Below are 49,041 nucleotides of genomic sequence, written 5' to 3'. Positions count from 1 at the left end.
TGCCGCCGGACTTCTCGCGGGTCTGGTTGACCTGCATCCTGGCATAGACCTGCATCAGGCCGACCTCGTTCGACAGCGTCACGAGCTTGAAGCCCATGTTGATCGCACGCACCGCGCCTTCGGCGCCGGAGCAGTGGATGCCGGGGTTGAGGCCGCGCTTGCCGCACTCCTTGATGATCTTCTCGTAGATCTTGAGAATCTCCGGCTCGTCGCGATCGAGCTTCGGCACCAGGCCGTAGGAGAAGCCGAGATCGGACGGGCCGATATAGACGCCGTCGATACCTTCGACATCGAGGATGGCTTCCATGTTCTCGACCGCGGTCTTGGTCTCCATCATCGGCAGCAACACGATCTCGTCGTTGGCGGTCTGCTGGTAGGTGCCCGCCGAACCGTACATGCCGGCGCGGATCGGACCGTTGGAGCGCACGCCCTTCGGCGGATATTTTGCGTAGGAGACGAGGTTCTTGGCTTCCTGCGGCGTGTTGACCATCGGGCAGATCACGCCATATGCGCCGCCATCCAGCACCTTGCCGATGATGCCGGGCTCGTTCCAGGGCACGCGGACCATCGGCGTAACCGGATGAGCATGCATCGACTGGAAGCATTGCACCATCGACTGATAGTCCTGCACGCCATGCTGCATGTCGACGGTGACGCTGTCGAAGCCGCACTGCGCGATCACTTCGGCCGAAAACCCGGAGGGGATCGCGAGCCACGCGTTCACCACCGCCTTGCCCGACGCCCAGACCTGCTTGACCTTGTTTGCCATTGATTGCGTTTCCTTTTGTGGTTCTCGGAGGTTTTCTTGAAGGTTTTCTTGGAGAGCGGACCTCAGCTGGTCGCCCGCTGGATCGAGACTTCACTGACGCCGACTTCGCGCGCAGTATTCACTATCGCCGCCCAGGTGTCGTCAGGCAAGGGGATGCCGTTCTTGGTGCGATCGGCGCGGGTCTTGCGCTCGGGATCGCCCGGAACCAGCACGGAATCCGTGCCCGCGATCGGCTTCGTGGCGCGGATGAAATCGGTGTAGCGGGTGATTTCGTCGTCGAAGAAATTGCTGGTGTCGATCACCTTGGGATCGATGTAGAACGCCATCATGCCGTTGGCGAAGCGGCGGTCCGACGAGGTCGCGCCGGTGCCGGTCAGCGCACCGCCGAGCAGTTCGCAGATGAAGGCGAGACCGGAGCCCTTGTGATCGCCGAAAGCGCGGATCGCACCGGTTCCCTTGGTGTGGTCGCGCGGCCCGTCCGGCGTGTACGGGCCATACAGCACCTGCGGGTCCTCGCTCAACGTGCCGTCGGCATCGACGAGCGCGCCGGTCGGCAGCTTCTTGCCGCCGCGGCTCGCCACCAGGCACTTGCCCTCGGCGACGACGGATGTCGCGAAATCCAGCACGATCGGGTCCTGACCCTGGCGCGGAATGCCGACGCAATACGGCGCGGTGGACAGGCGCTTCTCGACGCCGCCATAGGGCGCGACCAGCAGCGAGCCAGCCGCGGTCACGAAATGAATTGAAACGAGGCCTTCGGCGGCGGCCATTTCGGCCCAGTCGCCGACGCGGCCGAGATGACCGGAGTTACGCAGCGCAACCGCAGCAAGCCCCGCCTTCTTGCACTTCTCGATGCCGAGCCTGACAGCAACCGGCGTAACCGTCTGGCCGTAACCGAACTTGCCGTCGACCACCGCGAGCGACGGCGTGTCGACCACTACCTCGGGGGTCTGGTTCGGTACGATCGAGCCCATCTTCTTCCACCTGACATAGACCGGCACGCGGATCACGCCATGGCTGTCATGCCCGGTGAGGTTCGCCGTCGTCAGGTAGGTCGCGATGCGCTTCGCCTCTTCCGGAGAGGACTCCGAATGGGAAAACACCTCGGACACGAAGTTGATGAGATTATCGACCTTGATGGTGACCATGAAAAACCAGCTCGTTCAGTTATTGGAGCGCGATCTGATCGGAAAACCGGTACCCACTTTTCCGGATCATGCTCAGGCGTGAGTTTTGGCGTGGCCGCCGAGATAGGCCGCGGCGATGGCTTCATTGCCCCACAATTCGTCGGGCTTGCCGCCGAGCACGATCCGCCCGGTTTCCAGGACAAGACCGTGATCGGCGACCGAGAGTCCCATGCGCGCATTTTGCTCGACGAGCAAGACCGTGGTGTCCTTCCTGATCTGCGAAATGATGCGGAACACCGCCTGCACGATCACAGGCGCAAGCCCGAGCGAAGGCTCGTCGAGCAGCAGCAACCGCGGCTTGGCCATCAGGCCGCGCGCGACCGCAACCATCTGCAACTGGCCGCCGGACAGCGTCCAGCCGAGCGCATTGGAGAAGGCGCGAATGTCCGGAAACAGGTCGAACATCGCGTCGGCCTCGCGCGAGATCTGCGCGGCCCCGACCTTCCGGTTCGACGCGCCGAGCATGATGTTCTCTTTCACGGTGAGGCCCGGAAACACGCGGCGGCCTTCCGGCACATGCGAGATGCCGAGCCGCACGATCGCTTCCGGCCCGAGGCCTGCGATCGAGTGACCGTCGAACAGGATGTCGCCGGAAGCGGGCTTGGCGAGGCCGGAGATTGCGCGCAGCGTGGTCGACTTGCCGGCGCCATTGGCACCCAGCAGCGTCACCACCTGCCCTTGCTCCACGGCGATGGTGACGCCGCGCAGCGCCTCGATCTCGCCGTAGCGGACCGCCAGATTGCGGATTTCGAGCAGCGGCATCATTCGCTCCCGAGATAGGCGGAGACGACATCGGGATGGCGCAGCACCGCCATGGACTCGCCGTCCGCGATGCGGCGTCCGAAGTTGAGCACGGTGATGTGCTGGGCGGCTTCCGAGACCAGCGTCATGTCGTGATCGATAATGAAGATGGTGAGGCCCTGGGCTGCGATGCGCTTGAGTAGCTCATGCAGCTCCAGCTTCTCGGTCGAGTTGAGGCCCGCGGCCGGTTCGTCGAGCAGCAGCAGTGTCGGGTTCGACGCCAGCGCCCGCGCGATCTCGATCAGACGCTGATGGCCGTAGGAGAAGCTCGAGATCAGCTCATTGGCGCGGTTGCCGAGGCCGACGAAGGTCAGCGCCTCCATTGCCCGTTCCGTCAGCGCGTCGTCGCCCTTCCCGATCATGGTGTTGCCGGGCCGCTCGGCGCCGATTTCGACATTTTCCAGCGCGGTCATCGAGCGGAACAGGCGGATGTTCTGGAAGGTACGTCCAAGTCCCGCAGCGGTGCGCTGATGCGGCGCCATGCTGGTGATGTCGGTGCCGTCAAGCACGATCTTGCCTGATGTGGCCTTGTAGAGACCCGACAGCACGTTCAGCGTCGTGGTCTTGCCGGAGCCGTTGGGTCCAATCAGCGCATGCACACTGCCGCGCTTCACCGCGATGTCGACGCCGTCGACTGCCTTGAGGCCGCCGAAATGCTTCGACAGCCCGGTGACTTCGAGCACGATGTCGCCGCCCGTGGTCGCCGGTTTGAGCTGGAGCGCTCCAGCTACAGGCGGCGCTTTGGTGTGCGCGCGCCAGCGCGTGAAGGCGTCCGACACGAAGCCCCAGATACCGTCAGGCATGAAGCGGATGATCAGGATCACCGACAGGCCGTAGATCGCGAGGTAGAGACCCGGCACGCTCTTGAGGAAGCGCAGCCATTCCGGGATCAGGATCAGCAGGCCGGTGCCGATCACCGAGCCGATCGGCGAGGCCACGCCGCCGAGCAGCGACATGGTCAGAAACTGGATCGATTCCGCAAACGAGAACTGGTCCGGACTGACATAAGCGAAGCCGCCTGCGAACAGGCCACCCGCGAGGCCGCCGAGCACCGCACACACCGCAAAGGCGGAGACCTTGGTGCGGAACACGTCGATGCCGTTGACGCCGGCCGCGAGCTCATTGTCGCGCACCGCACGCATGGCACGGCCAAGCTTGGTGTCAGGCAGATGCCAGACCAGATAGCCGACGATGGCGAGCATCGCGACGCAGAAAGCCAGATAGCTTTGCGAGGACTGGAACAGCTCGGGCCGGCGAATGTTGGCGACGCCGTCCGGTCCGTGGGTCACGCCGACCGCGTTGATCATCACCAGCGTCACGATCTGCTGGAACGAGATCGTGACCATCGCAAGGTAATGGCCGCCTAGCCGCAGCGTCGACATGCCGAGGAATGCACCGGCAACCAGCGTGATCGCGCAGGCGCCGACCAGGCAGAGCCAGAAGTTCAGATGCAGGTCGGCAGTGCCGAGGCCGACGGCATAGGCGCCGAAGCCGAAGAACGCGGCCTGCGCCAGGTTGATCTGGCCGCACAGGCCGAGCACGACCGAGAGCCCGAACACCGCGATCGAGAAGGTCGTGGCCTGCAGCAGGATGTTGAGGATGTAACCGTCGAACTGCATCGAGGCGGCGAGCGCCACCAGCACCGCAGCGCCGATGAAATACGGCAGATGACGGATGATCAGCGGCTTCGAGCGCACGGCCGGCGCCGGAATCATATTGTCGCTGGCGCTCATGCTTTCTCCGCGACGCGTTCGCCGAAGATGCCCTGCGGCCGGAACACCAGGAAAGCGATCAGCACCAGGAAGGCAAAGCCGTCCTTGTACGGCACCGAAATATAGGCGGCGCCGAACGTTTCGATGACGCCGAGCGCGAGGCCCCCGACGATGGCGCCGGCGACATCGCCGAAGCCGCCGATGATGGTCGCGGCAAACGCCTTCAGCGCAATCGTGGAGCCCATCTGGATCGAGACGAACAGCACCGGTGCCACCAGGATGCCGGCGAGACCGCCGAGCACGGCCGAATAGATGAAGGTGATCATGATCATGGTGGAGACGGAAATGCCGAGCAGCGAGGCCATTTCCTTGTCCTGCGAGGTCGCCTGCAGCTTCTTGCCGAGCAGCGTCTTCTCGAAGAACCAGAAATTGAACAGCACCAAAAGGATCGTGACGCCGATGATCAGAAGATACTGGCTGTCGAGATAGACCGGACCGAGCTGGATGCCGGGCGTATCGAACCAGCCCTGCAGCACCTGCGGCTGCGGACCGTAGATCGCGAGCACCGAGTTCGACAGCAGGATCGAGGCGCCGATGGTGGCGATGATGACGGGAAGATAGGTGCGGTGGCGCAGCGGATAATAGACGCCGAGATTGAAGATCACGCCGAGCAGCGCCATGCCGGAGAGCGCGATCACGAAGGACAGCCAGTAAGGCAGGCCGAGCTCGACGCAGACCACCATCAGATAGGCGGCGACCATGGAGAACTCGCCTTGCGCGAAGTTCACCACATTGGTGGCGCGGAAGATCAGCACGAAACCGAGCGCCACCAGCGCGTAGACCGCGCCGATGCCGATGCCGGTGAACAGCAGTTGCAGAACCAGATCCATGACAGCGCTCGATTGAAAGGCGAAGCGAACATCCCGGCACCAGCCGGATTGGAGTGATTGTCGTTCGGGAGGGGGTAGGGCTCTCTCCCCCCTTGCGGGGGAGAGTTGGAGAGAGGGGTAAGCCACGAATTCCGCCCGTGCGGCTTACCCCTCTCCCTAACCCTCCCCCGCACACAAGTCGGGCTCGCCCGACTTGTGCGGATTCATGGTGCGCAACCGGGGTTAACCCCGGTTGCGTGGGGGAGGGAACCCATCCATTCGGGCCTCCCTGACCCGCTCGGATCAATCGTTGAAGTCGATGTGCTTGTCGTAGACGATCTTGCCCTTGTCGTTCTTCACGACATTGTAGCCGTGCAGACCGTCGCCATTCTTGTCGAAATTGTACTCGCCTTCGGCACCCGCAAACTTCTGCGTCGCCAGGATGGCCTCGCGGATCTTGGTCGGGTCGGTCGAGCCGGCCTTGTTGATCGCCGCCGACAGGATGGTGATCGCATCGTAGGGCCAGGCGCTCTGGTTGTCGGGCGCGGTCTTGTAGGCATCGCGATAGGCCTTGCCGAACGACTTCGCGACATCGCTCGAATCTTCGGCGAAGTCGGCGACACCGTAGGTGCCGAACAGCGCGGGACCGGCGAGCTTGGTCGACGACACCGCCACCACCGAGGGCGAGCCGACCCACGGAATGTTGACGCCAAGCTGGCGCAGCTGCCGGGCAAAGATGCCGAGGTCGTTCTCGAAAGTGAAGTAGGTGCCGAGCACATCGGCGCCGGACTGCTTCACGGCCAGCACCACCGGGGTGAAGTCCTGGCTCTGGTTGGCGTAGCCCTGGTCGAGCACCGGCGGCGCACCGAGCTTGGTCAGCGCTTCGGTGAGTGCCTTGCCGCCCGCGGTGCCGAACGCATCGGTGGAATGCACGATCGCCCATTTCTTCTTGCCGAGCGTGTTGACGCCATAATCGGCGATCACGCGGCCGGAATAATTGTCATTCGGGCGGAAGCGGAACAGCCACGGATTGCCGGAATGGGTGAGATCGGGATTGGTGCCGCCGATCATGACCGGCTTGCCGACCTTGATCACGTCGGGCGCCATCGCCTGCACCTGGGTCGAGCGGATCGAGCCGAGGAAGGCGACGATGTCGGATTGCGCGGCGAGCTTGGAGAACGCCAGCACGATGCCCGGATTGGTGGTCTGATCGTCCTCGATCACGAGCTCGACCTGCTTGCCGAGCACGCCGCCGGCCTTATTGACCGCGGCCAGCGCCAGCTTGGCGCCGTTCTGGGCCCAAAGCCCCTGCTCCGCTGCCGGTCCGGTCACCGGCACGCACATGCCGATCTTGATGGTCGCGCCCTGCGCCCATGCGCTGCGCATCAGCGCGGGAGCAGCGAGACCTGCCGCCAAGCCGGCGGAAAACTCACGCCTCGTCAGTTTCATTCCATCCTCCCTGTCATGCGCCGAACTTTCATGTCGGCTGCGTTGAGACGAGCTGACGCGTCGATCTGTTGCCCACTCCGCAGCCGTCAATCGGCGCGACGAACAAACGTGAGCGCCACTGCAGCGCACAAGACGCGCAACGGCGGCCATCAATCTGGCGTTTGGCGTAGCTAAACATGATTGCACATTGCACGCAATAGTCAAAAGTTCGCTGGCAACGGTGCGTAAATGCCTGCTACCAGCGACCGTGGCGGGATCACATGATAGCGTGACCAACGGGCAGCCATTGATGTCGATTCCAAGAACGAAATCGCAGACCAGACGGAAACAGCCGGCCTACGCGCTGATCAAGAGCGCATTGGCAAAGCACATCCGGGCCGGCGACGTTCCGCCGGGCACGGTTCTCTCCGAATCGGCGATCGCGACCTTGTTCGGCTCCAGCCGCTCGCCGGTGCGACAGGCCTTCGAACAACTCGAGCATATCGGCCTGGTGCGCCGCTTCGACGGCCGCGGCGTCATCGCCGGCAAACGCAAGGTCGAGCCACGCCGCGTACCGATCACGCCGGAGATGTTCGGGCTGACCGACGGCCCGGTCGAGGCGGTGCGCAGCGACGCCTGGGACGCTCTCTATTACAAGCTCGAACGCGAGATCATTTACCGCTCGCTGTTCGGGCGCTTTCGGGTCAGCGAGCTGGCGCTGGCGCGGCACTTCCGGGTTGGACGCACGGTTGCGCGCAATTTGCTGCTACGCGCGCAAGCGATCGGAATCCTGGAGAAAGGCGCCAAGGCGCACTGGTATGTGGTGCCACTGGACGAGGATCGCCTCCGCGACATCTTCGAGGTGCGCGCAACGCTCGAGCCGCTGCTGCTGAAATCCGCTGCGGCGAAGATTCCTGCCGAACTGCTGGACAGCATGGCGGAGCGGCTGCGCGAGGGAATCCAATTTCGCAGCCGCGTCGGCGTCGGCGAGCTCGATGAGATCGAGGGTGACCTCCATATCCGCTGCCTGGGTTACGGCATCAATCGCGAGATGCTCGAAGCGCTCAAGCGCACCCACTGCGCCTTCGTGATCGGCAAGCACATTCAGGTGGCCCTCACCGCGCCGCAGATCGATTCCTTCATGGACGAACATCTGGTGATCATCGAAGCCTTGCGAGCGCGCGACGGCGATGCGGCCGCCGCGATCTTGCGCCGCCATATCGAGTGGTCGCATTCGAAGGTCGCCGGCTGGATCGCCGAATTCCGCGCCATCAACGTGATTTCGCGCGTGCCCTACATGGCCTGAACGGCATTGCCGCGCGTCAACGCGGCTAGTCTTCGGCCTCGACTTCGGCTTCACCGGCCGAGCCCATTCCGGCAAGAGTGGCTTCCAGCGCGCCCAGCATCTCCTGCAGCTCGGCAAGCTTGCGCGCGCCGTAGCGCTTGGTGATGGCGGCGTAGATCACCTCCGACGTCGGCGCCACCGCCTCGATCAGCTTCAACCCCTTGGCGGAGATCGAAACCACCGCACGCCGTGCATCGTTCTCTGCCGCCCTCCGCTCGATCAACGCGCGGGCCTCGAGATCGCGCAGGATTCGCGACAGGCTCGGACCAAGCAGGAACGCCACGCGGGCGAGCTCGGTGACCTCGATCTCGTCGCCCGCGGTGAGCGCACGCAGGATCCGCCACTGCTGCTCGGTCAGCCCGTGATTGCGCAACGACGGGCGGAATTGCCGCATCACCGCCTCGCGCGCGCGGAGCAGCGACATCGGCAGCGAGCGCGAGAACTCGCGCATCGGGGTCCGTCGCGCCGACGCGTCGTCCTCCGGCCGTATCTCGTCCAATTTCTTGCGCGCCATGACCTAATCCACCGCCGCAAACTTTTGCACCGCAACATGCCTTGATTCAGTTTGCGGGAATTCACTTAACATGTTAATCATCTCCCGACATCCACTTTTGTGTAGCACGCATGGCCCTCTCCAAGGACGATATCCGCGCTGCCGCCGAGCGGCTCGACAGTGCGGAAAAGACCCGCAAGCAAATCCGCCAGCTCTCGCTGGAATACCCCCGCATTACCCTCGAAGACGCCTACGCGATTCAGAAGGCCTGGGTCGAGATGAAGGTGGCGCAGGGGCGCGTCGTCAAGGGCCACAAGATCGGCCTGACCTCGAAGGCGATGCAGAGTGCGCTCAATATCGACGAGCCCGATTCCGGCGTTCTGCTCGACGACATGTTCTTTACCGATGGCGGCCTGGTGCCGACCGATCGTTTCATCGCAACCCGCGTCGAGGCCGAGCTCGCCTTCGTGATGAAGCATCGTCTCGCCGGACCGAATTGCACGCTGTTCGATGTGCTCAACGCCACCGACTTCGTGGTCCCGGCGCTGGAAATCCTCGATACGCGTGTGGAACGCGTCGATCCCGAGACCAAGGCGACGCGCAAGATCTTCGACACCATCGCCGACAACGCCGCCAATGCCGGCATCGTGCTCGGCGGCCGGCCGATCCGCCCGCTGGAGCCCGATCTGCGCTGGATCGGCGCGCTGTGCTTTAGAAATGGCCAACTCGAGGAAACCGGTCTCGCCGCCGGCGTGTTGAATCATCCGGCGACCGCAGTGGCGTGGCTTGCCAACAAGATCGCGCCGAACGGGCGGGCGCTGGAGGCCGGACAAATCGTGCTGGCAGGCTCCTTCATCCGTCCGATCGAGACCCGCAAGGGCGACACCATCCAGGCCGATTACGGACCTTACGGTTCCGTGAGCTGCTACTTCGCCTGACGCACTCAGCAGGAGCGCTGCATGCCGCATTTCACGCTTGAATATTCAGCCAATCTCGACGGTCTCGTCGATATGGGCGCGACCGTTGAGGTGGTCCGCAAGGCCGCGGTCGAGACCGGCATCTTCCCGCTCGGCGGCATCCGGGTCCGCGCCGTCAGGTGCGAGCACTACGCGATCGCCGACGGCCGCAAGAACTACGCCTTCCTCGACATGGTGCTGCGGCTCGGCGAAGGCCGCGACCTCGCCGCCCGCAAGAAGGCCGGCGAGCACATCTTCAAGGCGCTGTCGGCCCATCTCGATCCGGTATTCGCCAACAGCAAGTTCGCTTTGTCGTTCGACATGCAGATCAACGACAAGGAAACCAGCTGGAAACGCAACAACATCCACGACGCACTGAAGGTGGAGACGGTCAATGGATAAAGCGATAGCGAAATCATCAGCCGACGTGTTCCAGGCCAATCGCGATCGCGCCGGCCCCCTGCTCGCCAAGCTGAAAGCAGAAGGCATCGGCAACGTGATTGACGGCAAGGTCGTGCCGGCGGCCTCCGGCCAGACCTTCGAGACGAAATCGCCGATCGACGGTACGGTGCTTTCGACCGTGGCGCGCGGCAATGCCGAGGATATCGACCGCGCGGCAACCGCGGCGGCCAAGGCCTTCAAGGGCTGGCGTGACATGCCGGCTGCCCAGCGCCGCAAGGTGCTGCGTCGCGTTGCCGATGCAATCGAGGAGCGCGCCGACGATATCGCCGTGCTCGAATGCATCGACACCGGCCAGGCGCACCGCTTCATGGCCAAGGCCGCGATCCGCGCCGCGGAGAATTTCCGCTTCTTCGCCGACAAATGCGGCGAAGCCCGCGACGGCCTCAACACGCCCTCGGACGAGCATTGGAACATCTCGACCCGGGTGCCGATCGGCCCGGTCGGCGTGATCACGCCGTGGAACACACCGTTCATGCTCTCGACCTGGAAGATCGCGCCGGCGCTCGCGGCCGGCTGCACGGTGGTGCACAAGCCGGCGGAATGGTCGCCGGCGACCGCCGATATGCTGGTCAAGCTCGCCAAGCAGGCCGGGCTTCCGGACGGCGTGCTGAACACCGTGCACGGTTTCGGCGAAGAGGCCGGCAAGGCGCTGACCGAACACCCCGCCATCAAGGCGATCGGCTTCGTCGGCGAGAGCTCCACAGGATCTGCGATCATGGCGCAGGGCGCGCCGACCCTGAAGCGCGTGCATTTCGAGCTCGGCGGCAAGAACCCGGTGATCGTGTTCGACGACGCCGATCTCGACCGCGCGCTCGATGCCGTCGTGTTCATGATCTACTCGCTCAATGGCGAGCGCTGCACGTCATCGAGCCGGCTGCTGGTTCAAGCGAGCGTTGCCGACAGGTTCATCGAGAAGCTGACCGCGCGCGTGAAGGCGCTGAAGGTCGGCCACCCGCTCGATCCCGCAACCGAGATCGGGCCGCTCATCCACGAGCGGCATCTGGCCAAGGTGTGCAGCTATTTCGACGTCGCCAAGAAGGACGGCGCCACGATCGCGGTCGGCGGCACGGCGCATGACGGCCCGGGCGGCGGCCATTATGTGCAGCCGACGCTGGTCACCGGCGCCAACGCAAACATGCGCGTCGCGCAGGAAGAGGTGTTCGGCCCGTTCCTGACCGTGATCCCGTTCAAGGACGAGACTGACGCCATCGAGATCGCGAACGGCGTGCAATACGGTCTGACCGGCTATGTCTGGACCGGCGACATGGGCCGCGCGCTTCGCGTCGCAGATGCGCTGGAAGCCGGCATGATCTGGCTCAACTCGGAAAACGTCCGCCACCTGCCGACCCCGTTCGGCGGCATGAAGTCGTCAGGCATCGGCCGCGACGGCGGCGACTACTCGTTCGACTTCTACATGGAAACCAAGCACGTCTCGCTCGCTCGCGGGACGCACAAGATCCAGAAACTGGGAATTTAGCCAGGACTGTCATTGCGGGGCGACGCTTAGCGGCGAGCCCGGAATGACGAAAGATAGAGGAAACACCAATGCCCGTTCCGACGCACGTTTTCGACCCGCCGTTCAACATCATCCGCTGCAGCCACGCCGTGCTCGACGTCACGGATCTCGACAAGAGCGCCGCCTTCTACGAGAAGACGGTCGGCCTCCACATCGAGGACCGCGACGACAAATCGGTGTATCTGCGCGCCAGCGAGGAGCACCAGCATCACTCGGTGGTGCTGCGCAAGGCGGCGAAGGCCGCCTGCAACCGGCTCGGCTTCAAGGTCGGCAATGACGGCGACCTCGACAAGGCGGCCGCCTTCTGCTCAGAGAACGGCATCGCCTACGCCTTCGTCGACCAGCCGTTCCAGGGCCGCACGCTGCAATTCACCGATCCGTTCGGTTTCCAGATCGAACTCTACGCCACGATGGAGAAGCGCCCGCATCTGCTGCGCCGCTACGATCTCTACAAGGGTTGTCATCCGCAGCGGCTGGATCATTTCAACGTGTTCGCCGCCGAAGTGCAGGACACCGTCGACTTCTACGCCCGGCTCGGCTTCCGCCTCACCGAATATGCCGAGGAGGACGGCGACAACGGCCGTATCGCCGCGGCCTGGATGCACCGCAAGGGCAATGTCCACGACTTCGCGATCACCAACGGTAAAGGCCCGCGCCTGCACCACATCGCCTATTGGGTGCCGACCGCAATGAACATCGTGCATCTCTGCGACGTGATGGCCTCGTCCGGTTTCCTGAAGAACATCGAGCGCGGCCCGGGCCGGCACGGCATCTCCAACGCCTTCTTCCTCTACATCCGCGATCCCGACGGCCACCGCATCGAGCTCTACACCAGCGACTATTTCACCGGGGATCACGATCATGAGCCGCTGCGCTGGTCGCTGCGCGATCCGCGCCGCCAGACGCTGTGGGGCGCGCCGGCACCACGCTCCTGGTTCGAGGAAGGGTCGACCTTCGCAGGCCAAGCGGTGCGCGAGCCACGCTTCGTCGCCGACGTGCTGGTTGCGGACTAGTGTACGCCTCTCCCCACCTGTCGTCCCTGCGAAAGCAGGGACCCATAACCCCAGGACCGCGTTGCGGCCAAGATCGTCGCCCCGCGTGCCATAATCTGAAGCCTGTGGTTATGGGTCCCGGCTCGCGCTTCGCTTGGCCGGGACGACATCAAGAATTGGATTGCTAATGTCAGCCCCTCGCCTCGCCACTTATTCCGTCAACGGCGCCACCAGCTATGGCGCCGTCACCGACACCGGCATCGTCGACCTCTCGTCGCGCTTCGCCAAGGATTATCCGACCTTGCGCGAGGCGATCGCCGCCGGCGCACTGACCAGGCTCGTGGAGGATGCCGCCAAGCGCGCCCCCGACCACGCGCTCGACGCGGTCACCTGGCAGCCGCCGATCCCGTCGCCGGACAAGATCATCTGCATCGGCGTCAACTATCCGGACCGCAATGCCGAGTACAAGGACGGCTCGGACGCGCCGAAATACCCCAGCATGTTCCTGCGGGTGCCGCGCTCCTTCGTCGGCCACAACACGCCGGTGGTGCGACCGCGCATCTCGCCGCAGCTCGACTATGAGGGCGAGCTGGTGCTGGTCATCGGCAAGGCCGGCCGGCACATTCCGGAGAGCGCCGCGCTCGATCACATCGCCGCGATCACGCTCTGCAATGAAGGCACCATCCGCGACTGGGTGCGCCACGCAAAATTCAACGTCACTCAGGGCAAGAATTTCGATTCCACCGGCAGTCTCGGCCCGTGGATCGTGCCCTACACCAGCGAAGCGCAGATCGCCGATATCCGCCTGACCACACGGGTCAACGGCGAAGTCAGGCAGGACGACCGCACCTCGCGCTTGATCTTCGGCTTCCGCTACCTCATCAACTACATCTCGACCTTCACGACACTGGTTCCCGGCGACATCATCGTTACGGGGACGCCAACCGGAGCAGGTGCGCGGTTCGATCCGCCGCGTTATCTGAAGCCCGGCGATGTCGTCGAGGTTGAGGCCGAAGGCGTCGGCATCTTGCGCAACGGCGTCGTCGACGAAGCCATCTAACCTCGCGAGCAAAGTGGACAGTGCCATGACCTCAACATCCGGCGGCGAAGCGATCGTCAACGGCCTCGTCGCCCACGGCGTCGATACCGTATTCGGCCTGCCCGGCGCGCAGATCTATGGCCTGTTCGATGCCTTCCAGCAGGCGCAGCTCAAGGTGATCGGCGCCCGGCATGAGCAGGCCTGCGGCTACATGGCGTTCGGCTATGCCCGCTCCTCGGGCAAGCCCGGCGTGTTCAGCGTGGTGCCCGGCCCCGGCGTGCTCAACGCCTCGGCGGCGCTGCTGACCGCATTCGGCTGCAACGAGCCGGTGCTGTGCCTGACCGGCCAGGTGCCGACGCAATTCCTGGGCAAGGGCCGAGGCCATCTGCACGAGATGCCGGACCAGCTCGCGACGCTGCGCACCTTCGTGAAATGGGCCGACCGGATCGAATACCCCGACAACGCGCCCGCGATGGTGTCGCGCGCGTTCCAGGAGATGCTGTCGGGCCGGCGCGGCCCGGCGTCGCTGGAGATGCCGTGGGACGTCTTCACCCAGCGCACCCAGGTCGCAGCCGTCAAGCCGTTCGATCCATTGCCGGCGCCGCAGCCTGATCCGGATCGCATCAAGGCGGCCGCCGATCTGATCGCCGGCAGCAAGGCGCCGATGATCTTCGTCGGCAGCGGCGCCATCGAGGCGCGCGAGGAGATTCTCGAACTCGCCGAGATGATCGACGCGCCGGTGGTCGCATTCCGCAGCGGCCGCGGCATCGTCTCCAACGCGCATGAGCTCGGGCTCACTATGGCATCCGCCTACAAGCTGTGGCCAAAGACCGATTTGATGATCGGCATCGGCACCCGCATGGAGCTGCCGACGATGTCGCGCTGGCCCTATCAGCCGGCAGGCCTGAAATGCGTGCGGATCGACATCGATCCGGTCGAGCTGCGCCGCTGGCCGGCCGATGCTGCCGTGATCGCCGACGCCAAGGCCGGCACCGCCGACCTCGTCGCCGCGGTCCGGAAGGCGGGCTACAGCAAGACCTCGGGCCGCCGCACCGCGATCCGCGAGGCGACCTCAGCTACCGAGCAGGAGATCCAGCGCGTCCAGCCGCAGATGGCCTATCTGAAGATCCTGCGCGAGGTGCTGCCGGCCAACGCCATCGTCACCGACGAGCTGTCGCAGGTCGGCTTCGCCTCCTGGTACGGTTTTCCGATCTACGAGCCGCGCACCTTCGTCACCTCGGGCTATCAGGGCACGCTCGGCTCGGGGTTCCCGACCGCGCTCGGCGCCAAGGTCGCCAACCCGAACAAGCCGGTGGTCGCAATCACAGGCGACGGCGGCTTCATGTTCGGCGTGCAGGAGCTCGCAACCGCGGTGCAGTTCAAGATCGGCGTGGTGACGCTGGTGTTCAACAACAACGCCTATGGCAATGTCCGCCGCGACCAGCGCGAGCGTTTCGACGGCCGCGTCGTTGCTTCCGACCTGGTCAATCCGGATTTCGTCAAGCTCGCGGAATCCTTCGGCGTCGGCGCCGCGCGCGTCACCTCGCCCGATCACTTCCGCCCCGTGCTGGAGAAGGCGCTGACCGACGGCGGGCCCTATGTGATCTCGGTGGAAGTGCCGACCGATTCCGAAGTCTCGCCCTGGGCGTTCATCCATCCGGCGCTAAATAACTAGGCGCTCTTCACACCGCGTTGCAGCCGCGACGCGGCGATCACGAGCAGGCCGGCGCCGGCGACCGACCAGCAGGCGACCGGCGCCCAGTGCACCAGCGGCGCATAATCCGGCAGCTTCTGCAGGCCGCCAGCAACCGCGGCCATCCGCGCAAAGGTCGCAAGCGCCAGCGCCGAGAACACCAGCCCCGTGACCTTGCCTTCGGCGCCGGTCTCCCCGATCGCGAGTGCCGCCGACACGGCGCTCATCAGCATGCAGCCCCAGGCGGCTCCCGCCATGAACTGCGCTACGATCAGACCATTGAGGCTGCCGGAGATCTCCGCGGCAACGATGGCAAAAGCACCGAGCAGTCCTGCCGCACCCATCACGATCAAGCCGCCACGATGCTTGACGACGATGCTTGCCGGAAACATCGCGATGTTGAAACCGATCCAGAACACCGGCATCAACCATTGCAGATCGTTCGGTTTGACGAAGCGCAGATAGAACGGTGCGCTGTTGATATTGAAGTGCAGTTGATAGCCGAGCGAGAGCAGCACCATCGCGCCGATCATGAACATCGGCACCGCGCCGAGCCGCCTTACGGGCTCGGCAAGCCGTGCCGGTTGCGCCTCCTCGGCGACGCGGCGCTCGATCCCTGAGAAGGCCAGCGCCGTCAGCAGCAGCACCGCGCCCGACAGCACGAACGGCAGCCGCGCATCCTGGTTGCGCAGCACGACGGCGAGGTAGGGCGAGAGCGCGCCGGCGATGCCGTAGCCCAGCATCGCCAATGCCGCGAGGAACGGCACCGATGGCTGCGCGCGATACTTGCCGAGCAACGTCAGCGGCGGCGCGCGCAACGCCGACGACGTGATGGCCCAGATCACGATCAGTGCAATCAGCCAGGCCCTTGCGCCCGGCCCGGTGCCGGCCACGTAAGGCAGCGCGATGAAGGCGACGCAGGAGATCGCTGCAAGGATGCCGACGAATACGCCGAGACGGCCGACCAGGATCGAGATCCTGTCGGCGGCCATGCCCATCGCGGTATCGGTGATGGTGAAAATGGCCTGATCCATCATCAGGATCAGGATCACGGTGGAAGGCGCGATGCCGACCTCCGCGCACAGCTTGGGCAGATAGATCAGGTAGGTGGTCCAGCCCAGCGTGAACACGAGTTGCAGCACGGCGAGATAAACGCCGGTGCGGTTGACGGCACGGTCGGCCTTGGTGCCCATGCGCCAAGTTTAGACCACCCGCACAGTTTGCGGGAGGGGCGTCAGCGCACCTTGCGGAAGGTCAGATTGATTCGTTGGCGGCCGAGCAGGCTATGCTCGCCTTCGGCGAGCGGCGCCACGCCATGATAAAATAGCCGTGACGGCCCGCCCCACACCGCAACATCGCCATGTTCGAGCCGGTATCGCCGCGGCGTGTCGCCGCGCTTCAGGCCGCCGAACAGGAAGACCGCCGGCAGCCCGAGCGAGATCGAGACGATCGGCGCACCGTAATCGAGCTCGTCCTTGTCCTGATGCAGCGACAGTTTTGCGCCAGGGATATAGCGATTGATCAGGCAGGCCTGCGGCGCGAAGCCGCTGAAGCCGGCTTCATCCGCGGCGTCGGCTGCGAGCCTGCGCAGCACCTCCGGCATTTCAGGCCAAGGCTGTCCGCTATCAGGATCGATCGGATCATAGCGATAGCCGCTGGGATCGGAGACCCAGCCGACGCTGCCGCAATTGGTCATCGCGACCGACATCCGATGTCCACCCGGCGTGATCAGATGCCGGAACGGCGCCTGCTTGACGACGACGCGCAAGGCCGGGATCAGCTCCGCCTCGAACGGCCGAACGAAGCCGCGCAACAGCACCGCGCCATCCGCGATCGTCTCGCGCGGCGGCCTTGCATCGCCAATTGTCTCGAACAGATCAGCGGCCACGCCTCTCTCGCACTCACTTTGCGTCGTGGAAGATCACCCCAACGGTGTGGCGATGGCCGGAGCGAATCCGGCTGACGCCGTGGCGCAGATTGACACGATACGGCCCGCGCGTCCCCTGCACCGGACGGTGATGCACGGCAAAGGCCACCGCATCGCCCTTGGTCAGCGGCACCACCTCGGGCCGCGACTGCATCCGCGGCCGCTGCTCGGTCAGCACGAATTCGCCGCCGGTGAAATCGCGCCCCGGCTGCGACAGCAGGATCGCGACCTGGATCGGGAATACGTGCTCGCCATAGAGATCCTGATGCAGGCAATTGTAGTCGCCCTCGCCATATTGCAGCAGCAACGGCGTCGGCCGCGTCTGCCCGGCATCATGGCAGCGCTTCAGGAACGCCGCGTGCGAGGCCGGATAGCTGATCGCGATCCCCATCGTCTCGTTCCAGCGATTGGCGGTCGCGGTCAGCCGCGCATACAGCGCCGGCCGCAGCTCCGCGATCAGATCCGGCAGCGGATAGGAAAAATATTTGTATTCGCCACGGCCAAAGCCGTGGCGGCCCATCACGACCCTGCTGCGGAACCGGCCGTCGTCGGGATACAGCGCGGCGATGGCATCGCACTCCCCAGGCGTCAGCAGGCCGGTGAGGACGGCGCTGCCCTGCCCGTCGAGGTCGGTCGTGATTTGATCCCAGTCGAGCGCGTCAACACGGGCGGGGATGCCGGTGGCGGGGTGGATGATGGTCTTGGCAATTGCTGTCATGCAGCGGAATCTGGCCCACGATTGCGGCTCGCGCCACCCGATTTCCGGCGGGAATGTCCCGGAACGGAGTCCCATCTCCGCTGTCGTCCCTGCGAAAGCAGGGACCCATAGCCACCATAGTCAGTTGTTTGTGCAGGCTGGGGCCACAGCGCGCCAACCACAAAATCCAGTGGTTATGGGTCCCTGCTTTCGCAGGGACGACGTGTGGAGAGGGTACCGGTCGCCCCGGATGCGACGACGCGCGAAATCAGCCCCTGACCGGCAGCGTGATCACGTCGTAGCCGTGGCTGATCTTCCGCTTCAGCACGGGGTCTTCCAGTTCGAACTCGAAGCGGCTGGCCGGGCGAATGCCGCCCTTGGCGGCGAAGGTGCCGCCGAACATGGCGCAGCCGTCGGGCAATCCGCCCTTGTCGAAGCCGCGCGCGATCAGGTCCTTGACCGGCAGCATGTGATCGAGCGCGCCTTCCTGGTAGAGCACGCGCTGGCCACCGATCGTGGCCCAGGAGCGCAGAATGAGCTGGTCCCAATGGCCGATGACGTCCTCGAGCTCCCACAGCTCAGATGCCATCGGCTTGTCGCACATCTGCTTCGACACCGTGACGCTGTAGCTCTCGACCTTGCGATCGGTATGGTCGGAGCCGCAGCCGACGAAGGTGCGGCCCTGCCAGCCGATCAGCACGAACTCGACCTCGCCGCTCGAGTCCTCGCCACAGACCTCGATCGTGTCGGCGAAGGTGAGCCGGCGCGCCGAGCAGCGATAGTAGATCGGCGTCGTCGCGGGCCGCGCGATGCCGAGCGCCTCGAGCTCGGCGATGTGCTTGTCGCGGGCCACCGGATCGCGGCCGGTCCAGCCGGCGATCACGGCCTGCTTGATTTCGAGCGTGAGCGGCGTCGCGACGCCCTTGTCGTCGACATTGAAGGTGAGATCAAACACGGATGACGGTCTCCATTCCGGCCGCAAGCTCGAAGATGCGGCGATCCGAACCGCCCGCTGCGGCGAGCATCAGGCCGACCGGCGCCTCGCCCTCGCGATGCGCGGGCAGCGAGATGGCGCAGCCATCGAGTACGTTGATCAGCGAGGGATTACGCAGCGCGCGCAAATTCTCCGTGGCGAACACCTTGTCGTCGGCAAGAGCGGCGATGGTCGGCGGCAGGTTCGCGGTGGTCGGCAGCACCAGCGCGTCGTAAGGCGCGATCCGCGCCTCGGTGCGGGCAATGAACGAGCGGCGCGCGTTGATGAGGTCGATATAGTCGGCCGCGAGAAAACCCTCGCCGCGCTGGATCCGCACGGCGACGCGGGGATCGTAGATATCGCCCTTGCTGGCGAGCAGGAAGCGGTGCCAGGCATAGCTCTCGGCCGCGGAGAACCCGCCCTTGGTGTTCATCACGCCGACGTCGAGCAGTTCAGGCACTTCGATGCGCTCGATCAGTGCACCGGCGCGCGATAACGAAGCGAGCGCACGCTCGAAGGTCTTGGCCACGGCATCATCGAGATCATCGAGCGCGACCGTGGTCGGCACCGCGAGCCGCATGCCCTTGACCGGGCGCGGGCTGATCGGCGTCACCGGTTCGTCGGCCAGCACCGCGTCGAGCACCGCGCAGCAGGCCACCGAATTCGCCAGCGGGCCGTAGCTGTCCAGCGTGAACGACAGCGGCACGCCGCCGTCGAGCGGAATCCGGCGCTGCGTCGGCTTGTAGCCGACGATGCCGTTGAAGGCGGCCGGGATCCGGCAGGAGCCGCCGGTGTCGGTGCCGAGCGCGCCGAACGCCATGCCGTCGGCGATCGAGACTGCTGCGCCCGAGGACGAGCCGCCGGGCACATGGCCGACGCTCCGGTTCCACGCGCTCTTCGGCGTGCCGTAATGCGGATTGATGCCGATGCCCGAATAGGCGAACTCGGTCATGTTGGTGCGGCCGATCACGATGAAGCCGGCGCGCTTGAGCCGTGCCACCGCCGGCGCATCGGCATCCGCCGGCGCGGAATCATCCAGCGCCCGTGAGCCCGCCCGGGTCACCTGGCCCTTGATGTCGAACAGGTCCTTGATCGAGACCGGAATGCCGGCAAAGGGCGACGGCGCGGCATTAGCCTTGCGTAGCCGGTCCATGGCATCGGCGGCTTCCAGCGCGGCGTCGCGATCGACATGGATGAAGGTGCGTTGCCCCTCGCCCGCCGGATCGGCAATCCTGGCGATGCACTGCTCGACGAGCTTGCGGGCGGAGGTCGCGCCGCTGGCGAGATCGGCGGCAAGGGAGGCGAGTGTCGGATTTTTGGGCATGGCTTTCACTTCACGGCTTGCTGGCTTGCAATTCATGGCTTGTAGCTGATTGTCGCGCGAACCGGGGCCGATTTCCAGTGCACCGGCCCCAGCCTCGCATCACTATCACTTCAGCCCGAAATAGGCGCGGTGCAGCTCTTCATTGCCGCTCATCTCGGCAACCGTGCCGGAGAACCGGATGCGCCCGCCTTCAAGCACGAACACGCGGGTGGCAATCTCGAGGAAGCCGATATTCTGCTCGGCGATCAGAAGCGCCAATCCGCGGCCCTGCAGGCTCGACAGGGCGCGGAGCACCTCCTTGACGAACAGCGGCGACAGCCCGGCCGAGGGCTCGTCCATGACCAGCAGTTTCGGCTCGGCCGACAGCGCCTTGGCGATGCCGAGCATCTTGCGCTGGCCGCCGGACAGGCTGGAGGCCGGATCGCGGCGCTTGTCGCGCAGCACCGGGAACAGGCCGTAGAGTTCGTCGACCCGCGCGCCCGGATTGGCATGGCCCAGGGCCTGCGCCCCGACCCGGATGTTCTCCTCGATCGACAGGTCGGGAAACACCGCCAGCTCCGACATGTAGGTCATGCCGCGCTTCATGCGGTCCGAGGACCGCATCCTGGTGATGTCCTCGCCGCCGAGCTTGATGTGGCCGCTGCGGGCTTCGATCAGGCCGACCAGCGACTTCAGGAACGTGGTCTTGCCGGCGCCATTGGCGCCGAGCAGGAGCACGGTCTCGCCGGGGCGGACGTCGAGATCGACGCCCCACAACACCTGCATGGTGCCGTAGCCGGCATCGACGCCGGTGGCGTCCAGAAGCGGCGCTGCATCAGTGGGCATGCTCGCCTCCCAAGAACACCTCGATCACCTGCGGTTCGCGCACCGCGGTCGCCAGCGTCCCCTCGAAGATCTCCTTGCCCGCATTGAGCACGATGACGCGGTCGGTGATCTGCTCGATGAAGCCCATCAGATGCTCGACCACGATGATGGCCATGCCGGTCGCAGCCAGCGCCTTGATACGGCCGGCGATCCAGTCGAGTTCCGCCGGGTTGAGGCCGGCCGCGAGCTCGTCGAGCAGCAACAGCCGCGGCCGGGTGGCGAGCGCGCGGGTCAGATCGAGCATCTTCTGCTGCGCGCTGTTGAGATCGGCGGCGGGGCGGTCGGCGACCTCCTTCAGCCGATATTCCTCCAGCAGTTCGGCAATCGACGGCGCGCCGGTGGCTCCGCCATAGGCCAGCGCCACCTGGATGTTCTCGCGTACTGTGAGCGACAGGAACGGCTTCGGCACCTGGAAGGTGCGGTTGATGCCGCGGTGAACCAGCTTGTGCGAGGCGACGCCGCCGGAGGACGCGCCGTCGAACACCACCTCGCCGCCATCGGGCGCATACAGACCGGAGATCACGTTGATCGCCGTGGTCTTGCCGGAGCCGTTCGGACCGACAAGGCCGAGGATTTCGCCCGGCACGACGTGGAAGCTCAGGCCGTCGAGCGCGTGGAAGCCGCCGAAGCGCTTGACCAGCTTCGAGACCTTGAGGATCGGGGTTTTCTCAGGGGACATGCCACCCCCTGCGCGTTGCCAGCGACACCAGTCCTGCAGGCAGGAACAGCACGAGGCCCATGATCAACAGGCCATAGATCAGTTGGAAATACTGCGGCGTCGTGAAGCCGATCAGATTGTAGATGCCGTAGAGGATCAGCACGCCGACGATCGGTCCGGTGATGGTGGCAACGCCGCCGAACAGCGCGAACACGATCGCGAAGATCGAGAACTCGCCGGAGAACACATTGTCGGGATAGAACACCGAGACGTACCAGGCGTAGATGCCGCCGGCGAGGCCCGCGACCAGCGCCGAGGCAAGCCAGGCGATCATCCGCATCTTGATGATATTGACGCCTGCCATCGAGGCCGACACCGCATCCTCGCGCACCGCCTGCAGCGCAAGGCCGAATGGCGAGTTCTTGAGATAGATGACCGCGCCGACGGTGAGCGCCATCACGACGACAGCCGCGTAGTACGCGTGGGTCGGATTGAACGTGCCGGTGAGCGACACGCCGTAAGGACCCTTGGTGATGCCCTCCAGCGCCGGGTTGGCGACGAAGTGCAGCACCGCGAGCGAAGCCGCCAGATTGGCGATCGCAAAATACGCCCCCGACAGCCGCAGCAGCGGCGTCAGCAACAGGCCGAGCGCAATCGCGACGAGGCCACCGACCAGCACCGCAAGCGGCGCCGGCGTCTGCAGATGCATCACCATGATGGCAAAGCCGTAGGCGCCTGCCCCGAAGAAGCCGACATAGCCGAACGGCAGATAGCCGGTGAAGCCATAGATGATGTTCACGCCCTGCGCGAGGATCAGGAAGATCACGAAGTTGAACAGCAGCAGATGGTTTTGATAAACGCCGGGCAGCAGTGCGAACACCACCACCAGCGGCGCCAGGATGAACAGCAGGTGTTTCGAGGCGTTAAGCAACGCGCACCCGCCTTCCGAGCAGACCGCTCGGGCGCAACAACAGGATCACGATCAACAACACATAGGGCAAGAGGTCAGCCCAGGAACTGAGATAGGTCTGCACCAGCATGTAGCAGAGACCGTAGACGACGCCGCCGAGCGCGGTGCCCAAGGGATTGCCGAGCGAGCCGAGCACGACGATCGCAAACGACGTCACGGTCGCATCGGCGCCGAACGCCGGCGTCACCGAGCCGAACATGAAGGGCGCGAACACGCCGGCGACCGCCGCGATTCCGAGCCCGATACCGAACGCCGCCGCCGAGACGCGATCGACGTCGATGCCGGTCGCCAGCGCCTCGTCGCGGCGTGACATCACCGCACGCGTCAAGGTGCCGAGCCGGGTGTGGTAGAGATAGAGGTACACCAGCCCGATCGCGATCAGGCTGGTGATCGCCGCGATCACCCAGGGCGCGGGAAAGCCTTGGCCGAAGATCTGGATCGGCCCAGCGCCAGCGGCCTTGCCGCCGAACCACTTGACCTTGATGGTCGTGAACACGGTGCCGAGCAGCCGGCTCTGGATCGAGCGCTCGCTGGTGCCGGCGAAGATCGTGGTGACGGCTTCGATCACCTGCGACAGGCCGAAGAACAGGATGATCGACAGCATTTCCGGATTGGCCGAGCCCTGCAGGCGCGGCACCAGCACCCAGTACAGCAGCACGCCTGCGAGCACGAAGACCACGAAGGCCAGCGGCACCGCGAACAGCGGATCGATGCCGGCGATGCCGACCACGCCGAGCGCGATGAAGGCGCCCAGCATCAGGATGTCGCCATGCGCAAGATTGACGATGCGCATGACGCCGAACACGAGATTGAGGCCGATGCCGACCAGGCTGAAATACAGCCCGAACAGCACGCCGGCAACGAGCGCATAGGTCATGCTACCGCTCGCTGCCGAAGGTTACGCCTGCCGCACTCACCAACATCACGGCGCCGGATAGATCGGCTTGCCGGTGGCGGTCTCGTGCGGGTAGATCGAGACGAACTTGATGTGATCGTGCTCGTCGACCGTGAGCTGGCCGAGCGGCGTCAACTCGCCGATCTGCCCGCCGGTCTCATCCAGCGCGAAGGTACCGTCCAGCGTCTTGAGCTGGCCGCTGAGCGAGAACACCGCGCGGCGCAGCTCCATTTGGTCGAGGCTGGTCGCAACCGACAGCGTCTTCTCGATCACCAGCGCCGTGGTGTAGCCGGCCACCGCGTTGAAGCCGAACTCCATCTTGCCGTCATTGTACTTTTTCAGCCAGGCGGCGCGGAAATCCTTCATGTTCATCCCGAAATTGACGGGATAATCCAATTCCGACGGCGGCACATAGGTCCAGATGTGCTCCAGGCCCTTGGCGCCCACGTTCTTCTCGAGCAGCTCGGTCTCGAGGCCGGCATAGATCGCGAACAGCATCTTGAACTTGGTGCCGACGTCCTGGACGTTGCGCAGGAAGGCGATGTCGTTCGGCGCATAGCCGAAATGGATCACCGCGTCCGGATTGGCATTGCTGATGTTGTTGATGATGACGTTGTAGTTCGTGGTCTCGGTCGGAACGCCCTGGTCGTAGACGATCTCGATCGGCGCGCCCGACTCCTTGACGAACTTGCGGAACGCGTTGGCCTGGGTGCCGGTGAACTCGTTGGTCGCGTAGAGGATGGCGATCTTCTTGATGCCGAGGCCCGGGCCATCATGGCTGATGAAGTCGGCGACCGGCTTCGGCCAGACCGTCGACACCGGATCGGCCATCAGCGCGATGTAAGGATTGTCCTTGGAGAAGAAGCTCGCGCCGGTGCCGGTCTGATCGAACAGGAACATCTTGCGGTCGCGGGCGATCGCAACCGCGGGCGCCGTCAGAACCGATCCGGAATCGGCGACCAGCAGGTCGACCTTATCCTGGGTGACGAGCTGGTTATAAAGCGTCGAGGCGGTCGCGGTGTTGCTCTGGTCGTCATAGGAGACGAGCTTGATCGGGATCTTCTTGTCGAACGCCTTCACGAAGACGCCACCCTCGGCGTTCTTCTGCTCGACCCACAATTTCAGCGAGCTGTAGACCGGCATCGAGATCGAGGCGTAGCGCCCGGACGACGCGTAGAGCGTGCCGATCTTGATCTCCGACGGTGCGTCGGCGGCCATCGCCTGCGTGGCAAATGCGAGGCTGGCAGCGAGTGCCGCGCCGATAATCCTCAGCATGATATATTCCTCCCGGGCATCTTGGATGTAGCTTGGACGCGGCCCTTCTACGCGCCGGATCGGAGCGACACAAGCATCGCGGCCTTAGCAATTGTGCGAGGGGCGGAATATGCGGCATGCGCGAAACACAGGCCGCTGCGCGTGGCGTGGATGGACCGTTGACGGCCCTTGGTCCAATGGCGCATCAAGACTGTAACGATTTTCGGGAGGAAGTATCAGACATGGCCGAACCCGCGCGCGCGAAACCAAAACCGACACCTGAGACCCAGCATTTCTGGGACGGCACCAAGGCCGGCGAGCTGCGCCTGCAGCGCTGCGACGCCTGCGCCAATGTCTACTTTCCGCCGCGGCCGTTCTGTCCCTCCTGCGCCTCGCGCAAGGTCTCGGTGTTCAAGGCCAGCGGCAAGGGCAAGCTCTACAGCTACGTCATCAACCACCGCCCCGCTGCGCCGGGCTTCACGCCGCCCTATGCGATCGCCGTGGTCGAACTCGACGAGGGTCCGCGCATGATGAGCAACATCATCGATTGTCCGCAGACGCCGGAAGCGCTCGAGCTCGACATGCCGCTCGAAGTCGCCTTCGAGGCACTCGACGACAAGATCACCCTTCCCTTGTTCCGTCCGGCAAAGGGGTAAGGCGATGCGCAGGAACCAGGTTGCCGTCGTCGGTGCGGCCGAAACCACCGAACTCGGGGTCATCCCGAATATGTCGCAGATCCAGCTGCACGCGGACGCGGCGCTGAATGCGATCGCGGATGCCGGCCTGAAGCTGTCCGACATCGACGGCTTCGCCACCGCGGTCGAGACCCCGCAGCAGATGGCACACTATCTCGGCATCACGCCGACCTGGGTCGACGGCACCTCGGTCGGCGGCTGCTCGTTCATGCTGCACGTCCGGCACGCCGCCGCCGCGATCGAGGCCGGACTCTGCAAGACCGTGCTGATCACCCATGCCGAGAGCGGCAAGTCGATGATCGGCAAGCAGCCGCGCTTCACCGCACCCGACAGCCTCAACGGCCAGTTCGAAGCGCCGTTCGGCGTCTACGGACCGCCGAGCATGTTCCCGATTCCCGTGCTGCGTTTCATGAAGACCCACGGCATCACGCATGAACAGCTTGCGATGGTCGCCGTCGTGCAGCGCGAATGGGCGGCGAAGAACCCACGCGCGACCATGAAGGACCCGATCACGGTCGCCGACGTCCTGAACTCGCGGATGATCGCCTATCCGTTCCGGTTGCTGCAATGCTGCCTCGTCACCGACGGCGGCGGCGCGCTGATCCTCACCTCGGCCGACCGCGCCAAGGACTTCCCGAACAAGCCGGTGTACATCCTCGGCACCGGCGAGAGCGTGGAAACGCCGATGGTCAGCCAGATGAAGACGTTCGATTCATCGCGCGCCTTCAAGGTGGCAGGTCCCCTGGCGTTCAAGGAAGCCGGCATCACCCACAAGGACGTCGATCATCTGATGATCTACGACGCCTTCGCGCATCTGCCACTCTACGGCCTCGGCGACCTCGGCTTCATGCCCCACGAGGAAACCGGCAAGTTCATTGCCGACGGCAACACCCGCCCAGGCGGCAAGCTGCCGCTCAACACCAACGGCGGCGGCCTGAGCTACATGCACTCCGGCATGTACGGCATGTACGCGCTGCAGGAGAGCGTGCGGCAGATGCGCGGCATCGCGCCGGCGCAGGTGCCGAACGCCAAGATCTCGGTCTGCCACGGCGTCGGCGGCATGTTCGCCGCGTCAGGCACGATCATCTTTACGAACGAGAAGTGAGCGAGCTGCTCGCCTCCCCCTCTCCCCGTTCTTACGGGGAGAGGGTTGGGGTGAGGGGCTGCTTCCACACACTCAGACTCGCGGAGAGTCCCCCTCACCCGGATCGCATCTGCGATGCGATCCGACCTCTCCCCGCAGGCGGGGCGAGGTAAGCAAGACACAAGGAGAACCCACATGGCAAAATCACTGCAAGACAAGGTCATCATCGTCACCGGCGCGGGCCGCGGCATCGGCCGCGAGATCGCGCTGCTCTGCGCGGCGGAAGGCGCCAAGGTCGTGGTCAACGATCCCGGCGGCGCGGCCGACGGCGGCGGCTCGAGCGCGGCGCCCGCCGAGGAGGTGGTCGAGGAGATCAAGAAGCGCGGCGGCACTGCGGTCGCCAATTTCGAGTCGGTCGCAGAGGCCATCCCGGCCAGCAAGATCGTGAAGACCGCGACCGATCACTTCGGCCGGCTCGACGGCGTCGTCAACAATGCCGGCATCCTGCGCGACATGATCTTCCACAAGATGAGCGTTGAGGCCTTCGAGGCCGTGATCAAGGTGCATCTGATGGGCTCGTTCTATGTCAGCCACGCTGCCGCGCGCATTTACCGCGAGCAGGAGTCGGGCTCCTTCGTGCACTTCACCTCGACCTCCGGCCTGATCGGCAATTACGGCCAGGCCAACTACGCCGCCGCCAAGCTCGGCATCGTGGGCCTGTCGAAGTCGATCGCGCTCGACATGGGCCGCTTCAACGTGCGGTCGAACTGCGTGTCGCCGTTCGCCTGGACCCGCATGATCGGCACCATCCCGACCGAGACCGATGCCGAAAAGGCGCGCGTCGAGAAGATCAAGCAGATGGGCCCGGAGAAGATCGCGCCGGTCTGCGCCTATCTGCTCTCGGACGCCGCAAAGGACGTCACCGGGCAGATCTTCGGCGTTCGCATGAACGAGATCTTCCTGTTCGGCCAGCATCGTCCGGTGCGCTCGGTGCATCGCGGCGAAGGCTGGACGCCGGAGACCATTGCCGAACACGGCATGCCGGCACTGAAGGGATCGTTCGCCAAGCTCGACCGCTCGGCGGACGTCTTCACCTGGGATCCGATCTGAGTTCGATCTGACAGTTTTATGAAAAAGTCGCCTCCGCGAAACAGCGGGGGCGACACACTCTTTGGTTGTTTCTTCATGGCGTGCCCGCATTGTGCCAGAATTGCGGGGGTATGATCCTCCTCCCGATAACAAAAAGACTGGGAGGACTTTCGTGACAGATCCAAGCAACACAGCGAAACACGAGAGCGACGGAACGAAGGCGTTCGACCGTCGAACGATTTTGCGCGGCGCAACCGCGCTTGCTGCAACCGCGATGGCCACGTCCGATGCTGCGGCACGCGACTTCGGTCCCAATGCGGAACCGCAGCGCTATCCCGATCCGGATATCGTCGTGATCGACGACAAGCGCTTCAAGGCCAAGGTCGGCAACACCGCGATCAAGCGGCTCTACACCGGCTGCCTGTGGGCGGAAGGCCCGGCCTGGAATGCACAGGGCCAGTATCTGGTGTGGAGCGACATTCCGGCCAATCGGCAGTTGCGCTATCTTGACGATGACGGCCACATCTCCGAGCAGTTCCACAAGCCGTCGAACGAGGCCAACGGCTCGACCTTCGATTTCGAGGGCCGCCAGATCACCGCCGAACGCACGCGGCTGGTGCGCTACGAGCACGACGGAACCGTGACGTCATTGGCGGAGCAGGCCAACGGCAAGCAGCTCAACGGCCCGAACGACATGGTCGTGCATCCGAACGACAAGTCGATCTGGTTCACCGATCCCGGCTACGGCGCGGTCTCGATCTATGAGGGCCAGCGCGCCAACACCGGCTCGAACCAGCCTTACCAGAAGGAAGCCGTGTACCGCATCGACGCCACGACCGGACAGATCACCAAGGTCTGCGACGAGCCGTTCAAGCCGAACGGCATCGCCTTCAGCCACGACTACAAGAAGGTCTATGTCTGCGACACCGGCATCACGCACTATCCGAACGCGAAGAACATCGTCTGGCAGTACGACCTCAACGGCGACAAATTATCCAACCCACGCACGCTGATCGACATGACGCTGGACGGCAAGTCGGGCTTCCCGGACGGCATGCGCGTCGACATCGACGGCAATATCTGGGTCGGCGCCGGCTGGGTCGGACCAGGCTATGACGGCGTGCAGGTGTTCGCGCCCGACGGCCAGCGGATCGGCCAGATTCTGCTGCCGGAAACCTGCGCCAACCTCACCTTCGGCGGCAAGAAGCGCAACCGCCTGTTCATGACCGCGAGCCAGTCGCTCTATGCGGTCTATGTCGAGACGCGGGGCGCGCACAACTGCTGATCAATCTGCCTTCCGTCGTCATTGCGAGGAGCGAGGCGACGAAGCAATCCATCTCACCCTTGCGGCCCAATGGATTGCTTCGCTGCGCTCGCAATGAAGGCGCAGGCATCACGGCCTTACCCGCTGTTCCGCAGCCCAGCGGAAATCCCGTTGATCGTGATCTGAATTCCGCGCAGCACCTGCTCGTCCGGGTTCTGCGCACGATGCTCCTTGAGCAACTCCACCTGAACGTGATTGAGCGGATCGAGATAGGGAAAGCGGTTGCGGATGCCGCGGTCCAGCAGCGGGTTGCCTTGCAGCAGCCGGTCGTGGCCCATGATGTCGAGCAGCGTCTCGATCGAGAGATGCCATTCGCGGCGGATTTGGCCGAAGATCTTTTCGCGCAGCGCGACGTCGGGCACCAGCTCGGCATAGCGTGATGCGATCGCGATCGAGCTCTTTGCCAGCACCATGTCCATGTTGGAGAGCAGCGTGCGGAAGAACGGCCATTCCCGGTAGAGCTCCTGCAGGAACGGCATGCCCTGCTCCGGATGCTCGGCGATCCAGGTCTCGACCGCCGCGCCGAAGCCATACCAGCCCGGCAGCATCAGCCGGCATTGCGCCCAGGAGAACACCCAGGGAATGGCGCGAAGGTCCTCGATCTCGCGGGTCTTCTTGCGCGAGGCCGGACGGCTGCCGATGTTCAGCGTCGCGATCTCGTTGATGACCGTCGAACCCCAGAAATAGTCGGCGAAACCCGGTGTCTCGTAGACGAGCCCGCGATAGGCCTTGAACGCGAGCGCGGAAATTTCCTCCATCGCTTTGAGATATTCGGGGCGCGGTGCGCTCCGTCGCGGCTGCAACAGACTGGTTTCCAGCGTCGCAGCGGCGAGGATCTCCAGATTGCTGCGGCCGACCTCGGCATTGGAATATTTCGAGGAGATGATCTCGCCCTGCTCGGTGATCCGGATCTGGCCATTCACCGCGCCGCCGGGCTGCGCGATGATCGCGTCATAGCTCGGGCCGCCGCCGCGGCCGACCGAGCCGCCGCGGCCGTGGAACAGGCGCAGCCGCACGCCATGGCGCTCGAAAACCTCGACGAGGCCGATCTCGGCTTTGTAGAGCTCCCAGCCCGAGGTGACGAAGCCGCCATCCTTGTTGCTGTCGGAATAGCCGAGCATCACCTCCTGCACGCTGCCGAGGCTGTCGACCAGCTTGCGATAGTCGTGCAGCACCAGCATGCGGTCCATGATGCCGCTGGAGGCCTGCAGATCCTCGATGGTCTCGAACAGCGGCACGATGTTGACGGCGCTGCGGCCGGACGGATTGACGAGGCCGACCTCCTTCAGCAGCACTGCGACCTCGAGCATGTCGGACATGCCCTGGCACATCGAGATGATGCATTGGGAGATCACCTCGGGACCGAACCTGGCGTGCGCTTCGGCCGCCGCGCGGAACACCGCAAGCTCGCTCTGCGTCTCCTCGGAATATTTGACGAACGGCGAAGCCAGCGGCCGCGCGTTGCGCAGCTCGCCAAGCAGCAGGCTGACGCGCGCGTCCTCGCCGAGGGCCAGATAGGACATGCCGGGATTGGCGGTGTCGAGCAGCTCGGCGATGGTGCGCTCATGCACCGCCGAGTTCTGCCGGACATCGAGCCGCGCCAGATGGAAGCCGAAGCAATCCACCGCCCGCCGCAGCTGTCGCAGCCGGCCGCGCGCGATCACGCCGGAATTGTTCGCGATCAGCGAGCGATTGAGCACGTCGAGATCGGCCTGGAATTCTTTCACGCTCGCATAGGGCTCGGCCTTGCCGACCGGCGGTCGCGTGGTCTCGACCTCGAGCCGCATGGCGGTGGCGGCAAGCCGCGCATAGATGCCGGACACGGCGAGACGATAAGGCTCGCCGCTGCGATGCGGCGAGGTGTCGGGCGAACGCTCGGCAAGGATCCGCAGCTCATCCGAGACGTCGGCGAGGTGCGTCGCGAGCGACAGCTCGGCACCGAGCGCGTGCAGCTCTTCGAGATAGAAGCTGAGCACCCGGCTTGACTGCAGTCGCAGCGTGCCGCGCATCACCTCTGCCGTGACGAAGGGATTGCCGTCGCGGTCGCCACCGATCCAGCTTCCCATCCTGAGGAACGAGGCGAGATCGCCGCCCTCACCCCCCTCCTTGTTCAGGCGGTCCTCCAGCGCGCAATGCAACCGCGGCACTTCCTGCAGGAAGGTGTAGTCGTAGAACGACAGGCCGTTGGCGACCTCGTCGAGAACGGTCAGCTTGGTCCGGCGCAGCAGATTGGTCTGCCACAGCGTCACGACGGCACGGCGGAGCTGCTCGTCGCTGGCCTCGCTCTCCTCCGGCGTCATCTGCAACCGCTCACGGCGATCGAGCAGGTGCGCGATCTCCATCTCGCGGTCCATCGTGCTCTTGCGGCGGACCTCGGTCGGATGCGCGGTCAATACCGGGCTGACGAGCGCGCTTTTGAAGAAGCTGCGCAGATCGACCGGGCTGATGCCGGCCTGCCGGGCGTGCACCAGCGTCTGCTCCAGCGTGCTCGGCCGCGGCGCCCCGCTCGGGCCGCGGCTGCGCATCTGGCGGATGTTGTTCTGGTCCTCGGCGATGTTGGCGAGGTGGGAGAAATAGCTGAAGGCGCGGACGATGCGCAGCGTCTCGGCGATCGACATGCCGTCGAGGATGCCTTCCAGCTCCCGCCGCGCCAGCTTGTCCTCGTCGCGATGGAACCGGACCGAGGTCTGGCGGATGCGCTCGACCAGGTCGAACACATCGGCCCCCTCCTGGTCGCGCACGGTGTCGCCAAGGACGCGCCCCAGCAGCCGGATGTCATTTCGGAGCCGTGCATCCTCCTCCTGCGCCGTCGCTTCGAGAAGGCTGGCCTCTGCGGCCCGCCTGACACGGATCTCGGTCTCGGAGGGCATGGTCTGGGGAGGCAAAGTCTGGGGAGGCATGGCTTGGCTACTCCAGAGGTTGCCCGGCTCCTCCCGAGTGTGCGCTTTTTTTGCCGCAGCGCAAGATGAACTTGGAAGCGGTGCACACGACCACCTCCGTCGTCCCGGCGAAGGCCGGACCCATAAGGCGACACAGTTGCGCGAGGCTTTGGCCCCAGCCCGCCACCACCACGCCCAGCTGTGGCTATGGGTCCGGGCCTTCGCCGGGACGACGGCGAGTTTTGCGGTTCCTAGATCCTCCGCCCTGCCCGCTCCCAATACGGGTCGCGCAGCCGGCGCTTGAAGATCTTCCCGGAATCCTCGCGCGGCAGGTTGGTCTGGATCTCGATGTGCTTGGGCACCTTGTAGTCGGCAAGCGCGGTCTTGAGCTGGGCGCGGACCGAGGCGATGTCGAGCGTCACGCCCGGCTGCGGCTCGACCACCGCCATCAGCGCTTCGCCGAATTCCGCATCGGGAATGCCGAACACCGCGCAGTCGTGCACGCCGGGAACAGCATGCAGCACCGCCTCGATCTCGGCCGGGTAGATGTTGACGCCACCCGAGATCACCATGTCGCGCTTGCGGTCGCAGATGAAGACGTAGCCGTCCGCGTCGATATAGCCGACATCGCCCGAGGTGATGAATCCCTGCCGGTCGATCTCGGCGCGCTTCTCGGACTTGTTGTGATAGGTGAAATCGGGATTGCCCGCGATCCGCGAATAGATCTCGCCGATCTCGCCCTGCGCCACCTCGTTGCCGTCGTCACCGATGAAGCGCAGCTCGGCGCCGGGCGAGATCTTGCCGACCGTACCCGGCTTCTTCAGCGCGTCCTCCGACGTCGCGAACGTCACCGCGCCCGACTCGGTTGAGCCATAGAACTCATAGATCACCGGTCCCCACCATTCGATCATCGCGCGCTTGACGTCGGCCGGACACGGCGCGGCGGCATGGATGATGTGGCGCAGCGACGACATGTCGTATTTCCTGCGCACCTCCTCCGGCAGCTTCATCAGGCGGATGAACATCGTCGGCACCATGAAGATGGTGTCGATCTTCTCGCGCTCGATCAGTGCCAGAAATTCTTCAGCGTCGAAGCGCGGCATCAGCACCAGTACGCCGCCGAGCCTTCCCGAGCGCAACCCGAACGAATTCGGCGCCGAATGGTACAGCGGTCCCGGCAGGATCGCGCGCGCGCCGGGCCTCAGGCCATAGATCATCCCGCGCATCGCTTCCGCATTGGCGGTCTGCTCCGGCGTCGGCGCGAAGCGGCGGACGCCCTTCGGATGGCCTGTCGTGCCCGAGGTGTAGATCATGTTCTGCGGCTGCGGCACGACAGGGCCGTCATAGCGCGGGAACTGCGCCAGCCAGGACTCGAAATCGATCGCGAAGTCGGGTGTCGCGAGATGATCGGGATTGATCTTGTAATTGGCGAGGATTTCCGGCGGCGTCGGCACGCTGAGCACGGTGACATCATCAGGGATCGCGCCGCGCAGCGGATGCAGCATGTCGGCATGGCCGATCAGGACGCGCGTGCCGGAGTCCGTCAGCACGTAGTTGATCTCCTCCGGCTTGAAGTGCCAGTTGATCGGCACGCCATAGGCGCCGAGCCGCATCGCCGCGTAGGCGGCCTCGATGAAGGCGATGTCGTTGCGCATCAACATGCAGACGCTGTCGCCCGGCTTGACGCCGAGCTTGTTAAGGCCGGAGGCGATGCGCTCGGTGCGCTCGGCGACCGCTGCGTGATCGCGCCGGCGGCCGCCGCTGACGATGCCGAGGAAGGGCTGGGACGTTTCCATTGTCGTTGTCCGATCTTGTGCCGGTTCGAAGTTAAGTCGTCATTCCGGGATGGTCCGAAGGACCAGACCCGGAACCTCGAGATTCCGGGTTCGATGCCACGCATCGCCCCGGAATGACACTGTGGCCACTATCCCGCATCCGCAAACTTCGGCGCGCGCTTCTCCAGATTGGCGCGCACGGATTCGGTCTGGTTCGGGCTGCCGAGCAGCTTCTGCTGCTCGACCGACTCCGCCAAGAGCGCGGCCGCCGGATCGACCGACAGGTTGTTCAGCATCCGCTTGGCAGCGCGGATCGCATCCGGGCTCTTGCCGGCGATCTCGCGCGCGACTTCGAGCGCAGCGGCGCGCGGATCGTCGCAGACGCGGGTGGCGAGGCCATAGCTTTGGGCTTCCTGCGCCGAGAATATCCGGCCGGTGTAGGTGAGCTCACGCAGGATATCGTCGCGCACGAGGCTCGCGAGGATCGGTGTTCCCGCCATGTCGGGGATGAGGCCCCACTTGATCTCCATGATCGACATCCGCGCATCCGGCGACAGGAAGCGCATGTCGGCACCGAGTGCGAGCTGGAAGCCGCCGCCGAAGGCGACACCGTGGACCGCGGCGATCACGGGCACCGGAAGCTGGCGCCAGCCCCAGACCGCCTGCTGCGGGAAATTGGCCTTGCCGTGCGTGCGGACCGTGAGATCGCGCTTCTCGCCGCCCGGCACCCCGTTACCGCCGTCCTTCATGGCGGCGAAACGGCCCATGTCGAGGCCAGCGCAGAAGGCCCGGCCCTCGCCGGACAGCACCACCACGCGAACGCCTTTTTCCTTGGAGAGCCGGTCGGTTGCGGCGACCAATGCCTCGAACATCGCGGCATCGAGCGCGTTCATCTTGTCCGCCCGCACCAGGCGGACATCGGCGATACCGTCCGAAATCGATATCGAAACGCGATCTTCCATTATTCCCTCCGCTTTGTTCCCTGAGTTGGCGCTTTACAGAAAGGCCGTTGTCCGCTTTTAGTCAATCGACCAATTAACTGACAACCCGCGTGGAGGAAACGATGTTCTCTGACCAGCTTCTTGCCGGGCGGCGCATACTGGTAACGGGTGGTGGCACCGGCCTTGGCAAGTCCATGGCCACCCGGTTCCTGCAGCTCGGGGCCGAGGTCCATATCTGCGGCCGCCGCAAGAGCGTTTGCGACGAGACCGCCACCGAACTGATGGCCGAATATGGCGGGCGCGTTGTCAGCCACGGCGTCGATATCCGCAACGCCATGGCGGTCGACGAGATGATCGAGGCGATCTGGACCACCAGCGGTCCGCTCACCGATCTCATCAACAACGCCGCCGGCAATTTCATCTCGCGCTCCGAAGAGCTCTCCGCGCGAGGGTTTGATGCCGTGGCCAACATCGTGATGCACGGCACCTTCTATGTGACGCATGCGGTGGGCCGGCGCTGGATCGCCGGTGGCCATCGCGGCAACGTGGTGTCGATCACCGTGACCTGGGTGCGCAACGGTTCGCCCTACGTGGTGCCGTCGGCGATGAGCAAGTCGGCGATCCACGCCATGACCATGTCGCTCGCGATCGAATGGGGCCGTCACGGCATCCGCCTCAACACCATCGCGCCAGGCGAGATTCCGACCGAGGGCATGAGCAAGCGCATCAAGCCCGGCGACGAGGCCGGCGCGCGCACCAAGGCGATGAACCCGATGGGCCGCGTCGGCACCATGGAGGAATTGCAGAACCTCGCGGTGTTCCTGATCTCCGGCGGCTGCGACTGGATCAACGGCGAGACCATCGCGATGGACGGCGCGCAGGCGCTGGCGATGGGCGGCAATTTCTACCAGCTCCGCGACTGGAGCGACGACGACTGGACCAAGGCCCGCGACTCGATCAAGGCGCAGAACGAGAAGGACCGCGCAGCGCGAGGTTAAGGCCCGCGCTCGGCCCTCAAACACTGCTGTCGCCCCGGCGAAAGCAGGGACCCATAACCACAGCCGTTTGTAAGCGCACACGCTGTGGCTCCAGCGGCGCGCCTCACGCAAATTCGTGGTTATGGGTCCCGGCTCAAGGCCGGGACGACGCTGTGGATGCATCGAGCCCAACACCCCGTATTGTTTTTCCCGCGCGATGCCGCCACACTCCGCGCAACCAAAACAAGACGTCACGGGGGAAACATGTCCGACGCGCCGAAACTGAGCAATCTTGCCGACATGGTGCGCGACCGCGCCAGCAGCCGCGGCGATGCGCTGGCCTATGAGTTCGAGGGACGGCAAACCTCCTTCGCCGAATTCGACGTCGAGACCAACCGCGTCGCCAATGCGCTGATCGCGATGGGCGTGAAGAAGGGCGAGCGCATCGCCTATCTCGGCAAGAACAGCGACTTCTATTTCGAGCTCTTGATGGGTGCGATGAAGGCCGGCGTGGTGATGGCGCCGGTGAACTGGCGCCTCGCAGGCCCCGAGGTCGCCTTCATCGTAGACGATTGCAAGGCGCCGATCCTGTTCGTCGGCCCCGAATTCATCACCCAGGCACGCAACATCAAGGACAAGCTGCCCAGCGTCCACACCATCATTACGACCGAGGGCGGCGCGCCGGAATGGCCCGATTTTCTCGCCTGGCGCGATGCACACAGCGGCAACGACCCGCGCATTGCGATCGAGCCGAAGGACATCGCGATCCAGCTCTACACCTCGGGCACCACGGGCAAGCCTAAGGGCGCGATGCTGTCGCACGCCAACTTCCTCAACCTCGTGCAGAGCGGCAACGAGGCCGAAAAGCCCGAATGGAACCGATGGACCACCGAAGACGTCTCGCTGGTCGCGATGCCGATCTTCCACATCGGCGGCTCCGGCTGGGGTGTGATGGGACTCTACCACGGCGCCCGCGGCGTGATCGCGCGTGAATTCGATCCGACCAAGGTGCTCGACTTCTTCGAGCAGTCCGGCATCACCAAGCTGTTCATGGTGCCGGCGGCGATGCAGTTCGTGGTGCGGCAGCCCCGCGCGCGGCAGGTCGACTTTTCGCGTTTGAAGTACATGCTTTATGGCGCCTCCCCGATCCCGGCCGCGCTGCTGAAGGAGTGCATCGAGGTCTTCAAATGCGGCTTCGTGCAGATGTACGGCATGACCGAGACGACCGGCACCATCGTCGCGCTGCCCCCGGAGGATCACATTGAAGGGCTCGACCGGATGCGCTCGGCCGGCAAGGCGCTGGCCGGCGTGGAGCTCGCGATCCTCGACGAGAACGGCAAGCCGCTGCCGCCGGGCGAGGTCGGCGAGATCGCCACCCGCTCCGGCTCCAACATGGCCGGCTACTGGAATCTGCCCGAGGCCACCGCGCGCACCATCGACGGCGACGGCTGGCTGCGCACCGGCGATGCCGGCTACATGGACAAGGATGGCTATCTCTATATCCATGATCGCATCAAGGACATGATTATCTCCGGCGGCGAGAACATCTATCCGGCCGAGGTCGAGAGCGCGCTGTGCGACCACCCCGACGTGGCGGAAGCCGCCGTGATCGGCATTCCCGACGACAAATGGGGCGAGGCGGTGAAAGCGGTGGTGGTGATGAAGCCGGGCAAGAGCGCGAGCGCGACCGACATCATCAACTTCACCCGCGAGCGGATCGCCGGCTACAAGACGCCGAAATCGGTCGACTTCATCCCCGCGCTGCCGCGCAACCCGTCAGGCAAGATCCTGCGGCGCAGCCTGCGTGAACCGTACTGGGTGGGCAAGGACCGGCAGGTGAATTAGTTCTCTCTGTCGTCCCGGCGCAGGCCGGAACCCATAACCACCGCTGTTCTTGGTGGTAACACGCTGGGGCCACATCTCGCTCCATCAACGACCTCTTGTGGTTATGGGTCCCTGCTTTCGCAGGGACGACGGTGGAGAGAGTGATCCGCATCACGCCTTCTTCATCCGCTCCCGCAACACCCGCCAGCGCTCCAGCGCCTCCTGCGGCCAGACCTCCCTCCGATCGTAATACTCGGCAAACACCTTGGCGCCCGGCGGGAACGTCACCCAAGGCTGCTTCGACGAGGTGAAGATGTGAACGTCAGGCGGGCACTGACTCGGATCGTCCAGCGTGCCGACGCGGACGAAGCGTACCGCCGGTCCCGAGCCCGGATAGTTGCTCCAGACAGCGACCTTGCAGCGCGGGCAGCGCGCGATCTTCTGGCCCTTGCCGCTTGCCGACGGCGTGTCGACGATCTCGGGCTCGGCCGCGACGTGCGCGACCCGTTCGGCCTCGTACATCGCATTGAGTGCGTGCACCGTACCTGTCTCGCGCTGGCACCATGTGCAGTGGCAGGCGTGCACGATCATCGGCCTGCCGTTGAGGCGGTAGCGGACGTTTCTGCAGGTGCATCCACCTTCCATGTCGTACCGCCTCCATTCTTGTTACCGTCTCAGTGCTTGCCGGCTCCCATGTAGCCGAACAGGAAGCCTGCCACCTTGCGCTTCTGGATTTCCTCGCTGCCTTCAGTGATGCGATAGCGGCGGTGGTGGCGGTAGATGTGCTCGAACGGCTTGTGGCGCGAATAGCCCATGCCGCCATGCACCTGCATCGCGCGGTCGGCGGCCTCGCAACACAGACGGTTTGCCCAGAAATTGCACATCGAGACCCGATCCGACAGCGTGTGCTCGACCTGCGCCTGGGTCAGCTGATCCATCTCCCAGGCGGTCTTTCGGATCAACAGCCGCAGCATCTCGGCCTGGGTCGCGAGCTCGACCAGCGGCCACTGGATCGCCTGGTTCTCGGCCAGCGCCTTGCCGAACGGCTTGCGCTCGCGGGCATATTTCACGCTCTCATTGATACAGTAGACCGCAGCGCCGAGCGAGCTCGCCGCCTGGCGGATGCGGTTCTCGTGCACGAAGCATTGCGCCAGCGACAGGCCGCGGCCGACCTCGCCGAACTGCGCATCCTCGGGCACGAATACGTCGGTGAAGCTGACGCGCGGATGATCGGTCGGCATGTTGAAGGTCCACATGTACTCCTCGACCTTCACGCCCGGCGATTTCGCCGGCACCAGGAAGCAGCTGATGCCGCGGGCATCGCCGTCATTGCCGGAAGTGCGGGCAAACAGCGCGCAGTGCGTGGCGACATGCATGCCTGTCGTCCACATCTTCTCGCCATTGATGATCCAGCCCTTGACGTTGTCGCGCGTGGCCTGGACCGCCTTTGTCTCCATATGCGTGGCATCGGAGCCGTGCTCAGGCTCCGTGAGGCCGAACGTGATGCGGTACTTGCCGGTGATCGAGCCGTCGATCATCGCCTTCTGCTCGTCGGTTCCATAACGGTCGAGCATGGTCACGAGCGGCAGATTGCCGACGATCGAATGCTCGTTCTGCAGATCGTTGTGCAGGCCGAGACCCTTTGAGGCAAAATGCTCGCGGATGACAGCCATCCAGAGGTTGGAGCCGTCCTTGCCGCCGTAGCGCTTCGGGATCGCGAAACGCAGATGGCCAGCGGCATCGGCCAGGTTCTTGACCTTGCGCAGCAACAGCTCCCATTCGTGGCGCGGCAGGCCGCCCTTGTCGAAATCGGTGCGCGCCCATTCGCGGCGATGATCGAAGAAGCGGATGTTGTCGTCGGCCGCTTCCAGCGGCTTGATCTCGCGTTCGATGAAGCGATCGAGCTCGGCGAGATAGGCTGTCAGGTCAGCCGGCAGATTGAAATCCAAGGCGGTCACTCCCGAAATTTTTATTGATTCTGGTTTTGCGTTTAGACGCTATCGCGCATCCGCGTTCGGATCGATTAAGGTGAGAAGCAAGCGGCCAAGTCAAGCAGGCGAGTGAGGCTTGCGCGCGCGGTCGCGTTGCGTAATTGGATGGCACGGAACGACGCGCAGGCGCTAGGATATCAGCAATATTCTTCGCCGCAGAAAATCGACGGGAGCAAACATGGATCTGAAATTCTCCAAGGTGACGCGCAAGGGTCCCATCACCATCGTGACGCTGTCGCGGCCCGAGGTTTACAACGCGCTGCATATCGACGCGCATTTCGAGCTCAACAAGGTGTTCGACGACTTCTCCGCCGACCCCGAGCAGTGGGTCGCGATCGTCACCGGCGCCGGTGACAAGGCGTTCTGCGCCGGCAACGACCTGAAATGGCAGGCCGCCGGCGGCAAGCGCGGTTGGGACAAGGGCGGCTTCGCCGGCCTCACCACCCGCTTCGACTGCGACAAGCCGATCATCGCCGCCGTCAACGGCGTCGCGATGGGCGGCGGGTTCGAGGTCGCGCTGGCTTGCGACCTGATCATCGCCGCGGAGAATGCGACCTTTGCCCTGCCCGAGCCGCGCGTCGGCCTCGCCGCGCTCGCCGGCGGCCTGCAACGGCTGCCGCGGCAGATCGGGCTGAAGCGCGCGATGGGCATGATCCTGACCGCGCGCCATGTCAGCGCCAAGGAAGGCCTCGAGCTCGGCTTCGTCAACGAAGTGGTGCCGCAGGGCGAGGCGCTGGCGGCGGCCGAGCGCTGGGCCGAGACCATCACGAAGAACTCGCCGATGTCAATCCGCGCCTCCAAGCAGGCGATCCAGAAGGGCCTCGAAGTCTCGCTCGAACAGGCCATGACCGAGCAGCGCGAATATCCTGCGGTGAAGGCGATGGCCGCCTCGCAGGATTACATCGAGGGCCCGAAGGCGTTCTCGGAGAAGCGTCCGCCGAAGTGGCTGGGGCGGTAATCGCTCTCTCCACTCGACGTCCCGGGATGCGCCGAAGGCGCAGGCCTGGAATCCATACTCACGATCGTGGTTATGGATTCCGGGCTCGTCGCTTCGCGCCGCCCCGGAATGACGTGGGTTGTTCTGGCGCGCACTACCCGCTCTTATTCCCTAGCTCCCGCTTGTACGACGCGTAATTCGGCTGGTCGACGGCGAGCTTGTCCATCGTCGTCTGCCAGAGATGCTCCGATAGCCCCGGCGTTGTCAGATCGACCTCGCCGCTCGCGATCCTCTCCGACAGCGCGCGGTTCAGCTCGATCAGCGAGCCGTCGGCGCCGAGCAGCGCTTTCAGCCGCGCCGCCTCGGTCGCATCGCCGGCCTCGGCAAGCGCCAATTGCCGCGTCACCAGGTCGAGCGCGTTGATGCCGACGCGGAGCTTGAAGCTGTTGTGGCCCTTGATCGCGGGCGCGATCTCGTTGCGCAGGAAATCAGCGACCGCCTTGATCAGCTCGGTGGTTGTCGGTTCGTCCTGCATCTCAACGACCTCTCGATGCCAGCAAGCGCAGCAAATCGATCTCGGTCTCGGACGCGCGCCGCCCGATCATCGCGCGCTCCATCGAGTGATCGGGGCCGAGGCGGAAGCGCTGCATCATGCCGCAGCACATCACGCCCCAGCGCAGCGTGCCCATCACTTCCCAGAACATCACGCGATCGGGGTCGGCCTTGCGGCCGGCTTCTTCGTAGCCTGCGAACAGATCATCGCGCGTGCCGAAACCGCCGACCGGCTTGTCGATCTCGCCGAACCGCCATGAATTGACGCAGATCCACCCCAAATCCTCCATGGGGTCACCGAAATGCGCGAGCTCCCAGTCGAGCACCGCGCGCACCCCGTCGGGACCGATGATCAGGTTGCCGTGGCGGAAATCGCCATGCACCAGCGTGACCTCGGACGACGGACCGGGATCGTGATCGCGCAGCCAGCGCAGCGCCAGCTCGAACACCGGCCGCGGCCAGTTGAAGCTGTGATACTCGCGGGAGAGATCCTCGATCTCCTTGGTCGCCGTCAGGCCGCGCAGCTTCGGCAACTTGGCTTGCGGCAGGCTGTGAATGCCGGCGATGACTCGGCCGAGCTGGCGCGCCAGCAGCGGCCGAGCATTGGCATATTCCTCGTCGCGCAAAATCTTCCGCGCGATGGTCTCGCCTTCGACCCGCGCCATGATGAAGCCGCGGCCGAGGCCGTCCTCCGGCGTCAGCACATGCATCACCTTCGGCGACGGCAGGCCCGCGTCATGCGCGAGTTGCATCAGCGTGGCCTCGGCGTCGAGCCCGGCGGCGCGGCCGGGCGCGGCACCGTAGCCGGGCGGCGCGCGGCGCAGGATCGCGCCGACAGTGCCGTTCGGGTGCACGATGTCGAACGTCCAGGTCTCCTGGCTGGCGCCGCCGGAGAGCTTGGCGGCGCCGGTGACGCCCGTTGCGCCCGGATGAAACGCGGCGACGCAGCGCCCGAGTTCGGTCTCGATCATTTGCCCTTGAACTTCGCCGGCCGCTTCTCGAGGAATGCGGTGACACCTTCTTTGAAATCCTCGGCGCCGCCTGCGATCCGCTGCGACTCGAATTCCAGATTGAGCTGATCCTCGAGCGTGTTTTCCGGGCTGTCCCAGTAGAGCTTGCGGATCAGCGACAGCGCCACCGTCGGGCCGTTGGCGAGATCGTGCGCCATCTTCATCGTCTCTTCCATCAGCACGCCGTCGTCATAGACACGGTTGACGAGGCCCCATTCCAGCGCCTTCTCGGCCGGCAGCCGCTCGCCGAGCAGCGACAGCTCGACCGAACGCGCCTTGCCGATCAGCCGCGGCAGCAGCCAGGTCGAGCCGCAATCCGGCACCAGGCCGATGCGGCGGAACGCCTGCAGGAAGTAGGACGAGCGCGCGCACAGGATGAGGTCGCCCATCAATGCGAAGCTCATGCCGGCGCCGGCCGCCGGGCCGTTCACGGCCGTCACGATCGGACAGTGCAGCTTACGCAATCGGCGCAGGAACGGATGGAACGCGGTCTCCAGTGCGGCGCCGGCGTTGCTCTTGCCGGGCTTCTGCTGCTGGTTGCGGCCCTGCAGATTGGCTCCGGTGCAGAAGGCACGGCCTGTGCCCGTGATCACCAGGCAGCGCACCTCGTCGCGCTTGTCGTCGATCGCATCGAGCGCCTCGGCAAGGCCGCCGAGCATGTCGATCGACACCGCGTTCATGACTTCCTGATGGTCGAGCCTGAGGATCGCGACCGATCCGTCGAAGTCGAGCGTGACGTGTTTGAACTGCATGGTTTCCTCGTTACGTTGTCTTGCTTACGTTGTCTTGGCGGTTGGTACCGCGGTAGGTCGATGGGTCGACCCATATTTGATTTTTGTGCCGGGCTTGTCCATGGTCGACGGCAAGCCCATCTGTGAACGCGTGATTAGCGCGCACCAAACCAAATGGAAACCCCAATGAGTGGCATCTTCGATCTCACCGGCCGCGTCGCTGTCATCACCGGCGGCAATGGCGGCATCGGCCTTGGCATCGCGCAGGCGCTCAACGCCGCCGGCTGCAACGTCGCGATCTGGGGCCGCAACGCGGAAAAAAACGCCAACGCCGCAGCTTCGATGAAGGCCGGGCCCGGCAAGGTCTCGACGCAATTCTGCGACGTCAGCGATCCCGGCTCGGTCAAGACCGCGATGAAGGCAACGCTCGACACCTTCGGCCGCGTCGACGGCTGCTTCGCCAATGCCGGCATCGGCGGCGGCGGGCGCCGCTCCTTCATCGACCGCACCGAGGAGGAATGGCGCAAGATGTTCGCGACCAATCTCGACGGCGTGTTTCATGTATTCCAGGCTGCGGCACGCCACATGACCGAGCGGTCTGAAGCCGGCGACAAGTTCGGCCGCCTGGTCGCAACCTCGAGCCTCGCCTCGCTGTTCGGCACCGCGCGCAACGAGCACTATGCCGGCACCAAGGCCGCGCTGAATGCGCTGTGCCGCGCGCTCGGCGTCGAGCTCGCCCGCCACGGCGTGACCGCAAATGCGATCCTGCCGGGCTGGATCAAGAGCGACATGACCGCCGGCATCATGGCCAACGACAAGTTCGTCGCCAACGTGATGCCGCGCATTCCGGTGCGCCGCTTCGGCGAGCCGAGCGATTTCGGCGGCATCGCCGTCTATCTCATGAGCAAGGCATCGTCGTATCATACGGCGGACTGTTTTGTGATCGACGGCGGGTACACGGCGTTTTGAGAGCTGCGACGCGTCCACATTCACCGCCGTCGTCCCGGCGAAGGCCGGGACCCATACGCCGCGGCGGATGTTGTGAACGGGACTCGCTATTCCGACATCGCGCAACGACGATCATTTGTGGTTGTGGGTCCCGACCTTCGCTGGGGCGACACTGAATTTTGTGATAGCGGCGCGACGTTTCTCCTTCGTCATTCCGGAGCAGCCCGAAGGGCTGAGCCCGGAATCCATTGGACTGCAAAACAAGTGGATGAATGGATTCCGGGCTCTCGCTTCGCGAGCCACGGAACGACGAGAGTGAATCGCTTCAGAACAGTGCGCGACGCCGCGTCGCTTCCGTCGCGACAAAACTGCTGCTAGCGTTCTTGCCGTAAGGACGCACAAGGCGACTTTCGCGAACAAGCAGGGAGGATATTTCAGATGTTTTCACACGTGATGGTTGGCACCAACGATCTGGACAAGGCCAAGGCGTTCTATGATGCGCTGCTTGGCACGCTCGATGTCCGGCCGGCCCGGGTCGACGGTCACCGCATCATGTACCTGACCAAGGCAGGCATTTTCATGGTGTCCAAGCCGATCAACGGCGAGCCGGCGACGCACGCCAATGGCGGCACGATCGGCTTTGCCTGCTCTTCGCCTGAGCAGGTCCATGCCTGGCACGCGGCCGGCGTTGCCAATGGCGGCAAGCCCTGCGAGGATCCGCCGGGTGTACGCGAAGGAGGCGGCATCAAGCTCTACCTCGCTTATCTGCGCGATCTCGACGGCAACAAGATCTGCGCAATGCACCGGATGACATAGCCGGCCCCGCCGGAGTCTTTTTCACGCTGCATGCGGCGGCGTTCAAACAACGTTTGAAACGCCGTCGCCAAATTCCGCGATGCGGTAGAGATCCTGCGAAAATCGGTGCTCGCGCTTCACGTCGCACGCGTCTATTGTCCGCCGCGAAACGCGCCTTCGCGAGGGAGAAAAGACAATGAAGCATGCCTATGTGCCGCGCACCACGAACTACACGCTCAATCCGGGCGACGAACTCAACGACCTCCGGATGTCGGACAAGGTCCGCCCGCTCTACGATCATGTGAAGCAGTTCATCCGCGACACCGTCGACCCGATGTCGGTCGAGTTCTATCGCGCCGGCGAGAAGAAAACCAACCGCTGGAGCTTCACCGACGAACAGCTCGCGATCCTGCAGAAGGCCAAGGACAAGGCCAAGGAAGTCGGTCTCTGGAACTTCTTCCTGCCCGACGCCGAAACCGGCGATGGCCTCAACAACCTCGACTACGCCTATATCGCCGCTGAGCTCGGCAAGAGCCCGCTGGCCTCCGAGACCATGAACTGCTCGGCGCCCGACACCGGCAACATGGAGGTGCTGGAGCGCGTCGGCACCAAGGCGCAGAAGGAGAAGTGGCTGAAGCCGCTGCTCAACGGCGAGATCCGCTCGGCCTATGCGATGACCGAGCCGAACGTCGCCTCCTCCGACGCCAAGAACATCTCGACCACCGCAAAGCTCGTCGGCGACGAGTGGGTGATCAACGGCGAGAAGTATTACATCTCAGGCGCCGGCGATCCGCGCTGCAAGATCATGATCGTGATGGTGAAGACCAACCCCGATGCGGCGCCGAGCAAGCAGCAGTCGCAGATCCTGGTCCCGATCGACACCCCCGGCGTCGAAATCCTCGGCCCGATGCACGTGTTCGGCCATGACCACGCGCCGCGCGGCCACATGCATCTGCGCTTCAACAATTGCAAGGTGCCGAAGGAGAACATGCTGCTCGGCGAAGGCCGCGGCTTCGAGATCTCGCAGGTCCGCCTCGGACCTGGCCGCATCCATCACTGCATGCGCACCATCGGCAAGGCCGAGAAGGCGCTCGACATGATGGTGCAGCGTGGCCTGACCCGCGAAGCGTTCGGCAAGAAGATCGCCCATCTCGGCGGCAACATGCAGATCATCGCCCAGGCCCGTTGCGAAATCGAGGCGATGCGGCTGATGGTGCTGAAGGCGGCCAAGGCGATGGACGTGCTCGGCAACAAGGAAGCCCGCGTCTGGGTCTCGATGGTCAAGGCCATGGTCCCCGAGCGCGCCTGCAAGGTGATCGACCAGGCGATCCAGATGCACGGCGCCACCGGCATCTCGCAGTGGTCGCCGCTCGGCGAAATGTACCAGGACGTCCGCCATCTGCGCTTCGCCGACGGTCCGGACGAGGTGCACTGGATGGTGGTCGGCCGTCATGAACTGAGCATGACGTAGTTCCTACCCTCCCTCTCCCCGCGCTTCGCGGGGGGAGGGCTGCCTCCGCAGGGACGCTCTGCCAAAATATCGAAAACAACCCCATGCAAAGTAGCCGGCCGGCGTTCGACACGGCAACTTGACACGTCGGGCAACTCAGCGGCATAATTCTATTATTCGGAATTTTGCCCAGAATCGTAAGGCGGGTTAGCGCAAGCGTAACCCGCCTTTTACTTTGCGGTCCGTCAGCGGCGGGTTACGCTTCCGCCTTCGCTCTTCGAGCTACGGCGGACAAGTCGCTAACCCATCCCACATTTCGGATCATCCCCATGGAATACGCCGCAAGCGACCTCACCCAGCGCGAACGCTACAAGGTGCTGACCTCCTTCGTGCTGCCGCGGCCGATCGCATGGGTGACGAGCCAAAACGCTGATGGCGTGGTCAATGCGGCGCCGTTCTCGTTCTTCAACGTGTTCTGCGAGGACCCGCCGCTCTGCATGTTCGCGGTCAACCGCCGGCCCGACGGACGCGAGAAGGACACGATGCTCAACATCCAACGATCAGGCGAATTCGTGGTGAACCTGACCGACGAGCCGCTGGCGCGCGCGATGCACGAGAGCTCGGGCGACTTCCCGCCCGAGATCGGCGAGCCCGATTATCTCGGCCTGAAGCTCGCGCCATCCAGCAAGATCGCGGTGCCCCGGCTTGCCGACGCGCCGTTCGCGATGGAGTGCAAGACCTGGAAGCTGATCGACGTCAACGGCGATCGCGAACTCATCATGGGCGAAGGCATTCACTTCCACATCCGCGACGAATTGTGGGATCGCGAAGCGATGCGCGTCCATATGGACCGCTACCACCCGATCGGTCGCATGTTCGCCGATCGCTACTGCCGCACCGACGACCGCGTGGTGTTTCCCGCAGCCGAAGGGGCAAAGACGAAATAGCCGAGGACAACACAATGAGTGAAGCATTCCGCGACAACGAGGCGCAGAGCCGGTTCGAACTCGCCGTCGACGGCGCCACCGCCTTCGTGGTCTACCGCAAGACGCCGGACACGATTACGCTGGTTCATACCGAAGTGCCGCCGGAGCTCGGCGGCCGCGGCATCGGCTCCAGGATCGCGCGCGCCACGCTCGACGCCGTCCGCGCGCAGGGCATCAAGCTCGTCGTGAAATGCGAGTTCATCCAGGGCTTCATGAAGAAGCATCCGGAGTATGATGATTTGTTGGGGTGAAGCACGGATTCGTAGCGCGGGTTAGCCCACCGGGTCCGCGCGAAGCGCGGCCCGATGACACGCTCCGGCGTAACCCGCCGATCTTTGTGAGGGCATGACGGCGGATTACGCCTTCGACTAATCCGCCCTACAAGGCTACGCAGCTACGACGCCGCTTGCTCGACCTTGTCCTGCGTCTTCGTCTCGAAATCGCTGGCGTCATGGCGCTCGTGGAGTTGGCTCGACGGTTCGCCCCAGGTGCGGTTGACCATGCGGCCGCGCTTGACCGCGGGCCGCGCCGCGATCGCGTCGGTCCAGCGCTGCACGTTCTTGTAGTCCTGCACCGAGAGAAATTCGCCGCCACCGTAAAGCAGGCCCTTGGCCAGTCCGCCGTACCAGGGCCACACCGCCATGTCGGCGATCGTGTAGACATCGCCTGCGAGATATTCGTTGTCGGCGAGCCTGCGGTCGAGCACGTCGAGCTGACGCTTCACCTCCATCGCAAAGCGGTCGATGGCGTATTCGATCTTGGTCGGCGCATAGGCATAGAAATGCCCGAAGCCGCCGCCGAGATACGGCGCCGAGCCCATCTGCCAGAACAGCCAGGAGAAGGTTTCGGCGCGCCTCTTGATGTCGGTCGGCAGGAAGGCGCCGAATTTCTCTGCGAGGTAGACCAGGATCGAACCCGACTCGAACACCCGGATCGGCTCGGGCCCGCTGCGGTCCATCAGCGCCGGGATCTTCGAGTTCGGATTGACCGCGACAAAGCCGCTGCCGAACTGATTGCCGTCGATCTTGATCAGCCAGGCGTCGTATTCCGCCCCCTTGTGGCCCGCGGCCAGCAGCTCTTCCAGCATCACGGTGACCTTGACGCCGTTCGGCGTCGCCAGCGAGTAGAGTTGCAGCGGATGGCGGCCGACCGGCAGCTCCTTGTCGTGGGTTGGGCCGGCGATCGGCCGGTTGATGCTGGCGAAGCGCCCGCCGCTCTCCTTGTTCCAGGTCCAGACTTTCGGCGGCTCGTAGGCAGGGGTGTCAGTCACGTCGTTGGCTCCCGGTTTTCGTTTTTCCATGGTGCGGCGACCGCCGCGCCCATCCGCATGCCCGCACTAGATGGTGGGCACGCCCGGCTTTGCCCACCCCCGCCGGATCGCATTTTCTATCCAGCGGAATGCACTGAGGGCGATGCAGCCAAGCAGCGCCTGCACGCAAGATCGACGCGGCCGAAACCCGCTTGGCTTCGTCGACCGTGATGCGCTAGCGTTGCAGGGGCTGATGCCAACGAGCACAAGAAGCAGCCGCCGGGAGAAAACCAACTCATGAAATCACCGATCTGCGACATGCTGGGAATTGAATTCCCCCTGCTCGCTTTCAGCCATTGCCGCGACGTGGTGGCGGCGGTCAGCCGCGCCGGCGGCTTCGGCGTGTTCGGCGCGACCCGGTACTTGCCGGAGACGCTGGAGCAGGAGCTGAAATGGATCGACGCACATGTCGACGGCAAGCCCTACGGCATCGACGTGCTGATCCCGGAAAACATCTCGACCGCAGGTGAGAAGAACGTCACCTGGAGGAGCCTGGAGAAACGTGTCTCACAGGAGCACCGCGATTTCACCCGCAATCTGCTGAAGAAATACAACATCGAGCTCACAACGCAGAGCGTCGCCGACAACCAGCCGCAGCCGTTCGATGCGGAGACCGCGCTGCAACTGCTCGAGGTCTCGTTCCGCCATCCGATCCGACTGATCGCGAATGCGCTCGGCGTGCCGCCGAAGGCGATGATCGAGATGGGTCGCAAGCACGGCGTACCGGTGGCGGCGCTGGTCGGCTCCAAGGAGCATGCGCTGCGCCAGGTCGCGGCCGGCGTCGATATCCTCGTCGCGCAGGGCACCGAGGCCGGCGGCCATTGCGGCGAGGTCTCGACCATGGTGCTGGTGCCCGAGGTGATCAAGGCGATCAAGAAGATCCGCGACGTGCCGGTGCTCGCCGCCGGCGGCATCATGAC

The 49,041-nt window shown here is 64.6% G+C and carries 46 protein-coding genes; 20 read left to right on the top strand and 26 right to left on the bottom strand.

Going from position 1 to position 49,041, the window contains the following annotated elements; translation table 11 throughout:
• The 6 genes from FNJ47_RS11845 to FNJ47_RS11820 form a co-directional block, all read right to left on the bottom strand.
• Window positions 1-769 (bottom strand): HpcH/HpaI aldolase family protein (locus FNJ47_RS11845; RefSeq protein WP_163153250.1); only part of this gene is annotated, 769 nt, incomplete at its 3' end.
• 62 nt (window positions 770-831) lie between these two features.
• Entirely contained in the window at window positions 832-1,917 is a 1,086-nt protein-coding gene (locus FNJ47_RS11840; protein ID WP_163153249.1) for a malate/lactate/ureidoglycolate dehydrogenase, read from the bottom strand.
• Between the two features lie 72 nt (window positions 1,918-1,989).
• Window positions 1,990-2,718, bottom strand: coding sequence for an ABC transporter ATP-binding protein (locus FNJ47_RS11835; protein WP_163153248.1), 729 nt, complete (start codon window positions 2,716-2,718; stop codon window positions 1,990-1,992).
• Window positions 2,718-4,490 carry a branched-chain amino acid ABC transporter ATP-binding protein/permease gene (locus FNJ47_RS11830; RefSeq protein WP_163153247.1) on the bottom strand — a complete coding sequence of 591 codons (1,773 nt, stop codon included), beginning with the start codon at window positions 4,488-4,490 and terminating at the stop codon, window positions 2,718-2,720. Before FNJ47_RS11830 ends, FNJ47_RS11835 begins: the two co-directional genes overlap by 1 nt.
• Entirely contained in the window at window positions 4,487-5,359 is an 873-nt protein-coding gene (locus FNJ47_RS11825; RefSeq protein WP_163153246.1) for a branched-chain amino acid ABC transporter permease, read from the bottom strand. The genes FNJ47_RS11830 and FNJ47_RS11825 overlap by 4 nt, the downstream gene beginning before the upstream one ends.
• Window positions 5,360-5,641: 282 nt before the next feature.
• Window positions 5,642-6,787 carry an ABC transporter substrate-binding protein gene (locus tag FNJ47_RS11820; protein WP_163153245.1) on the bottom strand — a complete coding sequence of 382 codons (1,146 nt, stop codon included), beginning with the start codon at window positions 6,785-6,787 and terminating at the stop codon, window positions 5,642-5,644.
• 289 nt (window positions 6,788-7,076) lie between these two features.
• On the opposite strand from FNJ47_RS11820, the gene FNJ47_RS11815 reads away from it, so the two are divergent.
• Window positions 7,077-8,072 carry a GntR family transcriptional regulator gene (locus FNJ47_RS11815; RefSeq protein WP_163153244.1) on the top strand — a complete coding sequence of 332 codons (996 nt, stop codon included), beginning with the start codon at window positions 7,077-7,079 and terminating at the stop codon, window positions 8,070-8,072.
• 25 nt (window positions 8,073-8,097) lie between these two features.
• Here the strand turns inward: FNJ47_RS11815 and hpaR are convergent, their stop codons facing one another.
• Complete coding sequence (hpaR, locus tag FNJ47_RS11810) at window positions 8,098-8,625, bottom strand: homoprotocatechuate degradation operon regulator HpaR (RefSeq protein WP_163153243.1); 528 nt, start codon at window positions 8,623-8,625, stop codon at window positions 8,098-8,100.
• A gap of 110 nt (window positions 8,626-8,735) precedes the next feature.
• Here hpaR and hpaH point away from each other — a divergent pair, with 110 nt between their 5' ends.
• From hpaH to FNJ47_RS11780, 6 genes are all read left to right on the top strand, one after another.
• Entirely contained in the window at window positions 8,736-9,542 is an 807-nt protein-coding gene (hpaH, locus tag FNJ47_RS11805; RefSeq protein WP_163153242.1) for a 2-oxo-hept-4-ene-1,7-dioate hydratase, read from the top strand.
• Window positions 9,543-9,563: 21 nt separating this feature from the next.
• A complete protein-coding gene (locus tag FNJ47_RS11800) occupies window positions 9,564-9,962 on the top strand; it encodes a 5-carboxymethyl-2-hydroxymuconate Delta-isomerase (RefSeq protein ID WP_163153241.1) in 399 nt (132 codons plus the stop codon).
• The gene (hpaE, locus tag FNJ47_RS11795) at window positions 9,955-11,499 is read left to right on the top strand and encodes a 5-carboxymethyl-2-hydroxymuconate semialdehyde dehydrogenase (RefSeq protein WP_163153240.1); all 1,545 of its coding nucleotides are present in this window, start codon (window positions 9,955-9,957) and stop codon (window positions 11,497-11,499) included. Before FNJ47_RS11800 ends, hpaE begins: the two co-directional genes overlap by 8 nt.
• A 68-nt stretch (window positions 11,500-11,567) precedes the next feature.
• Complete coding sequence (gene hpaD, locus FNJ47_RS11790) at window positions 11,568-12,551, top strand: 3,4-dihydroxyphenylacetate 2,3-dioxygenase (protein ID WP_163153239.1); 984 nt, start codon at window positions 11,568-11,570, stop codon at window positions 12,549-12,551.
• A 166-nt stretch (window positions 12,552-12,717) separates the two neighbouring features.
• Window positions 12,718-13,590 carry a fumarylacetoacetate hydrolase family protein gene (locus FNJ47_RS11785; RefSeq protein ID WP_163153238.1) on the top strand — a complete coding sequence of 291 codons (873 nt, stop codon included), beginning with the start codon at window positions 12,718-12,720 and terminating at the stop codon, window positions 13,588-13,590.
• Window positions 13,591-13,615: 25 nt separating this feature from the next.
• Window positions 13,616-15,244, top strand: coding sequence for a thiamine pyrophosphate-dependent enzyme (locus FNJ47_RS11780; protein ID WP_163153237.1), 1,629 nt, complete (start codon window positions 13,616-13,618; stop codon window positions 15,242-15,244).
• Here FNJ47_RS11780 and FNJ47_RS11775 read toward each other — a convergent pair.
• The 10 genes from FNJ47_RS11775 to FNJ47_RS11730 all read right to left on the bottom strand — a co-directional run bounded on the left by FNJ47_RS11775 (window position 15,241) and on the right by FNJ47_RS11730 (window position 24,845).
• Window positions 15,241-16,455 (bottom strand): MFS transporter, encoded by a 1,215-nt coding sequence (locus tag FNJ47_RS11775; protein ID WP_163153236.1) that lies wholly within the window; start codon window positions 16,453-16,455, stop codon window positions 15,241-15,243. The two genes, FNJ47_RS11780 and FNJ47_RS11775, sit on opposite strands and share 4 nt — an antisense overlap.
• 41 nt (window positions 16,456-16,496) lie before the next feature.
• Window positions 16,497-17,150: a DNA oxidative demethylase AlkB gene (gene alkB, locus FNJ47_RS11770; RefSeq protein ID WP_163153235.1), complete on the bottom strand. Its 654-nt coding sequence runs from the start codon at window positions 17,148-17,150 to the stop codon at window positions 16,497-16,499.
• A 13-nt stretch (window positions 17,151-17,163) separates the two neighbouring features.
• Window positions 17,164-17,907: a 2OG-Fe(II) oxygenase gene (locus FNJ47_RS11765; RefSeq protein ID WP_163153234.1), complete on the bottom strand. Its 744-nt coding sequence runs from the start codon at window positions 17,905-17,907 to the stop codon at window positions 17,164-17,166.
• Window positions 17,908-18,154: 247 nt separating this feature from the next.
• The gene (locus FNJ47_RS11760) at window positions 18,155-18,841 is read right to left on the bottom strand and encodes a DUF2848 family protein (protein ID WP_163153233.1); all 687 of its coding nucleotides are present in this window, start codon (window positions 18,839-18,841) and stop codon (window positions 18,155-18,157) included.
• The gene (locus tag FNJ47_RS11755; RefSeq protein WP_163153232.1) at window positions 18,834-20,183 is read right to left on the bottom strand and encodes an amidase; all 1,350 of its coding nucleotides are present in this window, start codon (window positions 20,181-20,183) and stop codon (window positions 18,834-18,836) included. Before FNJ47_RS11755 ends, FNJ47_RS11760 begins: the two co-directional genes overlap by 8 nt.
• Window positions 20,184-20,288: 105 nt before the next feature.
• Window positions 20,289-21,008: an ABC transporter ATP-binding protein gene (locus tag FNJ47_RS11750; protein ID WP_163153231.1), complete on the bottom strand. Its 720-nt coding sequence runs from the start codon at window positions 21,006-21,008 to the stop codon at window positions 20,289-20,291.
• Complete coding sequence (locus FNJ47_RS11745) at window positions 20,998-21,726, bottom strand: ABC transporter ATP-binding protein (protein WP_163153230.1); 729 nt, start codon at window positions 21,724-21,726, stop codon at window positions 20,998-21,000. Before FNJ47_RS11745 ends, FNJ47_RS11750 begins: the two co-directional genes overlap by 11 nt.
• The gene (locus tag FNJ47_RS11740) at window positions 21,716-22,636 is read right to left on the bottom strand and encodes a branched-chain amino acid ABC transporter permease (RefSeq protein ID WP_163153229.1); all 921 of its coding nucleotides are present in this window, start codon (window positions 22,634-22,636) and stop codon (window positions 21,716-21,718) included. Before FNJ47_RS11740 ends, FNJ47_RS11745 begins: the two co-directional genes overlap by 11 nt.
• Entirely contained in the window at window positions 22,629-23,552 is a 924-nt protein-coding gene (locus FNJ47_RS11735) for a branched-chain amino acid ABC transporter permease (protein WP_163153228.1), read from the bottom strand. The genes FNJ47_RS11740 and FNJ47_RS11735 overlap by 8 nt, the downstream gene beginning before the upstream one ends.
• 45 nt (window positions 23,553-23,597) lie before the next feature.
• On the bottom strand, window positions 23,598-24,845 hold the full coding sequence (locus FNJ47_RS11730; protein ID WP_163153227.1) for an amino acid ABC transporter substrate-binding protein: 1,248 nt from the start codon (window positions 24,843-24,845) through the stop codon (window positions 23,598-23,600).
• 221 nt (window positions 24,846-25,066) lie between these two features.
• Between FNJ47_RS11730 and FNJ47_RS11725 the strand changes: the two genes are divergently transcribed.
• The 4 genes from FNJ47_RS11725 (at window position 25,067) to FNJ47_RS11710 (ending at window position 28,977) form a co-directional block, all read left to right on the top strand.
• Window positions 25,067-25,480: a Zn-ribbon domain-containing OB-fold protein gene (locus FNJ47_RS11725; RefSeq protein ID WP_050420086.1), complete on the top strand. Its 414-nt coding sequence runs from the start codon at window positions 25,067-25,069 to the stop codon at window positions 25,478-25,480.
• A gap of 4 nt (window positions 25,481-25,484) precedes the next feature.
• Complete coding sequence (locus tag FNJ47_RS11720; protein ID WP_163153226.1) at window positions 25,485-26,624, top strand: thiolase C-terminal domain-containing protein; 1,140 nt, start codon at window positions 25,485-25,487, stop codon at window positions 26,622-26,624.
• Window positions 26,625-26,798: 174 nt separating this feature from the next.
• Window positions 26,799-27,713: an SDR family oxidoreductase gene (locus FNJ47_RS11715; protein ID WP_028338734.1), complete on the top strand. Its 915-nt coding sequence runs from the start codon at window positions 26,799-26,801 to the stop codon at window positions 27,711-27,713.
• 151 nt (window positions 27,714-27,864) lie between these two features.
• Window positions 27,865-28,977 carry an SMP-30/gluconolactonase/LRE family protein gene (locus tag FNJ47_RS11710; protein ID WP_163153225.1) on the top strand — a complete coding sequence of 371 codons (1,113 nt, stop codon included), beginning with the start codon at window positions 27,865-27,867 and terminating at the stop codon, window positions 28,975-28,977.
• Window positions 28,978-29,093: 116 nt separating this feature from the next.
• Here the strand turns inward: FNJ47_RS11710 and ppc are convergent, their stop codons facing one another.
• From ppc to FNJ47_RS11695, 3 genes are all read right to left on the bottom strand, one after another.
• Window positions 29,094-31,901 (bottom strand): phosphoenolpyruvate carboxylase, encoded by a 2,808-nt coding sequence (gene ppc / locus FNJ47_RS11705; RefSeq protein WP_163153251.1) that lies wholly within the window; start codon window positions 31,899-31,901, stop codon window positions 29,094-29,096.
• Window positions 31,902-32,146: 245 nt separating this feature from the next.
• On the bottom strand, window positions 32,147-33,691 hold the full coding sequence (locus FNJ47_RS11700; protein WP_163153224.1) for an acyl-CoA synthetase: 1,545 nt from the start codon (window positions 33,689-33,691) through the stop codon (window positions 32,147-32,149).
• Between the two features lie 128 nt (window positions 33,692-33,819).
• Window positions 33,820-34,632, bottom strand: coding sequence for a crotonase/enoyl-CoA hydratase family protein (locus tag FNJ47_RS11695; RefSeq protein ID WP_163153223.1), 813 nt, complete (start codon window positions 34,630-34,632; stop codon window positions 33,820-33,822).
• 101 nt (window positions 34,633-34,733) lie between these two features.
• Here FNJ47_RS11695 and FNJ47_RS11690 point away from each other — a divergent pair, with 101 nt between their 5' ends.
• Window positions 34,734-35,609 (top strand): SDR family oxidoreductase, encoded by an 876-nt coding sequence (locus FNJ47_RS11690; RefSeq protein ID WP_163153222.1) that lies wholly within the window; start codon window positions 34,734-34,736, stop codon window positions 35,607-35,609.
• Window positions 35,610-35,852: 243 nt separating this feature from the next.
• Window positions 35,853-37,433: a fatty acid--CoA ligase gene (locus tag FNJ47_RS11685; protein WP_163153221.1), complete on the top strand. Its 1,581-nt coding sequence runs from the start codon at window positions 35,853-35,855 to the stop codon at window positions 37,431-37,433.
• A gap of 150 nt (window positions 37,434-37,583) precedes the next feature.
• On the opposite strand, the gene FNJ47_RS11680 is transcribed toward FNJ47_RS11685, so the two are convergent.
• Complete coding sequence (locus tag FNJ47_RS11680; RefSeq protein ID WP_163153220.1) at window positions 37,584-38,057, bottom strand: GFA family protein; 474 nt, start codon at window positions 38,055-38,057, stop codon at window positions 37,584-37,586.
• Between the two features lie 29 nt (window positions 38,058-38,086).
• The gene (locus tag FNJ47_RS11675; RefSeq protein ID WP_163153219.1) at window positions 38,087-39,361 is read right to left on the bottom strand and encodes an acyl-CoA dehydrogenase family protein; all 1,275 of its coding nucleotides are present in this window, start codon (window positions 39,359-39,361) and stop codon (window positions 38,087-38,089) included.
• A 220-nt stretch (window positions 39,362-39,581) separates the two neighbouring features.
• Between FNJ47_RS11675 and FNJ47_RS11670 the strand changes: the two genes are divergently transcribed.
• Window positions 39,582-40,361, top strand: coding sequence for an enoyl-CoA hydratase-related protein (locus FNJ47_RS11670; protein ID WP_050420077.1), 780 nt, complete (start codon window positions 39,582-39,584; stop codon window positions 40,359-40,361).
• 133 nt (window positions 40,362-40,494) lie between these two features.
• On the opposite strand, the gene FNJ47_RS11665 is transcribed toward FNJ47_RS11670, so the two are convergent.
• From FNJ47_RS11665 to FNJ47_RS11655, 3 genes are read right to left on the bottom strand one after another with little or no spacing between them, the layout of a single operon-like run.
• Complete coding sequence (locus FNJ47_RS11665; RefSeq protein WP_163153218.1) at window positions 40,495-40,875, bottom strand: DUF6285 domain-containing protein; 381 nt, start codon at window positions 40,873-40,875, stop codon at window positions 40,495-40,497.
• Window position 40,876: 1 nt separating this feature from the next.
• A complete protein-coding gene (locus FNJ47_RS11660) occupies window positions 40,877-41,863 on the bottom strand; it encodes a phosphotransferase family protein (RefSeq protein ID WP_163153217.1) in 987 nt (328 codons plus the stop codon).
• Entirely contained in the window at window positions 41,860-42,654 is a 795-nt protein-coding gene (locus tag FNJ47_RS11655) for an enoyl-CoA hydratase/isomerase (protein ID WP_163153216.1), read from the bottom strand. Before FNJ47_RS11655 ends, FNJ47_RS11660 begins: the two co-directional genes overlap by 4 nt.
• 165 nt (window positions 42,655-42,819) lie before the next feature.
• On the opposite strand from FNJ47_RS11655, the gene FNJ47_RS11650 reads away from it, so the two are divergent.
• The 5 genes from FNJ47_RS11650 (at window position 42,820) to FNJ47_RS11630 (ending at window position 47,063) form a co-directional block, all read left to right on the top strand.
• A complete protein-coding gene (locus FNJ47_RS11650) occupies window positions 42,820-43,602 on the top strand; it encodes an SDR family NAD(P)-dependent oxidoreductase (protein WP_163153215.1) in 783 nt (260 codons plus the stop codon).
• 417 nt (window positions 43,603-44,019) lie between these two features.
• Window positions 44,020-44,397 carry a VOC family protein gene (locus FNJ47_RS11645; protein WP_163153214.1) on the top strand — a complete coding sequence of 126 codons (378 nt, stop codon included), beginning with the start codon at window positions 44,020-44,022 and terminating at the stop codon, window positions 44,395-44,397.
• Between the two features lie 175 nt (window positions 44,398-44,572).
• Complete coding sequence (locus FNJ47_RS11640; RefSeq protein ID WP_163153213.1) at window positions 44,573-45,847, top strand: acyl-CoA dehydrogenase family protein; 1,275 nt, start codon at window positions 44,573-44,575, stop codon at window positions 45,845-45,847.
• Between the two features lie 308 nt (window positions 45,848-46,155).
• Window positions 46,156-46,773 carry a flavin reductase family protein gene (locus tag FNJ47_RS11635; protein WP_163153212.1) on the top strand — a complete coding sequence of 206 codons (618 nt, stop codon included), beginning with the start codon at window positions 46,156-46,158 and terminating at the stop codon, window positions 46,771-46,773.
• A 14-nt stretch (window positions 46,774-46,787) separates the two neighbouring features.
• Window positions 46,788-47,063, top strand: coding sequence for a GNAT family N-acetyltransferase (locus FNJ47_RS11630; RefSeq protein ID WP_163153211.1), 276 nt, complete (start codon window positions 46,788-46,790; stop codon window positions 47,061-47,063).
• A gap of 143 nt (window positions 47,064-47,206) precedes the next feature.
• Here FNJ47_RS11630 and yghU read toward each other — a convergent pair whose 3' ends face one another.
• Entirely contained in the window at window positions 47,207-48,082 is an 876-nt protein-coding gene (gene yghU, locus FNJ47_RS11625; protein ID WP_163153210.1) for a glutathione-dependent disulfide-bond oxidoreductase, read from the bottom strand.
• A 276-nt stretch (window positions 48,083-48,358) separates the two neighbouring features.
• On the opposite strand from yghU, the gene FNJ47_RS11620 reads away from it, so the two are divergent.
• A partial coding sequence (locus FNJ47_RS11620; protein ID WP_163153209.1) for a nitronate monooxygenase occupies window positions 48,359-49,041 on the top strand: 683 nt, incomplete at its 3' end.

The organism is Bradyrhizobium uaiense (assembly GCF_010811875.1).
GTDB lineage: Bacteria > Pseudomonadota > Alphaproteobacteria > Rhizobiales > Xanthobacteraceae > Bradyrhizobium > Bradyrhizobium uaiense.
The sequence above is the reverse complement of the archived record's forward strand: the minus strand, read 5'-3'. Positions and strand labels throughout refer to the sequence as shown.

Bases quoted from the DNA above. Each gene is read 5' to 3' on its own strand.
- FNJ47_RS11695 (WP_163153223.1), bottom strand. From the start codon at position 34,632: ATGGAAGATCGCGTTTCGATATCGATTTCGGACGGTATCGCCGATGTC.
- FNJ47_RS11630 (WP_163153211.1), top strand. From the start codon at position 46,788: ATGAGTGAAGCATTCCGCGACAACGAGGCGCAGAGCCGGTTCGAACTC.
- FNJ47_RS11680 (WP_163153220.1), bottom strand. From the start codon at position 38,057: ATGGAAGGTGGATGCACCTGCAGAAACGTCCGCTACCGCCTCAACGGC.
- FNJ47_RS11650 (WP_163153215.1), top strand. From the start codon at position 42,820: ATGAGTGGCATCTTCGATCTCACCGGCCGCGTCGCTGTCATCACCGGC.
- FNJ47_RS11735 (WP_163153228.1), bottom strand. From the start codon at position 23,552: ATGACCTATGCGCTCGTTGCCGGCGTGCTGTTCGGGCTGTATTTCAGC.
- hpaH (WP_163153242.1), top strand. From the start codon at position 8,736: ATGGCCCTCTCCAAGGACGATATCCGCGCTGCCGCCGAGCGGCTCGAC.
- FNJ47_RS11815 (WP_163153244.1), top strand. From the start codon at position 7,077: ATGTCGATTCCAAGAACGAAATCGCAGACCAGACGGAAACAGCCGGCC.
- FNJ47_RS11670 (WP_050420077.1), top strand. From the start codon at position 39,582: ATGGATCTGAAATTCTCCAAGGTGACGCGCAAGGGTCCCATCACCATC.
- FNJ47_RS11820 (WP_163153245.1), bottom strand. From the start codon at position 6,787: ATGAAACTGACGAGGCGTGAGTTTTCCGCCGGCTTGGCGGCAGGTCTC.
- FNJ47_RS11635 (WP_163153212.1), top strand. From the start codon at position 46,156: ATGGAATACGCCGCAAGCGACCTCACCCAGCGCGAACGCTACAAGGTG.
- FNJ47_RS11655 (WP_163153216.1), bottom strand. From the start codon at position 42,654: ATGCAGTTCAAACACGTCACGCTCGACTTCGACGGATCGGTCGCGATC.
- FNJ47_RS11755 (WP_163153232.1), bottom strand. From the start codon at position 20,183: ATGCCCAAAAATCCGACACTCGCCTCCCTTGCCGCCGATCTCGCCAGC.
- hpaR (WP_163153243.1), bottom strand. From the start codon at position 8,625: ATGGCGCGCAAGAAATTGGACGAGATACGGCCGGAGGACGACGCGTCG.
- FNJ47_RS11835 (WP_163153248.1), bottom strand. From the start codon at position 2,718: ATGCCGCTGCTCGAAATCCGCAATCTGGCGGTCCGCTACGGCGAGATC.
- FNJ47_RS11830 (WP_163153247.1), bottom strand. From the start codon at position 4,490: ATGAGCGCCAGCGACAATATGATTCCGGCGCCGGCCGTGCGCTCGAAG.
- hpaE (WP_163153240.1), top strand. From the start codon at position 9,955: ATGGATAAAGCGATAGCGAAATCATCAGCCGACGTGTTCCAGGCCAAT.
- FNJ47_RS11730 (WP_163153227.1), bottom strand. From the start codon at position 24,845: ATGCTGAGGATTATCGGCGCGGCACTCGCTGCCAGCCTCGCATTTGCC.
- FNJ47_RS11665 (WP_163153218.1), bottom strand. From the start codon at position 40,875: ATGCAGGACGAACCGACAACCACCGAGCTGATCAAGGCGGTCGCTGAT.
- FNJ47_RS11745 (WP_163153230.1), bottom strand. From the start codon at position 21,726: ATGTCCCCTGAGAAAACCCCGATCCTCAAGGTCTCGAAGCTGGTCAAG.
- FNJ47_RS11685 (WP_163153221.1), top strand. From the start codon at position 35,853: ATGTCCGACGCGCCGAAACTGAGCAATCTTGCCGACATGGTGCGCGAC.
- FNJ47_RS11690 (WP_163153222.1), top strand. From the start codon at position 34,734: ATGTTCTCTGACCAGCTTCTTGCCGGGCGGCGCATACTGGTAACGGGT.
- FNJ47_RS11840 (WP_163153249.1), bottom strand. From the start codon at position 1,917: ATGGTCACCATCAAGGTCGATAATCTCATCAACTTCGTGTCCGAGGTG.
- FNJ47_RS11800 (WP_163153241.1), top strand. From the start codon at position 9,564: ATGCCGCATTTCACGCTTGAATATTCAGCCAATCTCGACGGTCTCGTC.
- FNJ47_RS11765 (WP_163153234.1), bottom strand. From the start codon at position 17,907: ATGACAGCAATTGCCAAGACCATCATCCACCCCGCCACCGGCATCCCC.
- FNJ47_RS11720 (WP_163153226.1), top strand. From the start codon at position 25,485: ATGCGCAGGAACCAGGTTGCCGTCGTCGGTGCGGCCGAAACCACCGAA.
- FNJ47_RS11645 (WP_163153214.1), top strand. From the start codon at position 44,020: ATGTTTTCACACGTGATGGTTGGCACCAACGATCTGGACAAGGCCAAG.
- FNJ47_RS11700 (WP_163153224.1), bottom strand. From the start codon at position 33,691: ATGGAAACGTCCCAGCCCTTCCTCGGCATCGTCAGCGGCGGCCGCCGG.
- FNJ47_RS11750 (WP_163153231.1), bottom strand. From the start codon at position 21,008: ATGCCCACTGATGCAGCGCCGCTTCTGGACGCCACCGGCGTCGATGCC.
- FNJ47_RS11725 (WP_050420086.1), top strand. From the start codon at position 25,067: ATGGCCGAACCCGCGCGCGCGAAACCAAAACCGACACCTGAGACCCAG.
- FNJ47_RS11660 (WP_163153217.1), bottom strand. From the start codon at position 41,863: ATGATCGAGACCGAACTCGGGCGCTGCGTCGCCGCGTTTCATCCGGGC.
- hpaD (WP_163153239.1), top strand. From the start codon at position 11,568: ATGCCCGTTCCGACGCACGTTTTCGACCCGCCGTTCAACATCATCCGC.
- FNJ47_RS11775 (WP_163153236.1), bottom strand. From the start codon at position 16,455: ATGGGCACCAAGGCCGACCGTGCCGTCAACCGCACCGGCGTTTATCTC.
- FNJ47_RS11780 (WP_163153237.1), top strand. From the start codon at position 13,616: ATGACCTCAACATCCGGCGGCGAAGCGATCGTCAACGGCCTCGTCGCC.
- FNJ47_RS11785 (WP_163153238.1), top strand. From the start codon at position 12,718: ATGTCAGCCCCTCGCCTCGCCACTTATTCCGTCAACGGCGCCACCAGC.
- FNJ47_RS11825 (WP_163153246.1), bottom strand. From the start codon at position 5,359: ATGGATCTGGTTCTGCAACTGCTGTTCACCGGCATCGGCATCGGCGCG.
- FNJ47_RS11715 (WP_028338734.1), top strand. From the start codon at position 26,799: ATGGCAAAATCACTGCAAGACAAGGTCATCATCGTCACCGGCGCGGGC.
- FNJ47_RS11640 (WP_163153213.1), top strand. From the start codon at position 44,573: ATGAAGCATGCCTATGTGCCGCGCACCACGAACTACACGCTCAATCCG.